Origin of the sequence: Empedobacter sp. UBA7620 (assembly GCF_002484185.1) — a bacterium.
Classification (GTDB): domain Bacteria; phylum Bacteroidota; class Bacteroidia; order Flavobacteriales; family Weeksellaceae; genus Empedobacter; species Empedobacter falsenii_C.
On sequence record NZ_DLJI01000026.1, the window covers coordinates 57,672 to 103,674 of the forward strand.

Genomic DNA, 46,003 nt, shown 5'->3' on the forward strand with positions numbered 1-46,003 from the left:
CGAATTACACAAACGTGTTTTAGGTCAAGAAGAAGCAATTATAGCAGTTTCTGATGCCATTCGTCGTTCTCGTGCAGGTCTTAGTGACGAAGGAAAACCAATCGGTTCGTTCTTATTCTTAGGTTCAACTGGTGTTGGGAAAACTGAGTTGGCAAAAGCCTTAGCCGAGTTCTTATTCGATGATGAAAATGCAATGACTCGTATCGACATGTCCGAATATCAGGAGCGTCATGCAGTTTCTCGCTTGGTTGGGGCACCTCCGGGTTACGTTGGTTACGACGAAGGTGGTCAGTTAACAGAAGCGGTTCGTCGCCGTCCTTATTCAGTTATTTTGTTGGACGAAATTGAGAAGGCACATCCAGATGTTTTCAATATTTTGTTACAAGTTTTGGATGACGGACGTTTGACAGACAACAAAGGTCGTGTGGTTAACTTTAAAAATACGATTATCATTATGACATCGAATTTTGGTTCTCATACGATTTTGGATAAATTCTCAAACATTGACGAAAATAATGTGGCACAAGTTTATGATGAAACAAAAGATGTCGTTTTTGAGGAATTGAAACAAAACTTTAGACCAGAATTTTTGAATCGTATTGATGAAATTATTTTGTTCCGTCCATTGAGTGAAAATCAAATTTCTGGAATCGTGAATATCTATTTAAGCGGAGTTGCGAAGAAATTAGCACAACGCGATATTACATTAGATATTACGCCAGAAGCTGTCGATTATTTAGCAAGAAAAGGCTACGATCCTCAATTCGGAGCAAGACCATTGAAACGAGTTATTCAACAAGATGTATTAAATGAACTTTCAAAAGAAATTTTAAAAGGAACAATAAATGATAATGATGCGGTTTTAATCGATTATTTCGAAGAAAAACCTGGAGATAATAAATTAGTTTTCAGAACTAATCAATAAGTATTTTACGATTTTATTCATGTGTAAAAAATCCGCTCGTTGAGCGGATTTTTTTTTATTTCTTCTTTTTATAAAGCGGAACAGTGCTACATGCTTCACCAAACATCAACGAACTTACAATTGGTTGTAAACGTTCAATTAATTGAATATAAGCCGAATCGGGAACTGGCTTGTGCGAGCAACCTTTCACAATTATTTTTCCATCAACATAATCTTCATAAGGCAAATGATCTACAATTTCGGTGTACAAAATCGTATCCAAATCTTGTAAACTTCCATGTACAATTCGTTTCGCGATTGGCGACAAATAGGTTGCGACCAACAAATAAGCCCAAGACGGAACAATCGCATCCGCAGTACACGTTAACGCTACATATTTATCTTGATATTGTGTCCAATCATGATTTTTCAGATTTTCTCTAAAATCCTTTTCTCTAAGAATCAATTCTTCATATAACCAATCTTTCAAGTCAAAAACAACACGATCTCCATCAGGATAATAATCTTGTAAATCAATTGTTACTAAACTACTATTGGCAACTTTATTTATAATTTCGTCTGACATTTTTCTTTGTTTGAAAGAGTAAATTTACGCAATAAAAAACATTGAAATCTACTCCACTTATAGATTTCTCCTATCTTTGTAAGAAGAAAAATGATTTCCATTGAAATACTATATCATTGCAGGTGAAGCTTCGGGCGATTTGCACGCATCGAACTTAATGAAAGAATTAAAATTAAAAGATCCACAAGCTGAATTCAGATTTTGGGGAGGAGATTTGATGCAAACGCAAGGCGGAACTTTAGTCAAACATTACAGAGATTTGGCGTTTATGGGTTTTGCTGAAGTTGTAATGAATTTGAGAACGATTTTAGGAAATATTTCGGTTGCTAAAAAAGACATCGAAGCTTATCAGCCAGATGCAGTTATTTTAGTTGATTATCCTGGTTTTAATCTCAGAATTGCTGAATTTGTAAAAAGTCTTGGAATTAAAATTTACTATTATATTTCGCCACAAATTTGGGCTTGGAAAACTGGTCGAGTTCATAAAATCAAAAAAGTTGTCGACAAAATGTTTGTGATTCTTCCGTTCGAAGAAGAATTTTATCAACGTTACAATTACAAAGTAGATTTTGTCGGAAATCCATTATTAGATTCGTTGAATAATCTTCCGCCAATTGATGAACAACAATTTAGAAAAGATCATAATTTAGACGAAAGACCAATTATTGCTTTACTTCCTGGAAGCCGAACTCAAGAAATTAAAGTCAAATTACCTTTGATGCTTTCAGTGGAAAAAGATTTTCCCGATTATCAATTTGTTGTGGCTGGTGCACCATCTCAACCAATCGAAAATTATAAAAAAATTGCAGGCAACAACTTGAAAATTGTTGAGAATAGAACCTATGATTTATTACGAGTTTCTCATGCAGCCTTGGTTACATCAGGAACAGCAACATTAGAAACTGCTTTACTGAAAGTTCCAGAAGTTGTTTGTTACAAAGGAAATGCTATTTCGTACGAAATCGGAAAACGTGTTGTAAAAAACATTCGTTTTATTTCGTTGGTAAACTTGATTATGGACGAAGAAGTAGTGAAAGAGTTAATTCAATATGATTTAACTTACGAAAATATCAAACGAGAATTAGATTTAATTTTAAATTCTCCTAAACGAGAAAAAATCATGAAAAGCTATGAAGAATTGTATCATAAACTTGGTGGAATTGGTGCTTCAGAAAGAACCGCTTCACTAATTATTGAGGACTTAAAAAAATAATTTAAAAAAAAGTAAAAGTTTGACGCAACCTTTTATTGTTTTTTTAATCTTGTAAGCTATAGATGTCATTCAGATCTAATTATTAAAATGTTTCAGGATTGACTTAATTAAAGTTTACACCTATTCTAACAAAGGTAATCCTCTTGATTTTCAAGGGGATTTTCTTATTTTATATGTTAATTTTTTTTCTTTCACGCAACCTTTTCTAAAATCTATATCTTATTTTTATAACGATTAAAACTCATACAATGAAATTAATGAAAAGATTAAGCATGTTTGCTTTGGTAGGTATTTTAGGTTTATCAACATTTAGTTGTTTAAATAATGATGACTCAGATTATATGAATTATGGTTTTTTAGCAACAACGGCAATTAATGTTCATGAAGACTCTATTCAGCCAGTAGGAAAAACTACAAATATTCGAGTAACGTACGAAAAAACAAATTCTTGTCAAAATTTTATTCAATTTAGCTCTTTACAAGGAAGTACAACTTTTAAACACAACATTGGTGTTTATGCAAGTCAAAGTAATGGAAACTGCACGCAAAATACTTCGTACGAAACAAAAACTTTGAAGTTTACACCTAAAGAAGCTGGTGAGTACACATTAAGATTTTGGACGGGAAATAAACCAAATTCAACTGAACCAATTTATGTCTCAATTGTGTTAAATATCAAAGAAAAATAAAGTCCAATAAGTTTTGAATAGTGACTCTCTTGAAATTTTAATCAAGCAATGTCAAGAACAAAATAGAAAAGCTCAAGAAGAAATTTATGTTGAGTTTTCACCTGTTTTGTTCTCGATATGTCTTCGTTATGCCGAAAATTACGAAGATGCGCAAGATATTTTTCAAGAGGGTTTTATTCACATCTTCAATAAAATAAATCAATTCAAATTCGAAGGATCTTTTGAAGGTTGGATGAAACGAATAATGGTAAATCTTAATTTAGAAAAACTAAAAAAGAAGAATAATTTACCTTTTGAAGATTTCGAAAATCTCATTATCACACAGGAAGATGACGACGAAGTTGAAGAAGATTTTGATTATCAACAGTTGTTAGAAGCCGTTCATAATCTTCCACCACAATATAGGCAAGTTTTTAACCTCTACGTTTTTGAAGAATATTCGCACCAAGAAATTGCAGAAATGCTGACCATTTCGGTTGGAACTTCAAAATCAAACTTATCAAGAGCACGAAATTTATTAAAACAAAAACTCAATCAATTAAAAACTGTCACAGAAGATGAACAAATTTGATCAACATATTAAAGATAAACTCTCGCAACCACAACTTCCTCCTTTGGATGCTTGGAAAAATATTCAAGAGAAATTAGACGAGAAAGAAAAGAAAAAACGCATCATTCCTTTATTTTATTGGATTGGTTCTACAGCAGCGTGTTTAGTTACGGGAATTTCTATTTATTATTTTAATCAAAATGATGCGGTTAACGTTAATCATACTCCGACTAATGAAGTTGTAAAAACGAAATCGACTTCTAAAGAATCTATCAAAAAAGATTTGAATAATATTGAACATACAAAAGAAAAGTCTTTTGATAATAAGATTGTTTCTTCTGTAAAAAAATCTTCTAAATCAAATCAAAAAACAATTCAAAGTTCAAGTTCATATTTTGAAAATATAATTGGAGAATCAACTTTATTTTCGAATACAATTCCAAATCAAAAAGAAGATAAAACACTAGAATTATCTCAAAAGAATTCAACTCAAAAAGATAATTTTGTACAAAATAATTCTTCAATCAATCCAAAAAATGAAGTTTCTGAAAAAGAAACTAATCCTAAAATTTTAGAAGAAAAACCATTAGAATTAGTTCTTCAAGAAGAGGAAAAAAAGAAAGAGAAAGTAGAAATCAAACAGAAATCTCCACTTCTGACGATTTCTTCGTACATCAATCCAACAAAAGTGTTAGAATCAAAATCTATTTTAGCAAATGAATTTAATGATTACAACATCAAAAATAACATTACAGTTGCTTATGGCGCAAAAGTTTCTGTTCGATTAAATGATAAGATAAATGTTCGTTCGGGAATTGCAAAAGTTGAGTTGGAACAAAATACAACCAATATAAATTCGGGAATCAATACAGGTGTTTATGCACTTTCTGCAAGCATGCCAAAATCATCTAACAATATCACATATCATTCGAATATTCGAGTTGTAGGTGATAATACATCACATACGACAATGACCATGTTGTCTTCTGAAACCAATACTATGGAACAAAAAGTTCATTACATCGAAGTTCCATTAGAAATTGAATATAAACTGGCAAGTTTTGATAAATTCAATATTCTAGCAATAGCGGGAGGAAGTTATTTTGCTGTAACGAAAAATTCTATTTCATTAGCTGATACTAATACAAGATCAAATTATAAATTAGGCGAAGCAAATAACTTAAATAATTCGAGTTATAGCGCTAACGCTGGAGTTAAGTTAGAGTATAATTTATCAAATAAATCAAGTATAAATTTGGAACCAAATTATAGATATATGCTAAATCCATTGAAAAATGTAGATGCTAAAAATCCTTCTTTATTAGGATTGAATATAGGTTTTTCAATTAAATTTTAACAAAAAAAGACGAAGATTATTCTTCGCCTTTGTTATTGTTTAATTTGATTACAATTGTATTATTTTCTTCAGTCATATCCACTTTGGCTTCCTCAAAAGTTGGCTCACGCAAAATAGGATCTAAATTCTTAGAAAAACCATACGGTTCTTTACGCACACCCAAAAAACTTTTATCAAGCTGTTTATTATTGTTCGTATCCAAATACACTTTTACCGCATAAAATGTTGGCTCAATATCTTTAAAAACCGTTTCATACTTGTCTATATCAGCAACTGGAACGTACAATTTTTTGAATGCATTTTGACCTTTTGTATAATTTTCTACATTTCTATAAAACTCTATAGCCAAATTTCCTTTCATTTTCTTAAGGTTTGTGATTGATAGTTTTACATCAATTTGAGCCATTGCCATTTGAGTAAAAAATAACACAATTAATATAAGAATCTTCTTCATTTTTTTATTTTTTTAATCAATTCATTTACAAATAATTAAAACCTACTATTTGTAAAAAAATTTATAAATTATTAGGATGAAAAAGTATCTCTTTTTTACCCTAACAATTTGTTTCTCAATCGGAATAATTTTATCCGAATTATTAATTCCTGCTACAAATTTACGAATTATATTTTTTTCATTAATTATTCTACTTTTTATCTCTTTGTTAAAAAATAATAATCGTCAAAATATAATCACTTTTTTAGGCATTTCGATGATTTTAGGCTATTATATTCATCAAAATTATAATAGACATTCAAAAATTGATTTCGAATCTGTTTCGAGAATTCATTTACTAAAAGTCGTTTATAGTTCTAATTCTACCGAAAAATATACCAATTACGTTGTAAAAGATATTGAAACGAATGAGCAAATTTTACTTCATATCAAACCTCAACAACAAATTTTATATCCCAATGATGAAATCATAATTTTAGGAGAAAAAAGAGAAATCCAAAAACCGTTAAATCCATATCAATTTGATTATAAACGTTTCTTAAACAGAAAACGAATTTATTCTCAAATCTTTACAAATGAAATTATTTCTATTCACAAAGAAGGAAATGGATTTCGAAATTGGGTTGCCAAATCGAAAGTCAAGATTCGAAAAGAACTAACAGAACAAGGTTATTCCCTTGAAAGTAGAGCGATTATTTCGTCTATGCTTTTGGGTGATAGAACGGAGCTTTCGCAAGAACTCAATCAAAGTTATGTAGCAACAGGAGTTGTGCATATTTTATCCATTTCTGGTTTACATGTGATGATGATTTACATGATTTTACAATTCATTTTACAACCATTATTAAAGCTAAAACAAGGTCGGAAAATTAGAATAATTATTAGCTTAATATTTATCTGGATCTTTGCTTTTTATGTCGAATTACAACCGCCAGTTTTTCGTTCTGCGTTGATGATTACCATTTATTATATTAGCGAATTACTCAACCGACCAAAAAATATTTTCCACACACTTTCACTTTCTGCTTTTATCATTCTAGTTTTTCAACCTAATTATTTGTTTGATGTTGGCTTTCAATTGAGTTTTTCAGCGGTCTTTTTCATTGTTTGGCTCAATCCAATTTTTGAGTATTATTGGAAAGTTAAAAATAGTTTCCTGAAGAAAATCAAGATTATGATTGAAACAAGTTTATCTGCTCAATTAGGAACTTTACCAATTTCGGTCTTGTATTTTAATCAATTTTCAGGATTGTTTTTATTTGGAAATTTAGTCTTGATTCCTGCTTCCTTTTTTATGATTTGTGGCGGTATAATTAGCATTCTTCTCATCATTTTTGATCTTAATATTCCAATCTATACGTGGATTTTCAATCATTTTATCTATTACTCAAATCAATATATTTATTGGTTAGCGAACTTCAAGTTTATTGCAAAAGATGTTTACATCAGTTTATTTACCGCGATTTTGATTGGCGTTATTTTATATGCATCAAAACCATTATTCCTAAAAAAATCTAAACTAGCATTATTTGTTTGTTTAATTTCTTTATTTCTAATTGAATCTGAACGATATTATCAAGTTTATCAACTCAATCATTCGAATGAATTGATCGTTTTTAATCAATATAAAAATAGTATTATCGGAATAAGAAATCAACGAAGTTTAGCAATTTTAAGTGAAAATCCTTTGGATGAAAAAACATATAATTTTACTATTAAACCTTATAAAATTCACGAAAGAATAAAAGATGTTAGTTTCTACTCTTATGATTCAGACTTTAAACATCAACATTTTATCAAACATCCAAATTCTATTGAAACGAAGTCATTTAAGCTCTTATTAAATGAAGAACATTCTGATATTCCTTTTTATGTGTTAATTCATCAATCAAGGCTTTATCCTTTCGAAAATAATGAAAATTTAAAAAGGGTAATTGCTGATGCCAGCAACTACCCTTCTATTGTTACAGAACTCGAAAAAACTTCTGATTCTGTTTTATGGAAAACCTCTCAACAAGGTTATTTCTCGATTAAATTTTGATATCGTTTATGAAATCTGTTGAACTACGATAACCCAAAACGACTTTGTTGATATCTCCTTTTCCGTTCATCAAAACAGTTGCAGGATAACTCAATTGTCCGTTTGTAAAGGCATATGCCATATAATTCGCTTTAGCAGGCGCAATATATGTATACTGAATTCCCATAAATTTTACCATATCCTTTGTTTCTGCATCAAATTTTACCGCAATATAATTTTTGTTTACATAATCTGCGACTTTATTATCTGTAAAAGTTTCTTTGTCCAAACGCTTACAGAATCCACACCAAGTTGTATAAAAATTAATCAATACAGGTTTTTCTGGATGTGCTTTTATTTCCTTTGTTGCTTCGTCTAATGATAACCATTTAATTTCTTGTCCGAAAAGAAATGATGATAAAATTAGGGCAGCGATTGCTAAGCTTGATTTCATAAATTTCAATCTTTATTATTTAACTCCGTGCATCAATTTCTTCATAACTGGATTTAATGCGATAACGATTAAACCTGCTACAATTGGTACAATTGTAAAAATTAAGAAGAAAGTTGATAACGAATATTCTTTTGTAATATTTTCGATTTGACCTCCTAAAATGGCTGCCAATTTGTTACCAATTGCAATTGCAAGGTACCACATTCCGAACATAAATGCAATCATACGTGCTGGAACTAATTTTGATACGTACGAAAGTCCAACTGGAGATAAACAGAGCTCGCCCAATGTATGGAACAAATAAGCTAATACTAACCAGATGATAGAAACGCGAACGCCTTCTGAAATTCCGTAAGAACCGAAAGCTAAGAATCCGAATCCGATTGCCATAATGATTAATCCTAAACCATATTTTACAGAAGCTGATGGGTTGTATTTAGAATCCCAAACACGAGAAACTAATGAAGCTAATGCAATGATGAAGAAAGAGTTTAATGTAGAGAACCAAGAAACGGTAATTTCTACTTGAGAATCTTTAATCTCTGCTACTTTCGCAGGAACAACTTCAGATGGTTTGTTTTGATTTTTATATTCAGTATCTAATTTCACTAAACTTTCTGGAGAAACTAATACAAATTTATCTCCTTCTTTGTGAATGCTAATATCTGAACCTTTTGTTAAAGCGTCTTGAGAAGCTAAATTAATTGTTTCAGTAACAATTTTATCTGTAGAATTTGCAACATAAGAAGCCGTAACTGGTGTTTTATCAAAAACAGGTTGACCTTCTTCGTTCATCACTTGTTTACCAGAGTCGTCTAATTTAGCCGTTTCAATTGCTTGGTAAGAAACATCGTAAGAGTGAGAAGTCCAGTTATAGTTTAACATCCAAATTGCAGCAGCCCAAATTCCTAAGAAAGTAAACGCTAAAACAACATTAGATAAAGCCGCTTTTTTAAATGTTTGTTTTGCTAATAAAATCAATACATACGAGATGAACAATAATGGAACAACTGTTAATAATGTATTGAAAACGTTGAATGCCATTGCAGCACCTCCAATTAAGTTACGTTCTGTATTATCACGCGCAAAGATTACTAATGATGTAGCTCCTTGTTCGAAAGACATCCAGAAGAAGATAACGAAGAAAGCAAAAATAATTACCGCAATCATACGATCACGAACCACTTTTGTATAATTTGCCAAACGACGAATTACCACAAAGAAGAACAAGAACAATGCTACTAAAATAACGACATTTTGTCCTGATAAACCTCCGATAGAGAATGGGAATAAGTTAATTCCACCAATTGCATTTAACGGATCATTGAACGCATAGCCTAATCCTAAAAGCGTCATAATAACGATTAAGATTTGATCTAAAACTGTAAAAGGATTTGGTTTTTCTCCTGGCTCATATTTTGGTGTATCATCATCAGCAGTAATTTGATTTCCTGTTTTTGAAGGAACTTCACCGATATGCCCAAATAATGGTTTTGCTAACCAGAACTGTAATGTACCCAATAACATGAAGATTCCAGCTAAACCGAATCCCCAGTGCCATCCAACTTTTTCTGCTAAGAATCCACACAACATCATTCCGAAGAATGCACCAGCGTTAACTCCCATGTAGAAAATTGTATAAGCACCATCCTTTTTCTCAGGAAAGTCTTTGTACATTTCTGATAAGATAGATGTCATATTTGGTTTAAAGAATCCTGTTCCGATAACCAAACACGCCAATCCTAAATATAAAAAGATAGGTGTATCAAAAGCCATAAATGCATGACCAAGAGTCATAATAATCGCACCAATTACAACTGCCCAACGATAACCTATGTATTTATCGGCAATAATCCCTCCAAAGATGGGCGTAATGTAAAGTAACATTGCGTATGTTCCATATAAAGCGGTTGCTTTTTCTATAGACCATTCCCAACCTGGATTTAACCCAATAACTGCAGCTGTTAAAAACTGAATTAATAAAACGCGCATTCCGTAGAATGAAAAACGCTCCCACATCTCTGTAAAGAAAAGCACGAACAATCCCGACGGATGTCCTAGTACTTTTGAATCAAAGAAATTTTCTGATTTTGAACTCATGTTTGTTTGTTAAAAGTATATCTTAAAAGTTATTTTACGTCTTGCATTAATTTACGAATAAATGGAGACAATACGATGACAACAACACCTGCAACTAAAGAGTAAATTGCCAATTGTTGATAACCATCTGTATAAGCCATTAATTTATCTGTTAAAGATGCTGTTGGACTTGGGTCTGACATTCCAGCTCCTAAGATTCCTGCTAAATATTGCCCGTAAGCAGATGCTAAGAACCATAATCCCATCATCATTCCTCCTAAGTGTTTTGGAGATAATTTTGTTACCATTGATAATCCAATTGGTGATAAACACAACTCTGCAATTGTAACTGCAAAATATGCTAATGCAAATATTTCTAATGATGATAATCCATTTTCGTCAGCAAAAAATCTTAAAGAATAGAAGATATAATAAGCCCCTGCTAACATCAAGAAAGCTAAACCAAATTTTACAACTGTGTTTGGCTCAATTTTCTTTTTCGCCATCCATAACCAAACTAAACCTAATAAAGGTGAGAAAATAATAACATACAATGAGTTTGCACTATTATTCACAATGTTTGGATCTAATGGAACGCTAAATAAAGTTGAATGTAAGTTTTTGTTTGCAAACAAAGCTAAAGAACCTCCTGCTTGCTCAAAAATTGCAAAGAATAAAATAGAGAACGTAATCATGATAAAAGCAGCGATAAACTTACTTTTTTCTTTAGAACTTGGTATTTTATATAATTGAATTAAATAATAAATAATTGCCAATGGTCCTACAATAAACATAAACATATCTGTGTATGCTGTATTATGAATCATGATAAAAATTAAAGGAATACAAACCAATGCTCCTACATATACGGCTACTTCTCTAATTAATCTTTTCTTAGGATCCATTTTTTCAAGTGGAGAATCTCCAATTGGTCCCAGCTCGTTACGGATAAATAAGAATAAAACAACTCCAATTATCATTACGATACCAGCCGCTAAGAAAGCATAATTCCAACCAACTTGTTTACCTAAATAAACACAAACTATACCTCCTAAAAATGCACCTATATTAATCCCTGAATAAAATAAACCGAATCCAGCATCACGTCTTGGATCATCAGCTTTGTACAGTTCTCCAACCATCGAAGAAATATTTGGTTTGAAAAAACCTGTTCCAATAATACTTAATGTAATTCCGTAATAGAAAAATTGATGAGGATCTGTTGCAATTAATAAGTTTCCTGCAACCATTACCAACCCTCCGAAGATTAATGATTTTTTGAATCCTAAGATTCTATCTGCAAAAATACCTCCGATAAAAGTAAATGCATAAACAAAAGCTTGGATTGCTCCATATTTTAAATTTGATTCTGCATCCGTTAATCCCAACATATCTACCATAAAAATGGCAAGAACTCCTCTCATTCCGTAGAAGCAGAAACGCTCCCACATTTCTACCATAAACAAATGCCAAAGCTGTTTTGGGTATTTCCCTTCAAAGTTTTGAATTTGCTCTAAAGTTAATTTTTGACTCATAATTTCTTTAACTAAGCGCTAATATATCATTTAGATTTTATTAGCAATCAACGAAAATAAAAAAAACCTCCGACAATGCAGAGGTTTTTTTTGTTTAATGTATGATTTTTGTCAATTTGAATAATGTTTCATCTTATTCATTGGCGTATTCTAATAAATACAGCTTTTTTCTTACAAATTCTTCTTGATAAAGTTTGTCATTTTACGGTAAAGCTGAATACGCGTGTTTCCACCATAAATCCCGTGATCTTTATCGGTATAAATTGCCATATCAAAATCTTTGTTCGCTTGTACCAACGCTTCCGATAATTCGAATGTGTTTTGTGGATGCACATTATCATCAGCAGAACCAGAAATTAATAAGAAATTACCTTTTAAGTCATTTGCATAATTAATTGGTGAATTATCGTCATAACCAGCTGCATTTTCTTCTGGTGTACGCATAAAACGCTCTGTATAAACAGAATCATAATAACGCCAATTCGTTACAGGAGCAACTGCAATCGCCGCTTTGAACACATCATTCCCTTTGAATAATACATTCGAAGCCATGAATCCTCCGTAAGACCAACCCCAAATTCCGATACGAGATTTGTCCACATAAGGTAAATTACCAATCTCTTTCGCCGCAGCAATTTGATCCTCTACCTCATATTTCCCTAATTGCAAATATGTTTGTTTCTTGAAAGCTTCTCCTTTGTATCCCGTTCCACGACCGTCAACACAAAAAACGATGTAACCTTCTTGCGCCAACATCATGTGCCAATAATCATTCGAGTTGAAATAAGCATTGTTTACATTCTGAGAACCTGGTCCAGAATATTGATACATCAAAACTGGGTATTTTTTGTTTGGATCAAAGTTTTTTGGTTTGATTACATACGCATTCAATTCATTTCCTGCTGCAGTTTTCAACACAAATAATTCTTTTGTTCCAATATTATCTGTAGTCAATTTATCTTTTAAAGAAGTATTGTCAACGATAACACCCAAATCTTTTCCAGATTTAGATTCTACTAAACTAATTGTTTTTGGAGTTGTTGTATTCGAAAAAGTGTTAATAAAATACGTAAAATTCTTACTGAAAGCAGCCGAATTTGTTCCATTATTTTTCGTCAACATTGTTGTTTTCTTACCATCTAAACTAACCGAAGAAATTTGTCTTTCTGTCGAAATACGTTTTCCATTATTTGAGTTTGATTGATAATAAAGTGTTTTATTACCAGGATTATACCCATAGTAATTCGTTACCTCCCAATCTCCTTTCGTCACTTGGTTAATTAGCTTTCCGCTATCTGCATAATGGTAAATATGGTTATTTCCATCGCGCTCAGAAGTCCATAAGAACGAATTATCTGCTAAAAATTCTAATGTTAAATTATCCGTTTCTATCCACGCTTTATTTGTTTCAGTAAATAATTTATTTACTTTTTTCGTGTTGATATCATAAAACGAAACATCTACATTATTTTGATGACGGTTAGACGTTACAACCGTTAATAAATTCGCTTTTGTAGAGAACTTAATTTTCGGAATGTAATAATTCTGAACTCCGCCTAAATTAACATTTGCAGTTGAGTTATTCTTCGTATCAAAAACATGTAACGAAACTTCCGAATTGTCTTGTCCTGCTTTTGGATATTTGTAACGTAATTCTTGTGGATAAAGATTATTGTGGTAAATCGGAATATTAATTTCTTTGACTTTCGATTCGTCAAAACGAACATAAGCCAAAGACGTTCCATCAGCATTCCAATCAAAATTTCTTACGAAACCAAACTCTTCTTCATAAACCCAATCGTTGATCCCGTTGATAATATTATTCTTTTTACCATCCGTTGTAACTTGAATTACCTTGTTCGATTTTAAGTCTTGAATGTATAAATTATTCTCAAAAGCAAAAGCTACCTTAGAAGCATCTGGCGAAAACAAAGGCTCTTGAATTCCTTTTCCATCAAATAACAATACTTTCGATTTTGTTTGTGTATCATACACTTCAAACTTTGCTGTAAACGAATGGCGATAAATTTGGTGCGAATTAGTTTGCAATAAAACGTAACGCTCATCAGAACTAAATTCATAACCTTCAAACTTTCCAGGAACGACAACTACATCAGAAGTCTGACCTTTTTTCAATGTCGATTCATACGAACGTTTTACCAATCCGTCTTTTGTCAGAATAGTATAATTTTCTCCATCGTTCAATGAGTTCACTCCGTACAATGTATTTTCGCGGTATTTTCCGCCATATATCCCTTCAATGGTTATTTGTTGTGCATAAGAATAAGCGCCCATCGCAAGGACAGCTAAACTTAAAATAAATTTTTTCATATTAATTTTCTAATCATGTGAGTTCAAACAATCAAATATAAACAATTATATTTTTTAGAAAACCCCTTTCAACCGAATAATGAACATAAATAGAAGATGTACAAAAAGTTTTAAGTATTTTTATACATTCTATCAATCAAAACGTTTGTAATTTTGTCTTATAAAAAAATATCCAATATGAAGCATCAAGCAGTAGAAGGTTTTTCGAAATTATCGAAAGAAGGAAAAATTGAATGGGTTGTCAATGAATATTTGAATGGTGATGAATCTGCCATCAAAGTATTGAAACAATATTGGAATGATGATGCAGATTTACAAAAACTGCACGACGAATTTTCTGAAAATACAGTTTCTAATTTCTATATGCCGTTTGGTTTAGCGCCAAACTTTTTAATCAACGATGAATTATACGCTATTCCAATGGCGATTGAAGAGTCGTCTGTTGTTGCTGCGGCTTCTAAGGCTGCAAAGTTTTGGCAAACTCGTGGTGGTTTTAAAACAACTATTTTATCTACAACAAAATTAGGTCACGTTCATTTTATGTACGAAGGTGACAAAAAAAAGTTGCAAAATGGATTTGAAACATCTATTAAAAATCAATTAATCGAAACGACAAATGATATCACAAAAAACATGCGTGCGCGTGGTGGCGGTATTTTAGCTTTAGAATTAATTGATAAAACTGCTGATTTAGAAAACTATTATCAAATAAAAGCTTCTTTCGAAACAATGGATTCGATGGGTGCAAACTTTATCAATTCATGTTTAGAGCAATTTGCCAAAACATTACGAAACGAAATCGAAGCTGATTCTACTTTTACAGATGATGAAAAAGATTCAGTTCAAATCGTGATGTGTATTTTATCGAATTATACGCCAGATTGTATTGTTCGTGCAGAAGTTTCTTGTCCTGTTGAGCAATTAGCAGAAGGGAATGTAACCTCAGAAGAATTTGTCGAGAAGTTTTCTCGTGCGGTTCGAATTGCAGAAATAGAGCCTTATCGCGCAACAACGCATAACAAAGGAATTATGAACGGAATTGATGCGGTTGTGATTGCAACAGGTAACGATTTCCGTGCTGTAGAGGCTTGTGCGCATACATATGCCGCAAAAGATGGTCAATATTCTTCATTAACACATTGCGAAGTAAAAGATGGAATTTTCCGTTTTTGGATTGATTTACCAACTGCTCTTGGAACAATTGGTGGATTGACAGCTTTGCATCCTTTAGTAAAATTAGCGATGGGAATTCTTGGAAAACCAAATGCTAAAGAATTGATGGGGTTTGTTGCTGTTGCTGGATTAGCGCAAAACTTTGGTGCGTTGCGTTCTTTGGTTACAACTGGAATTCAGAAAGGTCACATGAAAATGCACTTGATGAATATCTTGAATCAATTGGAAGCAACAGAAGAAGAAAAGAAATATTTTGTCAATTATTTTAAAGATAAAACGGTTTCTCATCACAATGTCATCGAAGAGTTTTGCAGATTACGTGGTGTAGAAAATGTAGAAGACATCAAAAAAGATAAATAATCTAACAAATGCGAATTTGGTCTGTTCATCCGAAATATCTCGATGCAAAAGGAATTGTAGCACTATGGCGCGAAACGCTTTTGGCAAAAAATGTTTTGGAAGGCAATACAAAAGGTTATAAAAATCATCCGCAATTAATTCGCTTCAAAGCTGTCGAAAAACCGCTTGAAGCGATTAATCAATATTTAGCAGAAGTTTGGGACGAAGCCACAAGACGAGGCTATAACTTTGACCGAAATAAAATTGATTTTGATTTCAAAAAGATTAAAATTGACGTCACAATAGGTCAAATGCAATATGAATTCAACCATTTATTAAAGAAGTTAGAACAAAGAGATCCTGAGCGATTCAAACAAGTTGAAAACCTCAAAATGGTTGATTGCGCTGAGATTTTCGAAGTAAAAGAAGGAGAAATAGAAAAATGGGAGATCATTTCTTAGAAGAATATTTTGCGAAAGCAAAAGAAAAACAACGCGAACACAAAAAGTTTTTGGAGAAGTTGAAGAAAAAACCACCTAAAAACTTGGATCAAAAAATGGAAGAAATTCATGAAGATGTTTTCAGTCGCATCGATTGTCTTTCTTGTGCGAATTGTTGCAAAACAACTGGTCCGCTTTTTACACAAAAAGATATTGAGCGTTTAGCGCATGTTTTTCGTATCAAACCAAGTCAATTTATTGATAAATATTTACGAATTGATGAGGATAACGACTACGTTTTGCAGCAAGTTCCTTGTCCGTTTTTGGATAGTGAAAATTATTGTTTGGTTTACGAAGATCGCCCAAAAGCTTGCCGTGAATATCCGCATACAGATCGCAAAAAGTTTTATCAAATTAATCATCTTACCCTAAAAAACACGCTAATTTGTCCTGCAACCTACGAAGTTGTGGAACAAATGCAGAAAGAAATAAAAGTATAAATGGAAACACCTCTAAAAATAATCGCATTTATTATGTTGATATTTCCGACAATTTATCAAGGAATTGCTGGATTTAGAACCAAAGATGCTACTGTTGTAAAAAAAATTGCTTGGCGCGCCGTTTTGATGCAAATCATGGGAACGCTTTTGGCTTATTTTATCTTCATAAAAATTGGTCAAGACAAACAAGTTGCCATTTATGTTGGCTTTATGTTTTTTACGTCGCTTGCAATTTTAGTGCTGATTCAAAACATTTTGATTTACTTAAAAAATAATAGTAATAATTAAAACGTCGTCTATGAGCGACGTTTTTTTAATATCATTAAGCTAATAAATTAACGTATTGTTCTGCTTTTTCGGTTAGTTTAGTTTTTACTTGATCATAATTTGAATCAAAAAAACTTCGTAATCTGAACTTTGATTTTTTGGTTTGAATAGTTAGAATTTGATTGCGATTCAAGCGAAAAATGTCTTCTTCTTCGTACAAATAATAAATTGCTCGATATGGAATTTCATCTTTTTTGAAAATTGTTCTGATTTCGAACGTTTCTTCTTTTAACGTAAATAAGGTCAAATTAAACGTTAAATCGTATAAAATAGACATCGATGCAAGTAAAGAAATCATGAAAACGCCAATGCGTAAAAAAGGTTCGTCTATCCAAAAATTTCCTCCAAACCAAAAAGCTTTGACAAACGTGAAGTTAACCATCATTAATAATAGAAAAATGATGACGAGAAGAAGTGTTTGCCAACTAAGTTTAGATTTTACCATCTCTCATTGGATTTGTACTAATTTACAATTTTTTTGAACAGGTTTAGAAAATTTTTCTACAAATAAGAAACCTCAGATAAATCTGAGGTTCATTATATTAAAAAAAATGTTATGTTATAAAATTTCAATACTAAAACTATGATTGAGATAATTGTTATAATCCAAGATTTATGCCAAACTGAATCATTTTACGATTATCAAATGTGTTATCTTTAAAATAATTGTTCAAATCTTTTCTTACAAAAACATCAATCAATCCTAAACCAATTGTTATTTCAGCTCCGTAGATAAAATTATTCACATTATAATTTCCACGTTCTTTGTTGCGAACACCATCTCCTTTGTAAATATTATTCGATGATAACAACGTTCCTCCATACATATACGCTGCGATATAGTGTTTTCCTTGCGGACGATATGCAAAATCATCGGTAATATTTTTGACTTTCGAAAAGTTGTATTTAAATCCAACCGGAACCATAAAATAGGCCGAACGCAATTTCGATTTATCTAACGATTTATCACTTTTTACCAAGCCAACATTTCCATTTTCATCACGATTAAAGCGCATATCATCGTCGATGCGATACGTTCTCCACGAAAATAATCCTCCTGCCAAAAAGTTAACAGGACTTGTTAACGATAATTGTCTTTCGTACATTAAACCTACTGTAATGTTGCTCGAAAACTTCTCGTGTTTGTTCAATTCCTCATCTTTTTTTCCTGTAAACGCCATGTATCCAAAAGAAGCATAACCATTAATTTGATTCGCAATTCGGTAACGTTTCGTCACATCTTGTTTCGTTTTTGGCGTAATTGGATCTTCGCCGTTCATAATCGAAAATGCAACTTGTTGTTTGATGATATCATCTAAATTGAAATTTACCTCCTGAATACGATCATTTATCGTTCCCGAATACACGCTCGCAATCGCTTCTTTCTTCGCTGTAGCCTCAGAAGCATTCAGTTTTCCTTCTGTTAATTCTTTGTCAACTGCCGCAATTTTCTTTTCCATTGCAGATTTTTCTTCCTGAACAATTTGACGAATCACTAACGTAAATTCGCTGATGCGATCTTTTACAATTGGACTGATTTTTTCTTCATTTTTATCATTCAAATCAAATGTAAATTTTTGAGCATATAGTGATGTAGCTGATAAGCATAATAATCCTGCTACGATAAGTTTTTTTATCATAATCTTGCTAATTTAGGGATATTAATGTTTTATTTGAAGCCGATAGAAACCACGCGCGATTGGTTTGACTCCTTTAGATTTTCTTTATTTTCGATCGAATACAACAACATATTTGGATCTACAAAATTCTTATTCTTTTTGTTCACTTTTACAGAATCTAATGTTGTGTTAGCTGCAATATTTTTCTTTGGTTGAGCTTCTGATTTTAAATCTTCTTTCTTCTCTACAATAGCTTCTTTCTTCGTTGGAAAAGCCATTTCAACTTGTTGAGATTCTTCGTTTATTGCCACTTGAACTTTACCATGTTGAATTGGTTTCTTCTCTTCTTGTGTCTGAATTTCAACTTCTTTTTTAGAAGAATCAATCTTTTCATTATTCGCTAAAATCGATTCTGAAGAATGAACTGTATTAGAGTCTGATTGAATTTGTTGCGGATTATTTTGTTCCTGATGATTTACAAATTCTTTTGGTTGATCATCTTTCGATTGATTCGAGAATAAATAAATTGATGTAGAAACCGTAAATAACGCCACAACCGCAGCAGACAACCACCATTTAAAATTTGATTTTTGTGGTGATGGAGCGACATCCATACGAGCTTGAATTCTGTCCCACGCATCATGAGAAGGATTCAATTCACGATTTTCTAAATCGTCTTTTATATAGTTTGATATTTTATCGTTGTTTTTCATTTGTCATTTTCTTTTTACTTAGAACAATTTCTTTCAGTTTTGCCTTTGCTCGAAACAATTGCGTTTTGCTGGTCGAAACCGAAATATTCAGCATTTCTGAAATTTCTTGATGCGAATAATCTTCGAGAATATGAAGATTAAACACCAATCGATAAGGTTCTGAAAGTTGATCTAACATGTCTTGCACATTAAAATTTAACCACGTTTCCTCTACTTCTTCATCCGCTTCATCATAATTAGAAACTCTTACATCATCAACATAAATCAATGTTTTATTTGCACGTAAAAAAGTTAAACATTCGTTGACCATAATTCGACGCATCCAACCTTCGAAACTTCCTTTATTTTGAAATTTCTCGATATGATTAAAGACTTTACAAAAACCATTAATCATACAATCTTCTGCATAATGCATGTCTTCGATGTAGCTTCTACAAACGCTCAGCATCTTTTTGGAGCTTTGTTCGTAGAGTTCTTTTTGCGCCAAAGCATCGTTCTTTTTTAGTCGTTCGACTAAAATTTCTTCTTTACTTTTTCGATTTAGTACAAATAATTTCACGTGTGTTAATTGCTTTCTTACTTAATAGACTCAAGGTTTGTAAAAAGGTTACAGAAAATTAAACATTTTTTTTGAAATGATTTGATATAGAACGAAAAAAGCTCGCAATTAGCGAGCTTTTTAATCATATTTATCTAAAATAAATTATTTCTGAAACGAATCTTTATTCAATTCGTATAATATTTTAAGACCTTTTATCGTGTGTAAACGATCATCAATATCAATTTTATCTGTCAACGATTTGTAAACGCCGCCAACTCCACCTGTCGAAATCACATAACATTGTTCTCCTTCTTCGGCATTGATACGATCGATCATTCCTTCGACCATACTCAAAAAACCATAAACCATTCCTGATTGCATACAAGATTCTGTATCAGATCCCAAAACAGTTTTAGGTGCTTTCAGTTCTACTGTTGGTAATTGAGCTGTTTCTCCTACCAACGAATTTAAGGCAGTAATAATTCCGGGAGCAATCACTACTCCACCGACATTTGCCGATTCGTCAATCCCTAAAAAAGTTAGCGCAGTTCCAAAATCAATGATAATTTTTTTACCTTGATAATTTTGATAATGTGCAGCTACCGCATTCGCATATAAATCTGTTCCCATTTGGTTTGACTTATGCTTGATTGCAGATGGCGTATTACGATCCACAACCATTGGTTTGAACTTGTGAATCTTTTGTAAAGCAATCTTAACGCTTGCTGTAAGTGGTGGCACAACCGAACCAATCACAATATCTGTAATATCGTCTTTCTCAATTCCGAAAGGCTCGTACATGTTCGAGAATTTTGCAAAAAATTCGTATTCGGTACGATAAGGTTTTGAATTGATTGTCCATGTAATAATCTCCGTTTCACTTTTGAAAACCGCGAAACGAAGATTAGTATTTCCAATATTTACTGCTAATAACATTATTTTGTAAATACATTATTTTTATCATTTACATCTGCCAAACGTTTTGTTGGATCGATGGTAACTTGTTTAACTTCTTTTGAAACTTTAACGTCATATGTAGGTTTTGTCCAGAACCAATCTTCTAAAATTGTTCTTTTTGCACCTTGATATTCCACTAAATTTTCTGCTGGTTTTTCTCCACGCATTTCACGTAAAGGAATGTAAAATAATTCTTTCGAACCATCTGTATATTCAACCAATAAATCAATCGGCATTGCAAAATCAGATTTATTAGCGATTGTAATTGTATTTCCGTTTACAGCTTCTACAGCGTAATCAATTTTGCGTGTTGTATTGATAAATAAGTTGAAATACCATTTAAGATTAATTCCAGAAACTTCTTCTGCTACACGTTTGAAATCATTCCCTGATGGATGTTTGAATTTCCATTGTTTATAGAATTCTAGGAATGTTTTGTTTAAATTATCATTTCCAATAATATATCCCAATTGAATTGCTAAAACTTGACCTTTGTAATACGCTTCTAAAGAGTATGCATAATTTGTATTATAATAGTCTGCTAATAAACTTGCAGGTTCTTCTTTACCAGAAAGTGCTAAATTAATATATCCTTTGTAGGCATCTGGATTTGGATTTGAAGGCATTACTTTTAATTTATCTACAACATTAAGGTGCGCCATTTGCTCTACATACGATGTAAAACCTTCGTCGAACCACTCGTTGTATGTTTCATTGATACCAAATAATTGTTGGTACCAAGAGTGAGCTGCTTCGTGGAAAATAGTTCCGATTAAGCTATTTAAATTACTTCCTCCAGCAATTAAAGTTGCAGTACCATATTCCATACCACCGTCACCACCTTGAATAATTGAATATGTTTTCCAAGGATATTCACCAAAATGTTCAGAATTATAATCGAAGAAACCTAATGCATAAGGCATCGCTTGTCTCCACGCAGAAGATTTATCATTATCTTGGTAAACTAAATAAACATCTACGCCATGTTTAGATTTTTCGTGCTCCACAATAAATTCTTTATCTGCAGCCCAAACAAAATCGTGAATATTTTCAGCTTTGAAATTCCAAGCTACTTTACCATTTTTTGCTTTGATTGTAGGATTTTTCACATAACCTTTTACATTGTTTGGATTTTGTAATTCTCCCGAAGCTCCCACAACATAATCTTTATCGATGTTGATTGTAACATCAAAATTACCAAAAGGAGCAAAAAATTCGCGACCAACATATTCATCTAAATGCCAACCTTCAGGATCGAATTCTGCCATTTTTGGATACCATTGCGCCATAGAAAATTCTACACCATCTTTCGAATTACGTCCAGAACGACGAATTTGTTCAGGAACTTGCGCATTCCAAATCATATCGAAAGTAGAAGTTTGTCCTTCTGCAATTGGTTTTGCTAAAGTAACTTCTAAGATTGTTCCATCAACTTTATACGAAACGGCTTTACCGTCTTGCTTAAGAGAAGTCACTTTTTGATAACCGATTTGATCTGGTTTTAATTCAGAAATACGGCTAACATATTTTGGATTTTCTTTTGTTCCGACATTCGTTGCCATTCGTTTATCAGGATCTGGAATGTTTTGCAAACGATTATCCATCATACTTCCTGGTTGAAAAGCATTAAAATACAAATGAAAATAAACTTTATTCAGGCTTTGTCCTGAATTGTTCGTGTATTTCAATTGCATTTTTCCATCGTATTGATATGCTTTTTCTTTCATATCAACATCAATCTTATAATCTACCTTTTGTTGCCAATATCCTTTGCGTTGCGCAAAAGCAAATTGTACCAAACAAAGGCAAATTAGTAAAGTAAATTTTCTCATTTCTAACTAATCATTAAACTTTAATCTCTCAAAAATACGAAAAAGCTTGAAACAAGTCAGTTTTGTTTCAAGCTTTTGATTACTTTAAACAACCAAACTCTAATCTTATCAAATCTAATAATTCTTTTATCGATATTAATTCATCAACATTTGGATAATATTCGAGATAGTTCTCTGGATTATAATAATGAATCGTATTTTTTTTATTGTTACTATTAATCAAAATGTAATAACTTACTCCATCAAGAATCGATGTTTTCTTTTTCGTGTTTACGATACTTCCTTCTTCTATAGAATATTGATTTGATTTATTTTTTAGCTTATAGCTTATTTTATCAAAATCTGGCAAGTATAAAATATCTGTATCTAAAATTTTAAACCAAATTAATTCAAGATTACTCAAAGAGTTTAATTTCTCTTTAACAATTCTAATTTTAGTTACATTATCAATTGTTCCTGCTTTTGTTTGATACAGTTCTGCTTTCCAATAATCATCTTTAACATTATAAAGACGAAACATTTCTAAACCTGTCGATGTAGCGTATTTTTTATAAATTCTAATTTCATTTTCATGCAATTTCAATGAATCAATTTTCAATATTCGATTTAATTCTTCAATTTGTTGAGAGAATAATATTGAATGCAAACAAAATACTATAATCGATAAAGTTATCTTCATAAAATTAGTTGAACATTTTAGAATGTTAATATACTAAAAAAGCTCGTGTCAAGTACTTGACACGAGCTTTTAAATAATAAATAATAAAAAACTATATAATAATCATTCTACAATTACCACATTGGCGTTTGCAAAAATGAAGATAATATTCCTGGAAAAATTCCCATCACAATTAAGATAACCATTCCAATGATTAAAAGGAAATTCGTTAATCCGTCTTGTGTTTTTAATTTGTTTTTTCCTTTTTTGAAATACATATAGTTGATGATTTTGAAGTAATAATACATACTCAAAACTGCCATAACCAATGCAATTACAATCAAAAATAGGTTTTTATCGTTTGTTCCTCCAATACTTAATGCCATAAATTTAGCGAAGAAACCTCCTGTTAATGGAATACCTGCTAACGAAATCAAAGAAATTGTCATCGCTGCAGCCAGAACTGGATTTGCTTTTCCTAAACCAATGAAACTTTCAAATTTTGGATTTTTGAATTGATCAATCGTATAGAAAATAATGAAATTCGCAACCGAATAAGCAATCGTATAGAACATCAAAGCCTCTTTAGATGATGAATTGATGTTAAACAAAACAAATAACATGAAACCTGCTTGCGCGATTGATGAATAAGCCATCAAACGTTTGACAGATTTTTGAGAAATTGCTCCGAAGTTTCCGATAAATAACGTCAAAATGATGATTGACGCAAATAATAAACGGTAATATTCGGCATATTCTACATTTGTTGGGAATGATTTTAAGACTAAAATAAATCCTAAAAATGATCCTCCTTTGATGATTGTCGACATAAACGATGTAAACACAGTTGGTGTTCCGTCGTAAACGTCTGGTGTCCATGCATGGAAAGGAGCTGCAGAAACTTTGAAACAAAATGCAAAGATGATTAAACACCATCCTGCGTAATAAATTGTTTCGAAATCTTTGTTATAGTTCACCAATTGATCAACCATAAAAGTTCCTGTTGCGCCATACAAAAATGTTACACCCAACATCAAAATCCCTGTTGAGAAAGCTCCCATCAAGAAATATTTTACAGAAGCTTCTGTACTTCTAAGACTTTCTTTGTTTGTTCCTGCAATAATGTACATTGGAATTGACATTAATTCGATTCCTAAGAACATAATTACTAAGTTGTGGAATTGTGCTAAAACGGCGATTCCTGTAAAAGAGAAGAAAATTAAGGCATAATATTCTGCCACATGTTTTCCTACTTTTCCAAACGAATCTTTGTTCAACAATAAGTAAAAAATTGCCAATCCCGCCAATGCGATAAAGAACGAAACGCCGTAAAGCGACTGTCCAATCATATTATCGAATTTTCCTGCGAACATTGAGCAACCTTTCAAATCGAAAATTCCTCCTACAATCATTCCGAAAAACAGAACAACAGAAAGTATATTTAAGGCACGATTATTTTTGATGTAGAATCCACTAAACATCAAAATAATACCTGAAAGTGCTGATAAAATAATCGTATTCATATCTATTTATTCAAAAATGATTAATGTGCTAATAAATTAAAAATTGGTGTTGGATAAACTCCTAAAATAATCACTATGATTGCGATTACTGATAAAACTGCAATTGGTCCAAAACCTCCTTTTTGAGCATCTTTTTGTTTGATGTTTTTTACTTCTCCAAACAATAATGCGCTTGATAATCTCAACGTATAAACGGCAGATAAAATAACACCTAAACAAGCCACAACACATAAAACTGGATTGTGTGTAAACAATGCTGAAAGCATCATAAACTCTCCGATGAATGAACTTGTCAATGGTAATGCTACGTTTGCTAAACCGAATATCATGAATAAGATAGATAATGTTGGATCAACTTTCGCTAAACCACCAATCGATTTGATATCTGTCAAATCATATTTTCTTTCCATAATATCAACACATAACCATAATCCTAAAACAACTAAACCATGTGAAAACATTTGAAAATAAGCTCCTGTTACACCATTTGCTAATTCTGAAAATATTGAAACGAAGATTAAAGCCAAGTGAGCAATCGAGCTATATGCAATAATCTTCTTTACATTTTTTGCACTCAATGCGATTAACGAAGCGTAAACTAATCCGAAAATTGCGATATACGTAATGTATTTGAACAATTCTGAAATTGTTGGGAACATTCCCAAATACCAAGTAACCACTGCAAATAATCCCATTTTCGCCATCAAAGCTGAAAGTACAACTGTTAATGGAGTTGGAGATGTTTTGTAGATGGTTGGTTGCCATGTGTGAAATGGAAAGATTGGAATTTTAATCACAAAAGCGATTAAGAATAACAATGCCAACGCTGTATTTGTTGAATAATGCGGTCCTGTAACTTGTACAACATCTGTTAATAAAAATGATGCTGGTTGTAAGAAAAATCCGATGTAAATAATTCCTCCTAACATAAACATCGATCCTAAAATCGTGTATAAGAAGAATGTCATATTTGCGCGAATTTTGTCTTTTCCAATTCCGAATAATCCGATTAAGAAATAAACTGGAATTAAAACAACTTCCCAGAAGAAATAGAATAAAATTAAATCTTCTGCTAAGAAAACTCCGTTTAATCCTGCTAAAGTGATTAGCAATAACCCATAGAATGTATTGCTATATTTTTGTTTTGTTGTTGATAAATAAACAAAAAGAGCTAAGTAAGTAAGGTTAGTTAATAAAATCATTAATCCTCCCAAACCTTGAGCATTTAACGCGAAATAAGTTTTAACGCTGTTGAAATTGAACCATTGTGTTTGAAACGTTAACTCGTTGTTTCCTCCTTTGCAAGTGATAAACAAGTACAACGCCAACAACGCTCCACCAACGAATGCTCCTAACCATCTTTGTGGTTTTTGACCTTGCATTAATAGCATAAAAACTCCTACTATTAATGGTAAAATGATAAATAAAGATAAAAGCATTACTAACCTATTTTGAAATTAAATACCCCATAAAAAAGATTGCGATACCTGCCACGATTCCAACAACCATTAGCATAATATAGAATCCTACATTTCCGTTTTGTAGCTGACGTACATTTTTTGATGCGCGACCAGAAACAGTTCCAACTCCTAAAACAAAAGCTGCAATTCCTGCTTTTTCTACATATTTTTTCAAGACATCACCTAACTCGAACAATGGTTTTACAATTGCATTGTCGTATAATTCGTCGATGTACCATTTATCCTCAAAGAATTTTGCAATTCCACTTGCTTCACCATCTACATGATTTGTGTATTTCTTGATGGCATAATAAATTGCGCCAAGCACACAAAGTAATAAAGCTCCCATCATCATCCATTCTGTTGCATGAGAAACATGATGAGCTTCTCCGATTGATACAACTCCACTTAAGAAAGTTTGAAGTTTGTGTCCGTCTTGCATAAACAACGCTGGAATTCCTACATAACCTGCAAAAACAGAAAGAACTGCTAAGATGATTAATGGAATTGTCATTGCTGCTGGACTTTCGTGCGGATGAGCATCTTTATCTCTTAAATCTCCTAAGAAAGTCATCGCGTATAAACGGAACATGTAGAATGCTGTCATCACAGAAACGATAAATCCGATTCCGTAAACAACTGGATTAGAAACAAACATTCCTAATAACATTTCGTCTTTCGAGAAGAAACCTGATAATCCTGGAATACCAGCGATTGCCAAACATCCAATCAAGAAAGTGATATGTGTAATTTTCATGTATTTCTTCAATCCCCCCATTTTGCGCATATCTTGCTCGTGGTGCATTCCGTGAATCACAGAACCTGCTCCTAAGAATAATAATGCTTTGAAAAATGCGTGCGTCATTACGTGGAAAACTGCTGCGATATACGCTCCAGAACCAATTGCTGCGAACATTAATCCTAATTGAGAAACTGTAGAATAAGCCAATACTTTTTTGATATCGTTTTGGCGCATTGCAATAGTTGCAGTAACAAAAGCTGTTGCAATTCCTACGTACTGAATAACTTGTAATGTGATCGGTGCTGCCGAAAATAATTCGTTGCAACGTGTAATCATAAAAATACCTGCCGTTACCATTGTTGCAGCGTGAATAAGTGCTGAAACTGGCGTTGGTCCTGCCATCGCATCTGGTAACCAAGTGAACAATGGTAATTGAGCCGATTTACCCGTTGCTGCTAAGAATAACAATAATGTGATTCCTGTTAATACAAAACCTGTAAATGCAGATGAATCAATTGCTAATTGGCTGAATACTTTTACATATTCTAACGTTCCAAATTCTTTGAAAATCCAAAACATCGCCAATAAAAATCCAACATCTCCGATACGGTTCATGATGAAGGCTTTCTTCGCTGCTTTGATATATTCTGGATTTGTAAACCAAAAACCAATTAACAAGAATGAACATAATCCTACTCCTTCCCATCCAATAAACATCATTACAAAATTGTTTCCCATAACAAGAATCAACATGAAGAAGATGAATAAATTTAGGTAAGAAAAGAATTTTGCAAATCCTTTGTCTTCGCTCATGTAAGCCGAGCTATACACGTGAATTAAAAATCCAACTCCTGTAATAATTAACAAGAACAAACTCGTTAATGCATCAATTTGAAATGCAAACGGAACTTGTAAAGTTGGAATATTGATAATATCAAATGCCTTAAAAATTAATGGTTGTGCATCTGCTCCTGATGGAACTGACATAAAAACCATGATTGATAAAATGAAACTTGCCAAAACTGCTCCACTTCCAATGAAAGTCACTAAGCTTTTAGAAAGTACATTTCGTCCTAAACCGTTAATTAAAAATCCGATGAATGGAATCAAAGGAATTAACCATATATACTGCTCCATTCTTAACCTTTTAAACGATTTAACACATTAATATCTACCGAGTATACTTTGCGGAACAATAAAATTATCACTGATAATCCTACAGCAACCTCAGCCGCAGCCACAACCATAATAAAGAATACTAAAAGTTGTGCATCTGTTCCTTTTTCTAATGCTGGATTTGCGTGATAGTGCATTTTTGAGAACGCTACTAACAACAAATTCACAGAATTTAACATCAATTCTATACACATAAAAATGACAATTGCGTTACGACGAATCATTACGCCAGCCATTCCTATTCCGAATAGGATTAATGATAAAGTAATATAATAACTGATTGGTAACATCTTTTACTTTTTATATTTAATCCAATAATTCTTCGTCCTTTTTCGATAACATCACCGCTCCAATCATTGCAGAAATAAACAAAATACTGCTCAACTCGAATGGTAAAACATATTCTGAATACAACAATGATCCTAAATTGTGAATCAATCCTAAATCACCTGTTCCCATTTCTACAGCTGTGTTTGCAGAAGCTTGATTTTGTGAGAAAATACTAATTGTCAAGGCAATAAATAATAAAGAGATTAAACTCGCTGCTAATATTTTTGCTGGTCGACCAAATGATTTCTTTTCACTATTCAAGTTCATCAACATCACCACGAATAAGAACAATACCATAATTGCTCCGGCATAGACAATGACGTTTACAATTGCCAAAAACTGTGCGTTTAGCAATACATAATGTCCGCTGATGCAGAAGAATGTTACGATTAAATATAAAATGGAATGTACAGGATTCTTACTGAACACCATTAGTAGCGCACTTAACACCGTTAAGCTCGACAAAACATAGAATAAAATGATAGGTAATTCCATTAATTTGTAGCTTTTTTCGGGATTAATAAATCTTCTTTCGAATAGATAAAGTTTTGACGTTTGAAACTTGCTGGTGGAACTGTTTGCGATAAATAAACAGCATCTTTTGGACAAGCTTCTTCACAGAATCCACAGAAAATACAACGTAACATGTTAATTTCATATTTCGCTGCATATTTTTCTTCGCGGTAAAGATTTTCTTCACCAGGAAGTCTTTCTGCTGCTTCCATTGTAATTGCTTCTGCTGGACAAGCCAAAGCACAAAGTCCACAAGCCGTACAATTTTCACGATCTTCTTCGTCTCTATTCAAAACGTGTAATCCTCTAAATACAGGACTAAACGGTCTTTGTTTTTCTGGATAACTAATTGTTGCTTTCTTCGAAAAGAAATGCTTCAATGTAATCATCAACCCTTTTGCGATAGAAATCAAATAGATACTTTCCCAAAAAGTAAGGGGTTTACGTTCTACTTGTTTTACTCTATTTGTAATTGGTTTCATACTTTTAATGATTTTGATGATTCTACTTGTTTAATAATAAAATCACTAAGCCTGTAATTAACATATTGATTAATGCTAAAGGCAATAATTTTTTCCAACCTAAATCCATTAATTGGTCATATCTGAAACGAGGAATCGTCCAACGCACCCACATATAGAAGAAGATGAAGAAACAAGCTTTACCGAATAATGAAAGGAAATTAAGAATTGCCGTTCCATTCACTCCGATAGAGTTTACTAATGTTGCATCGTCTACAAATGGGATATCGTATCCACCAAAATATAAGGTAGAAATTACTACAGAACTGATAAACATGTTGATGTATTCTGCGAATAAGAAGAATCCCATCTTCATCGAAGAATATTCTGAGTGATAACCTCCAATTAACTCATTTTCTGCTTCTGGTAAATCGAACGGAGTACGGTTAGTTTCTGCGAACGAACAAACCAAGAAAATAATAAATCCTAATGGTTGTAATAAGATAAACCACGCATGCTCTTGTTGATAATGTACAATATCACTCAATTTTAAAGAACCTGTCATCATCAAAATTGTGATTAACACTATTCCCATCGGTAATTCGTACGAAATAATCTGCGAAGCTGCACGCAAACCTCCCATTAAAGAGTATTTGTTGTTCGATGCCCAAGCACCAATCATAATTCCATAAACACCTAAACTTAATACACCTAAAATGTATAAAAATCCGATGTTAACATCTGCAATTTGAGGAACAACTACACGATCTCCAATCTCGAAAGCTGTCGACCATGGAATAACTGCACCTGTCATACAAGCTACAATCATTGCCAAAGATGGACCTAAGATGAATAAAAATTTATTCGAATCTTTTGGTGTAATTTCCTCTTTCGAGAATAATTTTAAACCATCGGCAAGCGGTTGTAATAAACCAAAAATACCTGCACGGTTTGGTCCGATACGATCTTGTAAGAATGCTGCAACTTTACGCTCAGCCCAAGTAGAATACATGGCAACAACTAATGCAAAACCAATCATTACGCCTACTAAAGCTAACTTTTCTAATGCATCAGCAATAAATTCTTCTGTCATTTTGTTAATTTTATTTACGAATGATTAATCTTTAAAATCTTTACTTGTTGCTGGTCCATCAATTTTTGATAAATCACGATTTGGTTCATTTACTTCAGAAACCGAGTGAATATCTAATAAAATTTTTGGATCGCGTTTGATCACTTTCGGAAGTGTTTCTTTTGGCTCCACTTTATTCTCAAAGTAATGACCTTGACGAACAACAGAATCTTTAGAAATTTCTGATGGTTTTTCTAACGTCCAATCGTTGATATCTTTTTTATCGAAACGACATGTGTTACAAATCCAATCTTTTACTTCGTTAAATTCATCTTTGCGAGCTGTTACACGGAAAACTTCATTTCCACGGAACCACACTTGTGCTTTACCTGAACAAGTAGGACAATCGCGATGAGCATCAACTGGTTTCAAGAACCAAACACGGTTTTTGAAACGGAACGTTTTATCTGTTAAAGCTCCAACTGGACAAACATCAATAATATTTCCGATGAATTCATTATCTAAACTTTTGTTGATATGAGTTGAAATTTCAGCGTGATCTCCACGATTCATTACACCATGCTCACGACAACCTGTGATTTGATCCGCAGTTTTTACACAACGATAACATAAAATGCATCGGTTCATGTTCAACTGAATATTTGGACCTAAATCTTCTTTTGGGAATGTACGACGATCAAATTCGTAACGCGTTGCTTCTGCTCCGTGCTCGTAACTTAAATCTTGTAATTTACATTCTCCTGCCTGATCACATACTGGACAATCTAAAGGGTGATTGATTAATAATAATTCAACAATCCCTTTACGTGCCTCAACTGTACGCTCAGATGTTTTATTGCCTACAACCATTCCGTCCATAACTGTTGTACGACAAGACGGAACCAATTTTGGCATTGGACGAGGATCTGCTTCACTACCTTTTGATACTTCTACCAAACACGTTCTACAGTTTCCTCCTGTATTTTCTAATTTACCGTAGTAACACATCGCTGGAGGTGCTACTTCTTTACCAATCATACGAGCGGCTTGAAGGATCGTTGTTCCCGCAGGTACTTCAATCGTTTCGTTATCGATGGTAACTTTAAATAATGGTGTTTCTTCTGCCATCTTCGTATTAATTTGCGGTTTCTTTAATTTCGATTGGATCAGCATAATGTGCTAAACCAAAATTACGCGTCAAACATTCTTCTGGATTATTAATATGCCATTCGAACTCATCACGGAAGTGACGAATTGCCGCTGCAACTGGCCAAGCCGCTGCATCTCCTAATGGACAAATTGTATTTCCTTCGATTTTACGTTGTACATCCCATAACAATTCGATATCAGACATTTTTCCTTTTCCTTCATCGATTCTTTTCAAGATTTTCTCCATCCAACCAGTTCCTTCGCGACATGGTGAACATTGTCCACACGATTCGTGACGATAGAAACGAGCTAATGTATAGGTATGATAAACAACGTCTTGATCTTCGTCTAACACGATAAATCCTCCAGACCCCATCATTGTTCCTGTTTGGAAACCTCCTTCTGATAAACTTTCGTAATTCATATAACGAGGTTTACCTTCAGCAGTTTTTAACAATAAGTTTGCTGGAACAATTGGCACAGAGCTTCCTCCAGGAATACATGCTTTAAGACGTTTTCCATTTGGAATTCCTCCACAATATTCATCTGAATAAATAAATTCTTCAACCGTAATGGTCATATCAATTTCATAAACGCCTGGTTTATTAATATTACCACAAGCTGAAATTAATTTTGTTCCTGTAGAACGCCCAACTCCAATTTTAGAATATGCTTCTCCTCCAATCTCAATAATTGGAACAATTGCAGCAATAGTTTCTACATTATTTACAACTGTTGGTCTTCCCCATAAACCTTTAACAGCTGGGAAAGGTGGTTTTAGACGTGGATTTCCACGTTTACCTTCTAAAGATTCTAACAATGCCGTTTCCTCACCACAGATATAAGCTCCACCTCCACGTTGAACATAAATTTCGCAATCGAATCCAGTTCCTTGGATGTTTTTACCTAACCAACCTGCAGTTTTTGCTTCGTCGATTGCTTCTTCTAAAATTTCTGCAACCCACGCATATTCTCCACGGATATAAATAAATGATGTATTAGATCCTAAACAGAATGATGAAATCAAAACTCCTTCAATTAATAAATGAGGAATATATTCCATCAAGAAACGGTCTTTGAACGTTCCTGGTTCTGATTCGTCTGCGTTTACCACTAAGTGTCTTGGAACACCTTCTGGCTTTGCCAAAAAGCTCCATTTCATTCCAGTTGGGAAACCTGCTCCACCACGACCTCTTAAACCAGAAGTTTTTACTTCTTCTAAGATTTCATCCGTTGTCATTTTAAATGCTTTCTCAGCATTTGCATAACCACCATTTTCGCGGTAAGCTTGGTAATGACGAATACCTGGAACATCAATATTTTTTAACAGTAATTTTTGTCCCATTATGCTAATTTTTTCAATTCCTCGATTAATTCGTCTACTTTCTCGATCGTTAAATTCTCACGATACGTTTTTCCTAACTGTAACATTGGCGCGTAACCACATGCTCCTAAACATTCGGCTGGTTTTAATGTAAATAAACCATCTGCCGAAGTTCCACCAGCTTCGATATTTAATTTTGTTTTGATGTGCTCGATAATTTTGTCCGAACCTCTTAACATACAAGGTCCTGTTTGACAAACTTCTAACACAAATTTCCCTACAGGATTTAAGTTAAACATCGAATAAAATGAAGCTACTTCGTAAACTTCTACTGGTAAAATATTCAATACTTCTGCAACATAATCTAAATGAGGTGTGTCTAACCAACCACCAAACTCAGCTTGTGCCACATGAAGCAAAGGAATCAATGCACTTTGTTTTTTATCCTCTGGATAACGTGCAATGATTTTATCTACTTTTTGTTGTGTCTCTTCTGAAAATTGAATTGCCATTTTTAATAATTTTTATTAAGCATCTAATTCTCCAGCGATCAAATTCAAACTACTCATTGTAATAATGGCATCTGAAATCATTGATCCTTCGATCAATTCTGGATAAGCTTGATAATAAATGAAACAAGGTCTACGGAAATGTAAACGGTATGGCGAACGTCCACCATCAGAAACAAAATAATAACCCAACTCGCCATTTGCAGCTTCTATTGAATTATAAATTTCTCCTTTTGGCATATCTACCTCTCCCATAATAATTTTGAAGTGATAGATTAACGCTTCCATTTTTGTGTAAACATCTTTCTTTAGTGGTAAATAGAAGTCTGGAGCATCGGCATGATATTGCGTAGCTTCTTCTCCTTCTAATGCATCAATCTTTGCAATTGCTTGTTTGATGATGCTTAAACTTTGCCACATTTCTTGACCACGAACTAAGAATCTATCGTAACAATCCCCCGTTGTACCAACTGGAATATCGAATTCGAATTCTTCGTAACGAGAATATGGTTTCGCTACACGAACATCATAATCTACACCAGCCGCACGTAAATTTGGTCCTGTGAAACCATAATTTAATGCACGCTCAGCCGAAATTCCTCCAACTCCTTGTGTACGATCCATAAAAATACGGTTACGTAAAAATAAGTTTTCAAACTCTGTTAAGACATCTGGAAACTCTCTCACGAAACGATGGATTTTTGTCCATGCAACTTCAGAAAAATCACGTTCGAAACCTCCGATACGACCAATATTTGTTGTTAAACGAGAACCACAAATTTCTTCGTAAATCTCATAAATCAACTCACGATATTTCATCATATAAAGGAATCCTGTAAATGCTCCTGTATCAACACCCATAATCGAATTACATACGATATGATCTGCCATACGAGCCAATTCCATAATGATAACACGCAAATAAGAAACACGTTTTGGAACTTCAATTCCAACGAATTTCTCAACTGTCATGTGCCAACCTAAGTTATTTAACGGAGCCGAACAATAATTCAAACGGTCTGTCAAAGGTGTAATTTGGTACAAAGGTTTGCGTTCAGCAATTTTCTCAAAAGCGCGGTGAATATACCCAACTGTAGGAACCGCAGATTTGATGATTTCACCATCAATCTCTAAAATATTTTGAAATACCCCATGTGTTGCAGGATGCGTAGGCCCTAAGTTTAAGGTAATTGTGCTTTTTTCTAACGAACCATCTGGAAGATCAAGATGCTTTAATTTTTTAGTTTTCTCTTTTCCCATGGTTAATTTGCTTTTACATTAAAACCTCCATAATTGAAATCACCACCACGACCAAACATATCGTCGTCTTTGTCTTTACGCGTTTGATCCTCTAATGGAAACTCTTTGCGTAATGGATGATAATCCATTTCTGGGACATTCATGACACGAATTAAATTTGGATGTCCTACAAAATCAACTCCATAGAAATCATACGCTTCGCGCTCTAACCAGTTAGCTGTTTCGAATAATTTAGTTGCTGTAAAAATCGAAGGTTTCTCGATTGGCAAAACAAATTTTAATCGAACTTCAACTCCTTCGTATAGATTATAAACTAAATAGGTTACAACCAATTCTTCTCCAACATTATTAGGATAATGAATGGCTGTTAAATCCTTCAAAAATTTGAAAGACAATTGCTCATCATCATATAAATATTGTAAAATCTTTAGATTGAAATCTTTGTTAGCGTATAAAATCAATACACCGAAATGCTCTTCGTATCCGTATATATTTTCTTGAAACTTCTGAACCAAACGGTCTTTTATAAATGAATTGTCCATTATTTCAACTTATTTAATTCCATAACTTGCTAAAAGTTGTTGATATTCTTCGCTACTTCTACGACGAACACTTTCGCTCTCTACTAACTCCTGAATACGCATTACACCATCAATAATTGCTTCTGGACGAGGCGGACAACCTGGCACATAAACGTCGACTGGAATTACTTCATCAATTCCTTGTAAAACCGAATATGTATCAAAAATTCCTCCCGAACTTGCACAAGCTCCAACAGCAATTACCCAACGAGGTTCTGCCATTTGAATGTAAACTTGCTTCAGAACTGGCGCCATTTTTTTAGAAATTGTACCCATTACCATCAACAAATCGCACTGACGAGGCGTAAAAGCCAAACGTTCAGATCCAAAACGTGCCAAATCGTATGTCGAACCCATAGTCGCCATAAACTCGATTCCACAACAACTTGTCGCAAATGGTAAAGGCCAAATAGAGTTTTTACGCGCTAATCCAACCACTTTTGATAGTTGCATCGCCATAAAACCTTCACCTTCAAAACCACCTGGAGACTCTACAATCTTCACATTGGTATTGTGTGTTACTGGTCTTTTATTATGAATCATTATACTATTATTTTAGAATTTTAATCGCTCTATTTTTCCCAATTAAGAGCTCCTTTTTTGCGTACATACAAGTACATCACAAAGAATAATCCAACGAATGTTACAACTGCTGCAAAACCTTCCCAACCTAATTCTTTAAAATTCGCTGCATACGGATAAAAGAAGATCACCTCTACGTCGAATAACACGAATAAAATGGCTACTAGGAAGTATTTAATTGCAAATGGCTGTCTTGCATTTCCTACTTTCTCAATCCCAGACTCGAAATTCTCTAATTTTTCGTCTGTTTTTCTGGACGGCCCAAGCAAATGTGTCGCAACGATAGTACCCGCTACAAACGCAAAAGCAACCACAAAAAGGATGAGAATAGGAATATAACTTGATGCTGTTTCCATAACTACTTTACTATTTTTCCAACTAATATTTTATCGATAAAAATAATAATAAAATATCATATTATTTATGTAAATTAGTTTTCAGCTAGTTATAGTTCTTTATATGATAAATTATATATTATTTATCTATATCGGAAGTTTGATGATTGAATAAAAAAAGGAGAACTAACAACTTGGTCAATTCTCCCTATGTATTTTATTAGATTACTAATTAAAACTTAAAAAAGTTAATGAATTAATAAATTTTGTAGATTTTGCAGTGCTTCATGCACAGTTTTAATATGTTCAAATCGTACTAACAATGTTGGATACTCTTCTCCTTTTTTGGGTGATTTTTCCTTAAAACTGATGTTTTTAGGGTTATTTTGAACGTAATTTAAAATTAATCTAAATTCTTCTGACTGATAAAATTCGCTTTGTGGTTTATTAATAAAATAAGCCAACAAAATTCCATTTTTCATCACCAAGCGTTCGAAACCTAATTTTTTACTGATCCATTTCAATTGAATTGATTCCAATAAATTTTCGGCTTCAATTGGTAATTTTCCGAAGCGGTCAATCAAATTATTTTTAAACGTTTGTAAATCTGTTTCAGTTTCGATATCAGCTAATTCTTTGTATAACAACAAACGTTCTTCCGAACTTTCAATGTATTCATCTGGGAACATAATTTGTAAATCCGAATCAATCTGTACATCCGAAACATAGGATTTTACTTCTCCCGATTTTTGATCTTCGAACAAATCTTTGAAATCTGTTTCTTTCAATTCTTCAATCGCTTCATTCAAGATTTTTTGATACGTTTCGAAACCGATATCCATCATAAATCCTGTTTGCTCCGCACCTAAAAGATTTCCCGCTCCACGAATTTCTAAATCTTTCATGGCAATATTAAATCCTGATCCTAAATCAGAAAACTGCTCAATTGCTTGCAAACGTTTACGCGCTTCGTCCGTTAAAACCGAAAGTGGCGGCGCAACCAAATAACAGAACGCTTTGCGGTTACTACGACCAACACGCCCACGCATTTGATGCAAATCCGCCAAACCAAAATTCTGCGCATCATTAATTAAAATCGTATTCGCATTCGGAACATCCAAACCAGATTCGATAATTGTTGTTGACACAAAAACATCATATCGACCATCAATAAAATCGAGCAAAACAGCCTCTAATTCTTTCCCATCCATCTGTCCATGACCAATCGCCACACGCGCATCAGGAACTAATCGTTGCACCATTCCTGCAATATCTTTCAACGATTGCACACGATTGTGAATGATATAAACTTGTCCACCACGTTGCATTTCGTACATAATCGCATCACGGAAAATCTCTTCATTGAAACCAACCAATTGTGTATCGACAGGTTGTCTATTTGGTGGAGGAGTTTTGATAACCGACAAATCTCGAGCAGCCATCAACGAAAATTGAAGTGTACGCGGAATTGGCGTCGCTGTCAAGGTTAATGTATCAATATTTTCGCGAAGTGTTTTCAATTTATCTTTTACACCAACACCAAATTTATGCTCTTCATCCACAATTAATAATCCCAAATCTTTGTACTCAATTTTTGGATTAACCAATTGATGCGTCCCAATCACAATATCAACTTGACCAGATTTTAAACCATCTAAAACGGCCTTTTTCTTTGCTCCTGTTACAAATCGATTGAGATAAGCTACTTTCACAGGCAAATCTCGTAAACGCTCTGAAAATGTTTTGAAATGTTGAAAAGCCAAAATCGTTGTTGGAACCAAAACAGCAACTTGCTTTCCATCTACTGCAGCTTTCATCGCCGCACGAATCGCGACTTCCGTTTTCCCGAAACCTACATCACCACAAACCAGGCGATCCATAGGGCGTTCAGATTCCATATCAGCTTTCACATCTTGCGTCGCTTTGTACTGATCGGGCGTATCTTCATAAATAAAAGAAGCTTCCAACTCATTTTGTAAATATGTATCAGGAGAATACGCGAAGCCTTTTCTAGCACGACGTTTCGCATATAATTTAATCAAATCGAAGGCAATTTCTTTTACTTTAGCTTTGGTTTTATTCTTTAAATTTTTCCAAGCTGGTGAACCAAGTTTCGAGATTTTTGGCTCAGCGCCATCTTTTCCTCTAAACTTCGCAATTTTATGCAACGAATGAATATTAACGTACAGAATATCATTATTTTGATAAATCAATTTGATTGATTCTTGCGTTACGCCATTATTATTCAATCTTACCAAACCAGCAAATTTTCCAATTCCGTAATCGATATGCGTCACAAAATCTCCAACTTGCAACGAATTGATTTCCTTTAGCGTAATCGCTTCTTTTTTGGAAAATGAATTTCGAAGATTGAATTTATGATAACGTCCAAAAATCTGATGATCGGTATAACATGTTAATTTGATTTCTTCATCAATGAAACCTTGATAAATAGAACCCAAAACTGGAATGTAAGAAACTTCTTTTCCAATATCATCAAAAATTTCTTCAAAACGTTTGATTTGATTTTCATTGGAGCAAATCAGTGCATTTTTGAAACCTTCGTTTTTGTGTTCATTCAAATCATCAATTAGTAATTCGAATTGTTTGTTAAAACTTGGTTGAGGTTTGAATGGTGATTCTATTTCTTCAACTGTTTCAAAATAAGATTTCATCGAACATTCAATCACTCCAAAAGATGAAATTTGTTGAAGAAAAGCATTTTTATTCAAAAATAATTGATTCGGTTCTGCTTGTTTAATTTCTCCTTTTAATTCAGCAAAAGCATTTTCAGCTTGTTCAAAATTCTTGGTAATTTGTTTTGCTAAAACAGAAATATTTTTGGCGATAATTAAACTATCCTTCGAAATATATTCTAAAAAACTCTCTCGCTTTTCATTAATCGATTTACTTTCAAGATTCGGAATAATCGTAATTTCTTTGGTCGTTGCAATAGACAATTGATTCTCGATATCAAACGTTCTGATGGTTTCAACTTCATCTCCAAACAACGAAATTCGATAAGGGTGTTCATTCGAAAACGAAAAAACATCTATAATTCCTCCACGAATCGAGAATTCTCCCGGCTCAGAAACAAAATCAACACGATGAAAATTATAAGAGGATAAAACTTCCGTTAAGAAATCAATCCCCAAATCATTCCCAACCTTTACTTTAAGCGTATTCGTAGAAAGCGCTTTTTTTGTTACCACTTTTTCAGACAAGGCTTCTGCGTACGTCACCACAATTTTTGGTCGTTTCGAATGCGATAACACATTTAAAACCTCTGTTCTGATGACAACATTCGCATTATTTACTTCCTCAATTTCGTAAGGACGCTTGTAAGATGACGGGAAAAATAGAATTTGTTCTTTATCAAACAAAGTTTCCAAATCATTCAACACATAAGCCGCTTCTTCTTTGTCATCAAAAATTAGAATCGTTGGTCGCGCAACACGATCATATAAATGACCCGTTAAAATACTCAATCCTGAACCTAAAAAACCTTTGATATTGACTTTATGCTGTGGATTATTTTTAAAATTGACAATAAGCTTCTGTACGAAATCTGAAGAATCGTATAAGCTAAAAACGTTGTGAATAGTTTTCTGTTCCAAAGTTTTGCAAATATAAAATTTTATAAACTTATTTTTAAACAATCTTCAAAAAAAGCAATGTTAAAATGCGAATTTTTAATTAATGAAAATTTTTCGGAAAATTTATAAAAAAAGTTGAGCTAAGTTAAAAAAATTAATCCTAGCTTTGATTTATCAAAAAAAGAAAATGAAATTAGTTCACAACATTATCAACTTGATTATTTTAGTCATTCTTATTCCAAGGAGTGGTAATTAGTTGTGTACGTACAAAATAACAATTAAAGCCACTTCTTAACGAGGTGGCTTTTTTTATGGAGAAAAATTAATTAAACAATATTATGCAAAACAATTTCGTCATTATTATCATTATTATTTTAGTCTTGGTCTTACGATTAGGAAAGGTGGTTTTATGACGAATTTTTTGAACGATTTTTTATGAGCCACCTTTATTCAAGGTGGCTTTTTTTATGTTTTTAATACAAACAAATGTCAAATAAACAGTGATGAAAAACAACAACGAAGCACTAAACAAACACAGCCGAACCGTAACGCAAGATGACACTTTACCCGCGTCACAAGCGATGTTACATGGGATTGGCCTAACTAACGAAGACCTAAAAAAACCACTAATCGGAATTGCAAGTATGGGATACGATGGAAATACTTGCAATATGCACCTGAATCAATTTGCGCAGTTGGTACAAGACGGAATGAAAGCCGAAAACCTAATCGGATTGAAGTTCAATACTATCGGAATTAGCGATGGAATTACCAACGGAACTTCTGGAATGCGCTACTCTTTGGTAAGTAGAGAAATCATCGCAGATTCGATCGAAACTGTTTGTGCAGGCCACTTTTACGATGGCGTAATCACAATACCAGGTTGTGATAAAAACATGCCTGGATCGATTATGGCAATGGGACGTTTGAATCGTCCTTCAATCATGATTTATGGTGGAACAATTGCTCCTGGACATTACAAAGAAGAGGAATTAAACATTGTCTCTGCATTTGAAGCATTAGGTAAAAAATTAAACGGAAATCTTGATGACAAAGATTTTTGTGGAATCATTCAAAATGCATGTCCTGGTCCGGGCGCTTGCGGCGGAATGTACACAGCAAACACGATGGCAGCGGCGATTGAAGCTATGGGAATGAGTTTACCTTATTCTTCATCTTATCCTGCTCTTAGTCAAGAAAAGAAAAACGAATGTACTACTTCGGCGCATTACCTAAGAATTTTATTAGAAAAAGATATTAAACCAAGTGATATCATCACGAAGAATTCTTTAGAAAATGCCATCAAAACGATTGTTTTTTTAGGCGGAAGTACAAATGCTGTTTTGCACTTATTAGCAATTGCGGCTACAATGAACATCGAATTATCATTAGACGATATACAAGCAATAAACGATAAAACACCAGTAATAGCAGACTTAAAACCTAGTGGAAAATACTTGATGGAACATTTGAGTAAAGTTGGAGGAGTTCCTGCTGTTTTAAAATATATGTTACAAGAAGGATTAATCGATGGAAGCTGTTTAACGGTTACTGGAAAAACATTAGCAGAAAATTTAGCATCAGTTCCTGATTTAGATTTCTCTAAGCAAAATATTATTCGTCCATTATCTAATCCCATAAAAGAAACTGGACACTTACAAATGCTTTACGGAAACCTTGCTCCAGGCGGATCAGTGTCAAAAATATCTGGAAAAGAAGGTTTCTATTTCAAAGGAAAAGCACAAGTTTTTAATAGCGAAGTTGAAGTTCTGAAAGCAATTGAAGATTTACAAATCAAAGCTGGAAGTGTTATCGTCATCCGAAACGAAGGACCAAAAGGAGGTCCTGGAATGCCAGAAATGTTGAAACCAACCTCTGCCATTATCGGCGCTGGATTGGGAGATAAAGTCGCTTTAATTACTGATGGACGATTTAGTGGCGGAACACACGGATTTGTCGTCGGTCACATCACACCAGAAGCTTTTGAAGGAGGTCCAATCGCATTAGTCGAAAATGATGACCTCATCGAAATTGACATCAACAAGAATGAATTGAATCTTTTGGTTGATGAAAAAACATTAGAAAATCGAAAAAATAACTGGAAACAACCCGCATTAAAAGTAAAAAATGGAGTCTTATACAAATACGCAAAGCAAGTCGGAAACGCTTCAGAAGGATGTCTTACTGACCAATAAACCAACTCAAATTTCAGGTTCACAAGCAATTATTAATGCTTTATTATCCGAAGGAGTGACAACAGTTTTCGGATACCCTGGTGGCGCAATTATGCCTATTTATGATGCTTTGTATGATTACAAAGATAAATTAGAACACATTTTAGTTCGTCATGAACAAGGTGGTATTCATGCTGCGCAAGGTTATGCAAGAACTTCAGGAAAAGTAGGTGTAGCTTTTGCTACGAGTGGGCCAGGCGCAACGAATTTAGTAACCGGAATTGCTGATGCCATGATTGATAGTAATCCTATCGTATGTATCACAGGACAAGTTTTCGCTTCTCTTTTAGGAACGGATGCTTTTCAAGAAACTGATGTTATCAACATTACTAATCCCATCACGAAATGGAATTATCAAATTACTGATGCGGAAGAAATCAATGATGTTTTAGCAAAAGCTTTTCATATCGCGCGTTCTGGACGACCAGGACCTGTATTGATTGACATTACAAAAAATGCTCAAATACAGCTTATCGAAAAGAAAAAATATGAGAAATGCACTCATGTTCGCAGTTATAGACCAGAACCAGAAATAAGAACTGAATATGTAAAAGCTGCTGCTGAACTTATTAATCAAGCAAAAAAACCATTTGCGATTATTGGTCAAGGAATTCTGCTTGGAAAAGCAGAGCAAGAATTAAAAGATTTCTTAGAAAAATCTGGAATTCCAGTGGCTACAACTTTAATGGGATTAAGTTCTTTGGATACAGATCATCCACAATATGTTGGTTTATTAGGAATGCATGGAAATTATTCTCCGAATGTCAAAACAAATGATTGCGATATATTAATTGCTATTGGGATGAGGTTTGATGACCGCGTAACCGGACGTTTAGACAAATATGCAAAACAAGCGAAAGTCATTCATCTTGATATTGATCCTGCAGAAATTGGTAAAAATGTAAAAGTTGCAGTGCCAGTTTGGGGAGATTGTAAAAAAACACTTCCGTTATTAACAAATTTAATTGATCCTAATGATCACTCTCAATGGTTAAAAGAATTTAGAGATCTCGAAAAAGAAGAACGTACAGAAGTTATTGATAAAGAATTCCACCCAACAACTGATGTGATGTCTATGGCTGAGGTTATTAATACATTAAATGAGTTAACAAACGGAGAAGCAGTAATTGTGACAGACGTTGGGCAACATCAAATGGCAGCTTGTCGTTATGCGAAATTCAAAGATTCTAAGCTTTTGGTTACATCTGGTGGATTAGGAACGATGGGATTTGGTTTACCTGCTGCAATTGGAGCATGGTACGGAGCACCTGAAAAAGACATTGTCATGGTTTGTGGAGATGGTGGTTTCCAGATGACGTTACAAGAAATGGGAACGATTATGCAATTCGGAGCTAAAGTAAAAATGTTAATTCTAAACAATAGCTTCCTTGGAATGGTTCGTCAATGGCAAGAATTATTCAACGACAAACGCTATTCTTTCGTAGATATTACAAGTCCAGATTTTGTTGCGCTTGCAAAAGCGTATCAAATAGAAGGTCAAAAAATAGAGGCGAGAAATGACTTGAAAAATGCATTAAAAGAAATGTTAGAACATGATGGTTCATATCTTTTAGAAGTTATGGTAGGAAAAGAAAATAATGTATTTCCTATGGTAGAACAAGGTACAAGTGTTTCTGAAATTAGATTAAAATAAATTATTATGGACTCAAAACAAGAATATACAATTACGTTATATACAGAAAATTCCATAGGAATTTTAGGAAGAGTTGCAGGAATTTTTACTCGACGAAAAATTAATATTGAAAGTTTAAGCACTTCTCCATCAGAAATAGAAAATGTACACAGATTTACAATTGTTATTGAAGAATCTGAAGAAGTCGTTCGAAAACTTTGCATGCAAATTGAAAAACAAATCGATGTTCTTAAAGCTTATTTCAATAATAATGATGAATTAATCTGGCAAGAACAAGCTTTATACAAAGTGCCAACGAATATTATTGCAGAAAAGGCATACGTAGAACGTTTATTGCGTCAATATGGTGCAAATACAGTTGTGATTCGCAATGATTATACAGTTTTTGAAACAGCTGGTCATCGTGAGGAAATTGATAATCTAACACAAGAATTAACTAAATATGGCTTAATAGAATTTGTTCGAGGAGCCAGAATAGCGATTATCAAAGCGAGTGCTGGTTTTCATGAAAAATTATTACAATTCGAGAAAGACGAGCCATCAAAAGAAGTAATCGAAAATGAATTCCTAAACGAAGGAACCTCAGTTTTCACAATGTAAAGACGAACAATTCAACAAATAAATTTTATTAAAAAATACAAAAATGACTAATTACTTTAATTCTCTATCATTAAGAGATCAATTATATCAACTAGGGCAAGCAGAATTTCTAAATAACTCAGAATTCGCAAAAGATACAGAAGCATTAAAAGGTAAAAAAATTGTGATTGTAGGTTGCGGTGCCCAAGGATTAAACCAAGGATTAAATCTACGCGACAGTGGTTTAGACGTTTCGTACGCGTTACGCAAAGAAGCCATTGAACAACAAAGAGATTCTTGGAAAAATGCAACAAGTCATAATTTCACAGTAGGAACTTTCGAGGAATTAATCCCAAATGCTGATGTTGTGGCAAATTTAACGCCAGACAAACAACACACGCAAGTAGTTAACACTATTCAACCTCTTATAAAAGAAGGTGCTACACTTTTATACTCTCATGGATTCAATATCGTAGAAGAAGGTGTTCAAATTCGTAAAGATATTACGGTAATCATGGTTGCTCCAAAATGTCCTGGTTCGGAAGTTCGAGCAGAATATTTAAGAGGATTTGGAGTTCCAACATTAATTGCCGTTCACCCAGAAAATGATCCCGAAGGAAAAGGACTTGACCAAGCAAAAGCATATTGTGCAGGAACTGGTGGACACAGAGCAGGAGTTTTAAAATCTTCTTTTGTGGCAGAAGTAAAATCTGATTTGATGGGAGAACAAACCATTTTATGCGGTCTTTTACAAACAGGTTCTATTCTTTCTTTCGATAAAATGGTTGAAAATGGAATTGATGCTGGTTACGCTTCAAAATTAGTTCAATATGGTGTGGAAGTCATTACTGAAGCCTTAAAACATGGCGGAGTTAGCGGTATGATGGATAGATTAAGTAATCCTGCTAAAGTGAAAGCTTTTGAATTATCAGAAGAATTAAAAGACATTATGCGTCCATTATTCCAAAAACATCAAGATGATATTATTTCGGGTGAATTTAGTAAAACAATGATGGAAGATTGGGCGAATGATGATAAAAACTTATTAAAATGGAGAGCTGAAACTGGTGAAACTGCTTTTGAAAAAACACCTGCAGGCGACGCAAATATTACAGAACAAGAATATTTTGATAACTATACCTTAATGGTTGCTTTTGTTCGTGCTGGAGTTGAATTAGCTTTCGAAACTATGGTAGAAGCTGGAATTAAACCTGAATCTGCTTACTACGAATCATTACACGAAACTCCATTGATTGCAAATACAATTGCTCGTAAAAAATTATTCGAAATGAATCGAGTGATTTCTGATACAGCAGAATATGGTTGTTATCTTTTCGATCAGGCTTGTAAACCTTTGTTAAAAGATTTCATGACAAAAGTAAACGTAGATGTTGTTGGGAAAAATTACAACGAAGGAAAAGACAATGCTGTTGATAATGCGACATTGGTACACATAAATGATGTTTTACGTAATCATCCTGTCGAAACTGTAGGAAAAAAACTTCGTAAAGCTATGACTGCTATGAAAACGATAAAAACGGCGTAGTAAATATTAAAATAAACCTCTTATGCATTTTGAATTAAAATTCGTCAATTCGAGTGATTTTTAGTTCAGTACAAACTGAATAAAAATTGTATCGAGAATAGAATTT

The 46,003-nt window shown here is 33.3% G+C and carries 42 protein-coding genes (1 of these 42 running past the window's edge); 14 read left to right on the forward strand and 28 right to left on the reverse strand.

From position 1 onward, the window contains the following. Positions 1-925: the final stretch of an ATP-dependent chaperone ClpB gene (clpB, locus tag B2217_RS05595; RefSeq protein ID WP_291122187.1), read on the forward strand. Its footprint begins 1,688 nt before the window's first position; only the last 925 of its 2,613 coding nucleotides appear in the window; the start codon falls outside the window, past its left edge; its stop codon occupies positions 923-925. A gap of 55 nt (positions 926-980) precedes the next feature. Here clpB and B2217_RS05600 read toward each other — a convergent pair whose 3' ends face one another. Beyond that, a complete protein-coding gene (locus B2217_RS05600; RefSeq protein ID WP_038333255.1) occupies positions 981-1,490 on the reverse strand; it encodes a DUF2480 family protein in 510 nt (169 codons plus the stop codon). Between the two features lie 100 nt (positions 1,491-1,590). Here B2217_RS05600 and lpxB point away from each other — a divergent pair, with 100 nt between their 5' ends. The 4 genes from lpxB to B2217_RS05620 all read left to right on the forward strand — a co-directional run bounded on the left by lpxB (position 1,591) and on the right by B2217_RS05620 (position 5,299). Continuing rightward, on the forward strand, positions 1,591-2,703 hold the full coding sequence (gene lpxB / locus B2217_RS05605; RefSeq protein ID WP_221855728.1) for a lipid-A-disaccharide synthase: 1,113 nt from the start codon (positions 1,591-1,593) through the stop codon (positions 2,701-2,703). 248 nt (positions 2,704-2,951) lie between these two features. Next, positions 2,952-3,392: a hypothetical protein gene (locus tag B2217_RS05610; RefSeq protein ID WP_038333267.1), complete on the forward strand. Its 441-nt coding sequence runs from the start codon at positions 2,952-2,954 to the stop codon at positions 3,390-3,392. A gap of 13 nt (positions 3,393-3,405) precedes the next feature. After that, positions 3,406-3,963, forward strand: a complete 558-nt coding sequence (locus B2217_RS05615; protein ID WP_038333274.1) for an RNA polymerase sigma factor — start codon at positions 3,406-3,408, stop codon at positions 3,961-3,963. Beyond that, positions 3,950-5,299, forward strand: coding sequence for a hypothetical protein (locus tag B2217_RS05620; RefSeq protein ID WP_280046182.1), 1,350 nt, complete (start codon positions 3,950-3,952; stop codon positions 5,297-5,299). Before B2217_RS05615 ends, B2217_RS05620 begins: the two co-directional genes overlap by 14 nt. A 16-nt stretch (positions 5,300-5,315) precedes the next feature. Here the strand turns inward: B2217_RS05620 and B2217_RS05625 are convergent, their stop codons facing one another. Beyond that, complete coding sequence (locus B2217_RS05625) at positions 5,316-5,753, reverse strand: DUF2141 domain-containing protein (protein ID WP_260391932.1); 438 nt, start codon at positions 5,751-5,753, stop codon at positions 5,316-5,318. Positions 5,754-5,829: 76 nt separating this feature from the next. Between B2217_RS05625 and B2217_RS05630 the strand changes: the two genes are divergently transcribed. Beyond that, positions 5,830-7,794 (forward strand): ComEC/Rec2 family competence protein, encoded by a 1,965-nt coding sequence (locus B2217_RS05630; protein ID WP_291073566.1) that lies wholly within the window; start codon positions 5,830-5,832, stop codon positions 7,792-7,794. Here B2217_RS05630 and B2217_RS05635 read toward each other — a convergent pair. The 4 genes from B2217_RS05635 to B2217_RS05650 all read right to left on the reverse strand — a co-directional run bounded on the left by B2217_RS05635 (position 7,784) and on the right by B2217_RS05650 (position 14,172). Continuing rightward, complete coding sequence (locus tag B2217_RS05635) at positions 7,784-8,227, reverse strand: thioredoxin family protein (protein ID WP_125348917.1); 444 nt, start codon at positions 8,225-8,227, stop codon at positions 7,784-7,786. The genes B2217_RS05630 and B2217_RS05635 overlap by 11 nt on opposite strands. 15 nt (positions 8,228-8,242) lie before the next feature. Continuing rightward, positions 8,243-10,327: a peptide MFS transporter gene (locus tag B2217_RS05640; RefSeq protein WP_180905446.1), complete on the reverse strand. Its 2,085-nt coding sequence runs from the start codon at positions 10,325-10,327 to the stop codon at positions 8,243-8,245. A 29-nt stretch (positions 10,328-10,356) separates the two neighbouring features. Further along, complete coding sequence (locus B2217_RS05645; protein ID WP_125348915.1) at positions 10,357-11,841, reverse strand: peptide MFS transporter; 1,485 nt, start codon at positions 11,839-11,841, stop codon at positions 10,357-10,359. Positions 11,842-12,012: 171 nt separating this feature from the next. Continuing rightward, positions 12,013-14,172 (reverse strand): S9 family peptidase, encoded by a 2,160-nt coding sequence (locus tag B2217_RS05650; RefSeq protein ID WP_291122188.1) that lies wholly within the window; start codon positions 14,170-14,172, stop codon positions 12,013-12,015. 177 nt (positions 14,173-14,349) lie between these two features. Here B2217_RS05650 and B2217_RS05655 point away from each other — a divergent pair, with 177 nt between their 5' ends. The 4 genes from B2217_RS05655 to B2217_RS05670 are packed head-to-tail and all read left to right on the forward strand — an operon-like array spanning position 14,350 to position 16,912. Continuing rightward, a complete protein-coding gene (locus B2217_RS05655) occupies positions 14,350-15,705 on the forward strand; it encodes a hydroxymethylglutaryl-CoA reductase, degradative (protein ID WP_291122189.1) in 1,356 nt (451 codons plus the stop codon). An 8-nt stretch (positions 15,706-15,713) separates the two neighbouring features. Continuing rightward, on the forward strand, positions 15,714-16,145 hold the full coding sequence (locus B2217_RS05660; RefSeq protein ID WP_180905450.1) for a pyrimidine dimer DNA glycosylase/endonuclease V: 432 nt from the start codon (positions 15,714-15,716) through the stop codon (positions 16,143-16,145). Further along, positions 16,127-16,624 carry a YkgJ family cysteine cluster protein gene (locus B2217_RS05665; RefSeq protein ID WP_180905451.1) on the forward strand — a complete coding sequence of 166 codons (498 nt, stop codon included), beginning with the start codon at positions 16,127-16,129 and terminating at the stop codon, positions 16,622-16,624. The genes B2217_RS05660 and B2217_RS05665 overlap by 19 nt, the downstream gene beginning before the upstream one ends. After that, a complete protein-coding gene (locus B2217_RS05670) occupies positions 16,625-16,912 on the forward strand; it encodes a hypothetical protein (protein ID WP_125348911.1) in 288 nt (95 codons plus the stop codon). Positions 16,913-16,946: 34 nt separating this feature from the next. Here B2217_RS05670 and B2217_RS05675 read toward each other — a convergent pair whose 3' ends face one another. From B2217_RS05675 to mfd, 22 genes are all read right to left on the reverse strand, one after another. Continuing rightward, positions 16,947-17,396 (reverse strand): hypothetical protein, encoded by a 450-nt coding sequence (locus B2217_RS05675; protein ID WP_147280029.1) that lies wholly within the window; start codon positions 17,394-17,396, stop codon positions 16,947-16,949. A 154-nt stretch (positions 17,397-17,550) separates the two neighbouring features. Continuing rightward, positions 17,551-18,591, reverse strand: a complete 1,041-nt coding sequence (locus B2217_RS05680; RefSeq protein ID WP_115002306.1) for a PorT family protein — start codon at positions 18,589-18,591, stop codon at positions 17,551-17,553. Between the two features lie 29 nt (positions 18,592-18,620). Continuing rightward, complete coding sequence (locus B2217_RS05685) at positions 18,621-19,283, reverse strand: hypothetical protein (RefSeq protein ID WP_115002304.1); 663 nt, start codon at positions 19,281-19,283, stop codon at positions 18,621-18,623. Further along, positions 19,267-19,842, reverse strand: coding sequence for an RNA polymerase sigma factor (locus B2217_RS05690; protein ID WP_180905452.1), 576 nt, complete (start codon positions 19,840-19,842; stop codon positions 19,267-19,269). Before B2217_RS05690 ends, B2217_RS05685 begins: the two co-directional genes overlap by 17 nt. A 144-nt stretch (positions 19,843-19,986) precedes the next feature. Continuing rightward, a complete protein-coding gene (locus B2217_RS05695; protein ID WP_180905453.1) occupies positions 19,987-20,760 on the reverse strand; it encodes a type III pantothenate kinase in 774 nt (257 codons plus the stop codon). Further along, positions 20,760-22,613 (reverse strand): M1 family metallopeptidase, encoded by a 1,854-nt coding sequence (locus B2217_RS05700; RefSeq protein WP_180905454.1) that lies wholly within the window; start codon positions 22,611-22,613, stop codon positions 20,760-20,762. Before B2217_RS05700 ends, B2217_RS05695 begins: the two co-directional genes overlap by 1 nt. A 79-nt stretch (positions 22,614-22,692) precedes the next feature. Continuing rightward, positions 22,693-23,292, reverse strand: coding sequence for a hypothetical protein (locus B2217_RS05705; RefSeq protein WP_180905455.1), 600 nt, complete (start codon positions 23,290-23,292; stop codon positions 22,693-22,695). A 113-nt stretch (positions 23,293-23,405) separates the two neighbouring features. Beyond that, positions 23,406-24,794: an NADH-quinone oxidoreductase subunit N gene (locus B2217_RS05710; protein ID WP_180905456.1), complete on the reverse strand. Its 1,389-nt coding sequence runs from the start codon at positions 24,792-24,794 to the stop codon at positions 23,406-23,408. A 20-nt stretch (positions 24,795-24,814) separates the two neighbouring features. Next, positions 24,815-26,233, reverse strand: a complete 1,419-nt coding sequence (locus B2217_RS05715) for a complex I subunit 4 family protein (protein ID WP_038333343.1) — start codon at positions 26,231-26,233, stop codon at positions 24,815-24,817. A 7-nt stretch (positions 26,234-26,240) separates the two neighbouring features. Then, positions 26,241-28,133 carry an NADH-quinone oxidoreductase subunit L gene (gene nuoL / locus B2217_RS05720; protein ID WP_291122190.1) on the reverse strand — a complete coding sequence of 631 codons (1,893 nt, stop codon included), beginning with the start codon at positions 28,131-28,133 and terminating at the stop codon, positions 26,241-26,243. A gap of 2 nt (positions 28,134-28,135) precedes the next feature. Next, positions 28,136-28,462, reverse strand: coding sequence for an NADH-quinone oxidoreductase subunit NuoK (gene nuoK / locus B2217_RS05725; protein ID WP_026357457.1), 327 nt, complete (start codon positions 28,460-28,462; stop codon positions 28,136-28,138). 16 nt (positions 28,463-28,478) lie between these two features. Then, entirely contained in the window at positions 28,479-28,997 is a 519-nt protein-coding gene (locus tag B2217_RS05730; RefSeq protein WP_180905458.1) for an NADH-quinone oxidoreductase subunit J, read from the reverse strand. Continuing rightward, complete coding sequence (nuoI, locus tag B2217_RS05735; RefSeq protein WP_038333352.1) at positions 28,997-29,497, reverse strand: NADH-quinone oxidoreductase subunit NuoI; 501 nt, start codon at positions 29,495-29,497, stop codon at positions 28,997-28,999. The genes B2217_RS05730 and nuoI overlap by 1 nt, the downstream gene beginning before the upstream one ends. A 22-nt stretch (positions 29,498-29,519) precedes the next feature. Beyond that, positions 29,520-30,569 (reverse strand): NADH-quinone oxidoreductase subunit NuoH, encoded by a 1,050-nt coding sequence (gene nuoH, locus B2217_RS05740; protein WP_038333358.1) that lies wholly within the window; start codon positions 30,567-30,569, stop codon positions 29,520-29,522. Positions 30,570-30,593: 24 nt separating this feature from the next. Next, positions 30,594-31,676, reverse strand: a complete 1,083-nt coding sequence (locus tag B2217_RS05745) for a 2Fe-2S iron-sulfur cluster-binding protein (protein WP_038333449.1) — start codon at positions 31,674-31,676, stop codon at positions 30,594-30,596. Positions 31,677-31,683: 7 nt separating this feature from the next. Then, on the reverse strand, positions 31,684-33,042 hold the full coding sequence (gene nuoF / locus B2217_RS05750) for an NADH-quinone oxidoreductase subunit NuoF (protein WP_180905459.1): 1,359 nt from the start codon (positions 33,040-33,042) through the stop codon (positions 31,684-31,686). Further along, a complete protein-coding gene (gene nuoE, locus B2217_RS05755) occupies positions 33,042-33,533 on the reverse strand; it encodes a complex I 24 kDa subunit family protein (RefSeq protein WP_038333366.1) in 492 nt (163 codons plus the stop codon). The genes nuoF and nuoE overlap by 1 nt, the downstream gene beginning before the upstream one ends. 15 nt (positions 33,534-33,548) lie before the next feature. Continuing rightward, positions 33,549-34,790, reverse strand: a complete 1,242-nt coding sequence (locus tag B2217_RS05760) for an NADH-quinone oxidoreductase subunit D (RefSeq protein WP_038333370.1) — start codon at positions 34,788-34,790, stop codon at positions 33,549-33,551. A 2-nt stretch (positions 34,791-34,792) separates the two neighbouring features. Beyond that, on the reverse strand, positions 34,793-35,332 hold the full coding sequence (locus B2217_RS05765; protein ID WP_291122191.1) for an NADH-quinone oxidoreductase subunit C: 540 nt from the start codon (positions 35,330-35,332) through the stop codon (positions 34,793-34,795). A gap of 9 nt (positions 35,333-35,341) precedes the next feature. Then, positions 35,342-35,914, reverse strand: a complete 573-nt coding sequence (locus B2217_RS05770; protein WP_038333376.1) for an NADH-quinone oxidoreductase subunit B — start codon at positions 35,912-35,914, stop codon at positions 35,342-35,344. Positions 35,915-35,943: 29 nt separating this feature from the next. Next, positions 35,944-36,309, reverse strand: coding sequence for an NADH-quinone oxidoreductase subunit A (locus tag B2217_RS05775; protein WP_038333379.1), 366 nt, complete (start codon positions 36,307-36,309; stop codon positions 35,944-35,946). A gap of 227 nt (positions 36,310-36,536) precedes the next feature. After that, positions 36,537-39,905 (reverse strand): transcription-repair coupling factor, encoded by a 3,369-nt coding sequence (mfd, locus tag B2217_RS05780; protein ID WP_180905461.1) that lies wholly within the window; start codon positions 39,903-39,905, stop codon positions 36,537-36,539. Positions 39,906-40,387: 482 nt separating this feature from the next. Between mfd and ilvD the strand changes: the two genes are divergently transcribed. From ilvD to ilvC, 4 genes are read left to right on the forward strand one after another with little or no spacing between them, the layout of a single operon-like run. Continuing rightward, a complete protein-coding gene (gene ilvD / locus B2217_RS05785; RefSeq protein WP_180905462.1) occupies positions 40,388-42,079 on the forward strand; it encodes a dihydroxy-acid dehydratase in 1,692 nt (563 codons plus the stop codon). Next, positions 42,012-43,772 carry a biosynthetic-type acetolactate synthase large subunit gene (gene ilvB, locus B2217_RS05790; RefSeq protein WP_180905463.1) on the forward strand — a complete coding sequence of 587 codons (1,761 nt, stop codon included), beginning with the start codon at positions 42,012-42,014 and terminating at the stop codon, positions 43,770-43,772. Before ilvD ends, ilvB begins: the two co-directional genes overlap by 68 nt. 6 nt (positions 43,773-43,778) lie before the next feature. Continuing rightward, positions 43,779-44,372 (forward strand): acetolactate synthase small subunit, encoded by a 594-nt coding sequence (gene ilvN / locus B2217_RS05795; protein ID WP_180905464.1) that lies wholly within the window; start codon positions 43,779-43,781, stop codon positions 44,370-44,372. Between the two features lie 43 nt (positions 44,373-44,415). Continuing rightward, positions 44,416-45,897 carry a ketol-acid reductoisomerase gene (ilvC, locus tag B2217_RS05800; RefSeq protein ID WP_180905465.1) on the forward strand — a complete coding sequence of 494 codons (1,482 nt, stop codon included), beginning with the start codon at positions 44,416-44,418 and terminating at the stop codon, positions 45,895-45,897. Positions 45,898-46,003: the final 106 nt, after the last annotated feature.

Bases quoted from the DNA above. Each gene is read 5' to 3' on its own strand.
- nuoL (WP_291122190.1), bottom strand. From the start codon at position 28,133: ATGGAGCAGTATATATGGTTAATTCCTTTGATTCCATTCATCGGATTT.
- B2217_RS05665 (WP_180905451.1), top strand. From the start codon at position 16,127: ATGGGAGATCATTTCTTAGAAGAATATTTTGCGAAAGCAAAAGAAAAA.
- B2217_RS05600 (WP_038333255.1), bottom strand. From the start codon at position 1,490: ATGTCAGACGAAATTATAAATAAAGTTGCCAATAGTAGTTTAGTAACA.
- B2217_RS05660 (WP_180905450.1), top strand. From the start codon at position 15,714: ATGCGAATTTGGTCTGTTCATCCGAAATATCTCGATGCAAAAGGAATT.
- nuoE (WP_038333366.1), bottom strand. From the start codon at position 33,533: ATGGCAATTCAATTTTCAGAAGAGACACAACAAAAAGTAGATAAAATC.
- B2217_RS05745 (WP_038333449.1), bottom strand. From the start codon at position 31,676: ATGGCAGAAGAAACACCATTATTTAAAGTTACCATCGATAACGAAACG.
- B2217_RS05760 (WP_038333370.1), bottom strand. From the start codon at position 34,790: ATGGGAAAAGAGAAAACTAAAAAATTAAAGCATCTTGATCTTCCAGAT.
- B2217_RS05655 (WP_291122189.1), top strand. From the start codon at position 14,350: ATGAAGCATCAAGCAGTAGAAGGTTTTTCGAAATTATCGAAAGAAGGA.
- nuoH (WP_038333358.1), bottom strand. From the start codon at position 30,569: ATGACAGAAGAATTTATTGCTGATGCATTAGAAAAGTTAGCTTTAGTA.
- B2217_RS05695 (WP_180905453.1), bottom strand. From the start codon at position 20,760: ATGTTATTAGCAGTAAATATTGGAAATACTAATCTTCGTTTCGCGGTT.
- nuoK (WP_026357457.1), bottom strand. From the start codon at position 28,462: ATGTTACCAATCAGTTATTATATTACTTTATCATTAATCCTATTCGGA.
- ilvB (WP_180905463.1), top strand. From the start codon at position 42,012: ATGGAGTCTTATACAAATACGCAAAGCAAGTCGGAAACGCTTCAGAAG.
- B2217_RS05700 (WP_180905454.1), bottom strand. From the start codon at position 22,613: ATGAGAAAATTTACTTTACTAATTTGCCTTTGTTTGGTACAATTTGCT.
- B2217_RS05630 (WP_291073566.1), top strand. From the start codon at position 5,830: ATGAAAAAGTATCTCTTTTTTACCCTAACAATTTGTTTCTCAATCGGA.
- B2217_RS05640 (WP_180905446.1), bottom strand. From the start codon at position 10,327: ATGAGTTCAAAATCAGAAAATTTCTTTGATTCAAAAGTACTAGGACAT.
- ilvN (WP_180905464.1), top strand. From the start codon at position 43,779: ATGGACTCAAAACAAGAATATACAATTACGTTATATACAGAAAATTCC.
- B2217_RS05775 (WP_038333379.1), bottom strand. From the start codon at position 36,309: ATGGAAACAGCATCAAGTTATATTCCTATTCTCATCCTTTTTGTGGTT.
- B2217_RS05705 (WP_180905455.1), bottom strand. From the start codon at position 23,292: ATGAAGATAACTTTATCGATTATAGTATTTTGTTTGCATTCAATATTA.
- B2217_RS05730 (WP_180905458.1), bottom strand. From the start codon at position 28,997: ATGGAATTACCTATCATTTTATTCTATGTTTTGTCGAGCTTAACGGTG.
- B2217_RS05680 (WP_115002306.1), bottom strand. From the start codon at position 18,591: ATGATAAAAAAACTTATCGTAGCAGGATTATTATGCTTATCAGCTACA.
- B2217_RS05670 (WP_125348911.1), top strand. From the start codon at position 16,625: ATGGAAACACCTCTAAAAATAATCGCATTTATTATGTTGATATTTCCG.
- B2217_RS05635 (WP_125348917.1), bottom strand. From the start codon at position 8,227: ATGAAATCAAGCTTAGCAATCGCTGCCCTAATTTTATCATCATTTCTT.
- nuoI (WP_038333352.1), bottom strand. From the start codon at position 29,497: ATGAAACCAATTACAAATAGAGTAAAACAAGTAGAACGTAAACCCCTT.
- nuoF (WP_180905459.1), bottom strand. From the start codon at position 33,042: ATGGGACAAAAATTACTGTTAAAAAATATTGATGTTCCAGGTATTCGT.
- B2217_RS05625 (WP_260391932.1), bottom strand. From the start codon at position 5,753: ATGAAGAAGATTCTTATATTAATTGTGTTATTTTTTACTCAAATGGCA.
- ilvC (WP_180905465.1), top strand. From the start codon at position 44,416: ATGACTAATTACTTTAATTCTCTATCATTAAGAGATCAATTATATCAA.
- B2217_RS05685 (WP_115002304.1), bottom strand. From the start codon at position 19,283: ATGAAAAACAACGATAAAATATCAAACTATATAAAAGACGATTTAGAA.
- ilvD (WP_180905462.1), top strand. From the start codon at position 40,388: ATGAAAAACAACAACGAAGCACTAAACAAACACAGCCGAACCGTAACG.
- B2217_RS05765 (WP_291122191.1), bottom strand. From the start codon at position 35,332: ATGGACAATTCATTTATAAAAGACCGTTTGGTTCAGAAGTTTCAAGAA.
- B2217_RS05645 (WP_125348915.1), bottom strand. From the start codon at position 11,841: ATGAGTCAAAAATTAACTTTAGAGCAAATTCAAAACTTTGAAGGGAAA.
- B2217_RS05650 (WP_291122188.1), bottom strand. From the start codon at position 14,172: ATGAAAAAATTTATTTTAAGTTTAGCTGTCCTTGCGATGGGCGCTTAT.
- B2217_RS05770 (WP_038333376.1), bottom strand. From the start codon at position 35,914: ATGATTCATAATAAAAGACCAGTAACACACAATACCAATGTGAAGATT.
- B2217_RS05675 (WP_147280029.1), bottom strand. From the start codon at position 17,396: ATGGTAAAATCTAAACTTAGTTGGCAAACACTTCTTCTCGTCATCATT.
- B2217_RS05610 (WP_038333267.1), top strand. From the start codon at position 2,952: ATGAAATTAATGAAAAGATTAAGCATGTTTGCTTTGGTAGGTATTTTA.
- B2217_RS05620 (WP_280046182.1), top strand. From the start codon at position 3,950: ATGAACAAATTTGATCAACATATTAAAGATAAACTCTCGCAACCACAA.
- B2217_RS05710 (WP_180905456.1), bottom strand. From the start codon at position 24,794: ATGAATACGATTATTTTATCAGCACTTTCAGGTATTATTTTGATGTTT.
- B2217_RS05715 (WP_038333343.1), bottom strand. From the start codon at position 26,233: ATGCTTTTATCTTTATTTATCATTTTACCATTAATAGTAGGAGTTTTT.